Here is a 57,671-nt window from a genome sequence, read left to right on the forward strand (position 1 = left end):
CCGGCGTTCCCCTCCTCCCGGAGCGCCTGGCGAATGACTGTCTCGACTCCCGCCCAGCGGCTGCTGCTCCGCGGCGCCCCGTCCGACCGGGAGATGGACGCGTTCTGCGTCCAGTACGCCCCGCGGGCCCCCGGGCACCCCGCGGTCCGGGACCTGCTCCGGCTCTTGTCGGAGGTCCCCGGTGACGGCCTGGAGCCGCGCCTGGAGTGGGTGGAGCGGTGGATCCACTGGATGCGTGACCGCATCCCCGCCCACGGCCTCACGGACGCGGATGACGGCGCGCTGTCCCCCGCGAACTCCCGGCTGTCGCTGCTGGTGCGCGTGCTGGAGGGCGAGCCCGCCCTGCGCGCGTCCGTCACCCGGCTGGTGTCGGGGGTGTGCGCGGGCAGCCGGGGGCTGAAGCTCTTCGCCCAGGTGGGCCTGAGCGCGGGCAACGGCTTCTTCTCCGAGCTGACGGACCGCTTCGTGCGCGGCGTGCTGCCCACGCCGCCGGAGCCGGGCAAGCTGTCGGAGCTGCTCCTGCGCCTGTTCCCCGTGCCGCAGGACGCGGAGTGGCTGGGCGCGCTGTCCCCGCTGCTCCTGGCGCGGCTGACGGCGCTGGTGGGCGAGCCGCCCCCACCGGACCCCACCCCGTCCTCGCGCGTGCGCGGGGACCTGATGGACGCGCTGCTGCTCTTGGGCGTGCAGGTGTCGGGGCTGGGGCTCGCGGAGGACGTGCGCGACCGCACCCCGGACATGTCCTTTCGCGCGTCACCCTTCCTGCGGCTGCGGCTGGTGTGCGACGCGGTGCTGGCGCGCGACGGGGCCCAGGAGGCGCTGGCGGAGCTGGCCCGCGTGGTGGAGGACTGCCGGGGCGTGGTGCGCACCGTCACGCGGCACCTGGAGGAGTCCGGCGTCAGCGTGGACCTGGTGTACCGGCTGGAGCGCATCCGGGGCGGCCTGGACCGGATGGAGGCCATCGCACGGGTGCTGGCCGCGCCCCGCGGCGAGCCCCGCTGGCGCGAGGCGCTGGCGCTGCTGTCGGACCTGCTGGAGCACTCGCACGCGGACCGCTCCGTGCGCGCGCTGGTCAGGCGCAACGCGCGGCTGATGGCTCGCAAAATCATCGAGCGCACCGGCAACACGGGCGAGCACTACATCACGTCCACGCAGGGCGAGTTCCACCGCATGGTGGACTCGGCCGCGGGCGGCGGCTTCGTCGCCGCGTTCGCCGTCGCGCTGAAGTTCTTCCTCACCGGGTTGCCGCTGGCCCCCTTCTTCGCGGGCCTCTTCGTCGCGCTCAACTACGCGGGCGGCTTCGTGGTGATGCAGATGCTGGGCCTCACGCTGGCCACCAAGCAGCCGTCCATGACGGCCGCCACGCTGGCGGCCGCGGTGGGCGAGGACGCAGGCCCGGACGGGGGCACCGGGCGCATGGAGCGCCTGGCGGCGCTGGTGCCGCGCATCACCCGCTCGCAGCTCGCGGCCATCCTGGGCAACCTGGGCTGCGTCCTGCCCGTCGCGGTGGCGCTGGGACTGGGCTTCCAGTTCCTCCAGGGCCACACGTACCTGACCGCGCAGCAGGCGCAGCACGTGGTGGAGACGCTGCACCCCTGGAAGAGCGCGACGCTCCTCTACGCCGCCCTGACCGGCGGGATGCTCTGGGCCTCCAGCGTGGCCGCGGGCTGGTTCGAGAACTTCGTCGTCTACCGCCGCCTGCCGGAGGCGCTCGCCCACCACCGCGTGCTGCGTGCGCTCGTGGGCACGGGCGGCGCGCGCAAGGTGGCGGACGCGCTGATGCACCACGCGGCGGGCGTGGGGGGCGGCGTCACCCTGGGCGTGCTGCTGGCGGTGATGCCCGGAGTGGGCGACTTCTTCGGCGTCCCGCTGGACGTGCGGCACGTCACCTTCTCCTTCGGCGCGCTGGCCCTCGCCGGGTGTGCGCTGGGCCCCTCCGCCGTGATGGAGCCGGGCTTCCTGGCAGCCGTGGCCGGCGTGCTGGTGGTCGGCGTCGTCAACTTCGGCGTGTCCTTCGCGCTGGCCCTGGGCGTGGCCCTGCGCGCCCGCGACGTCCCGGTGCTTGAAGGCCTGCGCTTCCTGGGCGCGGTGTTCCTGCGCTTCCTGCGCCACCCGCTGCCCTTCCTCGTCCCGCCCCAGGACGAGCCCGTCCCGGGTGGGACGCAGGCGCAGGTCGTCCCCCTGGCGGGGCCTCCGGGGCACTGACGGAACCCGGTTTATTCCCGGGGGTTGGGAAGCCCTGTCTCGCGCGGAGGAAGGGCGGACAGGCATCCCGGGCTTTGCTTCCGGGCGGGAACGTTCAGCGATAGGGTCCCGCGCCCATGAGCGGCAATCCCTCGTCCCATCCCCCGCCCCGCCTCGCCCTTGCCTACGCAGAGCTGATGGTCCGGCGTCCCGGCACCGTCATGACCGTGCTGCTGCTGTTGCTCGGCCTGGCCGTGTGGGGCACGTCGAAGCTGACCATCAACTCCAACCAGCTGGACCTCATCTCCCAGGACCTGCAGGAGGTGAAGGACGTCAAGCGGGTCATCGACATGGTGGGCGGCAGCGGCTTCTTCATGGTCGCGCTGCGCGGCGATGACGAGGCCACGCTCAAGAAGGTCGCGGACGACCTGGCCGTGATGGCGGGCAACGACAAGGAGCACGTGCGCTCCATCACCTACAAGATTCCCGTCGAGTTCGTTCAGCAGAACATGGTGCTGTTCGTGAAGACGGAGGACCTGGCCGAGGGCAAGCGCCGCATCATGGCGTTCCTCAAGGATCAGCTCCGCCGCGCGAACCCCTTCTACATCGAAATCAAGAAGACGGAGCCGGTGAAGCTGGACCTGCAGGACCTGGTCGACAAGTACTCCAGCGTTGGCAACAAGAGCATCGCGGACGACTACTACATCTCCCAGGACCGCAAGCTGCTGCTGCTCCTCATCAAGCCGATGTGGGACACCAACCAGATTGGCCAGACGAAGCTGTACGTGGACAAGCTGCGCACGGACCTGGCCGAGTACTCCAAGAGCAACAAGGCCGGCGTGCAGCTGGTGGAGGACTACTACAAGATGGGCGACAAGAAGACGGTCGCCTACGGCTTCACGGGTTCCTACAAGACGGCGGTGGACGACTCGTACGCCATCGAGGACTCGCTCCAGCCGGTCACCATCATCGCGCTCGTCGCCATCTTCGTCATCACCATCGCGTTCTTCCGCAAGTGGGCGCCCACGCTCATCGTGGTGAGCGGCACGGTGGCGGGCACGCTGTACACGCTGGGCTTCACCTACGCGACGCTGGGTGAGCTCAACATGATCACCTCCATCCTGGGCGGCATCCTGATGGGGTTCGGCATCGACTACGGCATCCACTTCATCTTCCGCACGCGCCTGGAGCTGGGCGCGGGCAAGCCCTACGACGTGGCCATCCGCGACGCGGTCATCAACGCGGGCCGTCCGGCGCTGGTGTCCGCGGTGGTGGTGGCGGGCTCCTTCTACGTGCTGATGGTGAGCGAGTTCAAAGGCTTCTCCCAGTTCGGCTTCCTGGCCGGCACGGGCACGCTGATGCTGGGCTTCACGCTGTTCTCCTGGTGCCCGGCGCTGCTGGCGCTGGCCGGCCGCAAGAACCCGGAGCTGCCGCGCAAGCTCATTGGCGTGATGAAGCCGCCGCCCACGAACAGCGCGACCGGCAAGGAGCTGCGCATCCCGCGTCCCGGCCTGGTGCTGGCGGTGGGCTGCGTCATCGTCGCGGTGGTGTGCGGCGCGGCCATCCCGTGGAAGAGCGGCGAGCCCCCGGCGGACGCGGGCTTCTTCGCGCGGCTGCCCTACGGCGTGCGCTTCAACTACAACACCCGCGCGCTGATGCCGGCGAACCAGCCGTCCGTGGTGCTGCAGGATGAAATCAACGCGCGCTTCAAGATCGCCAGCGACCCGCTCGCCGTCTACACCAAGGACCTGGCGGAGACGGAGGCCCTCTACAAGGAGCTGACGAGCGACCCGAAGAAGCGCCCCGCCATCTCCCAGGTGATGAGCCTCTTCACCTTCGTGCCGCCCGAGGGCAGCTCGCAGGCGAACGCGAAAATCCTGGAGGAGTGGCAGGAGGAGCTGAAGGAGATCGACGTGAAGGCGCTGCCGCCGGAGACGCAGGAGAAGGCGGCCCTGTTCTTCAAGATGCTGGAGGCCCGGCCCTTCGACGTGCACAACGTGCCGGAAATCTACGCCTCGCAGTTCCGGCACCTGCCCAGCACCAGCCCGGAGAACCACGGCTACCTCACGTTCATCTACCCGAGCGTGGACCTGTGGGACGGCAAGCAGATGCTCCAGTTCGCGGACCAGACCTCCTCCATCAAGGGCATGGTGACGCCGGGCAAGTTCATGCCAGGCGGCCCCACGGGCGCGCCGGTGGAGATGGAGTTCCGCGCCGCGGGCGCCACGCAGCTGTACGCGTCGCTGGCGCGCATGGTGCTCAAGGACGCGAAGCTCACGGTCATCCTCACCGCGCTGTGGATTCTGGTGATGCACTTCGCGGACTTCCGCAACGCGAAGCTGGCGCTGGCGTCCGTGATTCCGCTGACGGTGGGCCTGGCGATGATGATGGGCTTCATGGCGCTGTTCGACCTGCGCCTGAACTTCATGAACATCATCATCCTGCCCATCCTCCTGGGCTTCGGCGTGAGCCACGGCCTCTACCTGCTGCACCGCTTCCTGGAGGGGACCTCCCCGCTGGTGGCGCTGCGCAGCGTGGGCGCGGCGGTGGCGTCCTCCACGCTGACGGCGGTGGCGGGCTTCGCGGCGCTGCTGGTGGCCAGCCACAACGGCCTGCGCTCCATGGGCCTCGTGGCCTGCATCGGCCTCATCACCACGCTGCTGGTGTCCTTCACGGTGCTGGCGGCGGTGATGCAGCTGATGCACGACAAGCGGCAGAAGGACGCGGGACGTTCGCCAGAGGGCGGTTCCGCGACGGGGGGCGACACGTCCTCCACACGCGCCGCCTGACAGCGCGGAAGAAGCGCTTAATATCCCGCGCCGGACCTCGCGGCCCCGCCTTCCCCAGGGAAGCGCGGGGCCGTTCTTTTCTTCGGGAGCTTCAAGCCATGGGGACGTTCAAGCGGGTGGGCGCGGTGCTGGGCCTGATGGTGCTCACGGGCTGCGCGAGCACGGTGAAGAGCCAGCGGCTGCGCGACGACTACGCCACGGTGGACCGGCAGCAGGTGAAGCGGCTGGCGGTGGTGACGCAGCCGTTCCCCCAGGGGCAGCAGTACATCGGTGACCTGTGGAGCCTCATCGCCCGGCAGTGGCTGAACCAGAACCGGGACTACCTGGTGAAGGCCAACACGTCCCTGCCGGAGCGCCCCACGGACCCGACCTTCAAGGACCAGTGCGTGGAGGGCATCGAGGGCGTGCTCTGGCTGGACCCGACGGTGAAGCACGTGGGCGACGGCGCGGAGGTGGCGGTGAAGGCGCAGCTCTTGCGCTGCCGGGACGGCCAGGAGGTGTGGGCCGCGGAGGCCGGCGGCAGCTGGGACTCCGAGGACAAGAAGTACGTGGAGCGCAAGGAGCAGTACGTGAAGGAGCTGGGCCCGGACGTGGAGCCCTACGTGGTGCCGTCCTACAAGCTGCTGGTGGCCACGCTGGACACGCTGCCCAATCCCGAACTGAACGAGGCGGACAAGGACGAGAAGATCGACCTGGGCGAGTAGCCTCGCGCCCAGGTGGATCCTCAAGTCATCATCGGGCGCCTGGTGCTGGCCACGCTCCTGGGCGGCGTGCTGGGCGTGGAGCGCGAGGCGCGCAACCAGGCCGCGGGGCTGCGCACGCACACGCTGGTGGCGCTGGGGGCGTGCTGCTTCACGCTCTCCAGCGTGTACACGGAGGAGTTGCTCCGTCCTGGCGCGCCCCCGGATGGGGCGGAGGCGGACATCAGCCGCATCGCCAGCCAGATTGTCGTGGGCATCGGCTTCCTGGGCGCGGGGGTCATCCTGCGCCTCGGGGGCTCGGTGAAGGGGCTCACCACGGCGGCGAACCTCTGGGTCACGGCCGCGGTGGGCCTGGCCTGCGGCCTGGGCCTCTACCTGGCCGCCAGCGCCACCGTGGCCCTGGCCCTGCTGTCGCTGGTGCTGCTGCGCCCCGTCTCCCGCCTGCTGACGCCCGACGAGCACCGCCACGGCGGGCACCCGAGGGAGCGCTCCAACGGCGGAAACGACGAGGACGGGCCCCCCCTCGCGTGAGGAGGAGTCCCGTCCCGGGTGAAGCGCGGCGCGCGTGCGCACGCCCGCTGTCCGGCCCCTACTCCATGGGCACCAGCGCGCCCGTCAGGTCGTGCGTGTAGGCCACCGGCCGGTGCGCCGTGTCCGGGTGGCAGTGGTCGTCGTCCAGCTCCAGCGCGCCCTCGGCCAGCACGGCGCCGGGGAGGCTGGCCAGGTCCCGGCGGAGGTAGACGTCATCCCCGTCCAGGTCCGCGACGTCGGAGAAGCGCACGGGGTACTCCCGTTCGAAGATGCGCCCCTTGCCGATGGTGAAGCCGCGCGGGTCCACCGCGACGATGCCGCCGAGCGCTTCGCCGTCCCGGTCCCGCACCGTCATGCCCCGCTGAATGTCCGTTGCCTTGAACACGCTGCTGCCTCCTGCATCCGTGTCCGGCCAAAGTGTGCACCCTGCCTGGAAACGGCGACCCCCTCCCCGCCGCATTCAGCCGGGGGGAGCAGGGCCTACACGGGCTCCGGTTCCGGGTCGCGCACCGGCGACAGCAGCGAGCCTTCCTGGCCGCTGAAGCGCCGGTCCATCTCCGTGCGCACGAAGCGCTCAATCTCCTCCGCGGTGGTGAGCTCCATCGCCCCCTGGAGCATCTCCATCGCCTCGCTGCGGCTCACCCGGCGCATCAGGCGCTTCACCACCGGAATCTGCCCGGACGTCATGGACAGCTCGTCGAAGCCCAGCGCCAGGAGCACCAGGGTGAAGAGCGGGTCGCCCGCCATCTCGCCGCACATGGAGACGGGGATGTTGGCGCTCTTCGCCGCGTCCACGATGCCCTGGAGCATGCGCAGCACCGACAGGTGCAGGGGCCGGTAGAGGTACGCCACCTCGCGGTTCTGGCGGTCGATGGCCAGCGAGTACTGGATGAGGTCGTTGGTCCCGATGGAGAAGAAGTCCGCCTCCTGCGCCAGCCGGTCCGCGATGGTGGCCGCGCTGGGCGTCTCCACCATGATGCCCACCGGGAAGCGCTTGCCCACCGGCACCCCGGCACGCCCCAGCGCCGTGCGGCACGCCTCCAGCTCGCTGCGCGCCTCGCGCAGTTCGCTGACGCCGCAGATGAGCGGGAACATGAGGCGCAGGTTGCCGTGCACGCTCGCGCGCAGCAGCGCGCGCAGCTGGACGCGGAACAGCTCCCGGTTGGACAGGCAGTAGCGGATGGCCCTCAGGCCCATGGCCGGGTTGGGTTCCTTCTCGTGCTTCGTCTTGCCGGGCACCTTGTCGCCGCCCAGGTCCAGCGTGCGGATGGTGACGGGCCGGCCGCCCATGGCCTCCAGCACCTGCTTGTAGGCGCGGTAGTGCTCCTCCTCCGTGGGCGCCGTCTTGCGGTCCAGGAACATGAACTCCGTGCGGTACAGGCCGATGCCCTCCGCGCCGTGCGCCAGCAGCGAGGGGATCTCCTCCAGGAACTCCATGTTGCCGTTGAGCCGGATGCGGAAGCCGTCCGTGCTCACCGCGGGCTGGTCCTTCGTGGCCAGCGCCAGCTGCTCGCTCTCCAGGTAGCGGCGCTGCTCCTCGCGGAAGAGCGCGAGCTGGTCCTCCGTGGGGTTCACCAGCACCACGCCGCGCGTGCCGTCCATGGCCACCAGGTCGCCCGGCGAAATCTGCTCGCTCGCGCGCCCCGCGCCCACCACCGCGGGCGTCTCCCGCGCGCGGGCGACGATGGCGGTGTGGCTGGTCTGTCCGCCCAGGTCCGTGACGAAGCCGGCGACGCGGCCGCTGCGCGCCATCATCGCCGCGTCCGCGGGCGGCAGGTCGTGCGCGACGACGATGGCCTCCGCCGGGACCTCCACGTCTTCATCCACCACCTGGCCCATCAGGTTGCGGATGATGCGGTCCGCGACGTAGTCCACGTCCGAGCGGCGCTCGCGGAAGTACTCGTCCGGGATGTTGTCGAAGAGGTGCTTTATCTTCCGGGCCGTGCGGCGCACCGCCCACTCCGCGTTGATGCGGTCCTCCACGATGAGGCGGTTCACCTCGTCCACGAGCATGGGGTCGTGGAGCATCAGCCGGTGCGCTTCCAGGATGAGGGCGTGGTCGCTGCCCTCCGTGCGCGTGATCTGGTCCTTCAGCTCCGCGAGCTGGCGGTCGGACAAATCAATGGCGGTCTTCATCCGCATCCGCTCGGGTTCCACCTCCGCGTCCGCCAGGCGCAGCTTGGGCGTGCGGATGCGCTTCCTGTCCAGGATGAAGGCGTGGCCCACCGCGATGCCCGGGGAGGCACCGATGCCCGTCAACCTGAGTGTAGGGGTGGCCTGGCTGCTCACGGTTTTCCTGACCTCTTAGGGGAGTCTACCTCCCCTTTCGACGCTCACTGCGCTTCGCCAAACCGGTCCTCGATGAGCTTTTTCAATTCGGACAGGCAGGCCTCGGCGTCCTCGCCCTTGCAGGTGAGGGTCACCTTCGTGCCCTGGGCCGCCGCGAGCATCAGCACGCCCATGATGGACTTGGCGTTGGCGCGCTGCCCGGAGGCCTTGATGAAGACCTCGCTCTTGAAGCGGTTGGCCACCTTGACCATCTGCGCCGCGGCCCGGGCGTGCAGCCCCAGCGCGTTGATGATCTCGAAGGTTCCCTCGGCTTCACTCGCCATCGTGCGACTCCCGCTTCACTCGACTGTTCGTACTCACAGAAAGGCACCCGCCGCGCAGGCCAATCCCGCCGCGACGTAGAGGACCCCATAGGTGGGGACCCGCCGGTTGACGGCCACGTACGCCAACACGCCCACCGCCAGGCACCCCACCGCCAGGAACGGCGCCCAGGTCCCGCCCGCCGTCGCCCCGAAGCTCACCGCCAGCCACGCGGCCAGCCCGCCCGCGCTCGCCGCGGCCACGCCCCTCAAGCGCGCGCCCTTGGCGGGAAGGTTCACCCGCGCCACCGCCTCCACCAGACGGTCTCCCAGGCTCAGGCCCAGCCAGTACAGCCGGATGCGCAACAGCAGGTGCACCAGGTTGTAGAGCACCAGGAAGAGCACCACCGCCCAGACGCCCAGCAGGGGCACCATCGCCGCGCAGAGGCCGCCCACCGCGGGCTTGAGCGACAGCCAGAAGAACCCGTCCCCCAGCGCCGCGAGCGGCCCCATCAGCGCCGCCTTGAAGCCCACCACCCGGTCCGGCGTCTCCTCCCCCCGGGCGATCTTCTGCTCGTGGTTCACCACGCCGCCCACGATGGCCGCGGCCACGTACGGGTGCGTGTTGAAGAAGACCAGGTGACGGCGCACGGCCGCCTCGCGCTGCGGGCCCGGCGGGTACAGCCGCTCCAGCGCGGGGTACACGGCGTACGCGAGCCCCAGGTTCTGCATGCCCTTGGGGTTCCACGACGCCTGGAGGAAGAGCGAGCGCAGGAAGACGCGCAGCACCGTGCCCCGCGACAGCCGCGCGGGCGGCGTGAAGGCGGGAGCGGCCGCGGGGGGGGACGTCGGCTGCACGCTCATGGCCGCTGCTCCTGCAGCTGCACCAGCACCACCGCCGCGGTGACGGCCGCCGCGGCGAGGCCCGCGTACAGGGGGGCGCGCTTCGCGTGGCTGGACTGCGCGGCGATGGCCGCCGCCACGGACGCCATGGCCGGGTACGCCCAGGCGAGCCCCCGCACCAGCCCGTGCGGCAGCGCCACCATCACCGGCTCCAGGAAGTAGCCGGCCAGCGCGCACATGCCGGTGATGGCGCCGTAGCACACGAAGTGCGGCCACATGCCCCACAGGTTCTGCCGCATGGCGCGCGTGAGGTTGCCGGCCTCCGCGGACGCCAGCGCCACGCGCGCAAGCCGCGCGGAGTAGCCCTCCAGCAGCCGGTCCAGCCTCCGCCCCACCCGCCCCAGGCCGATGAACAGCAGCACGGCCAGCGACCAGATGGCCGGCGTGGAGCCCGCGCCGGTGGCGGCGGTGAGGGTGGCGGCGGCGGCGGCGGTGCCGGTGGCCGCGACGGTGTCGTTCTCCGGCAGGGAGGCGCCCAGGTTGGCGGTGCCCAGGTAGAACAGCTCCAGCAGCATGCCGACGGACAGGCCCCCGCCCACGTCACCCAGCAGGGCGCCCATGAACGTGGCGGCCACCAGGGGCCGGGACAGCATGGCCTGCAGGAACGCCTTGCGCTCCACGGCCACCAGGCCCCCCCAGAGACACGCGAGCGCCACCTGGGTCCAGCCGACGTTCACCGGCTCACCCGGCCTTCGACCAGCGCTCGGTCAGGTCCGGCAGGTCCACGGACTTCTCCGCGGGCACGGCGCGCGCCTCCACCCGCACGCCCTGCGCGGACAGCTGCTGGAGGGCCAGCAGCTCCCCTTCCGCCAGGAAGACGGACGGCGACACCTGCCGCCGGCCGGTGCCGAAGTGCACGTTGCCCAGGTTGAGCTGGTCCATGGCCAGCCCGTTCTGGAAGGCGAACGGCACGGAGGCGACGTCCCTCAAGAGCACCAGGGTGCGCACACCGTCCTTGGACAGGGCGGCGAAGTCCACCTGGGCGAGAGGGAGGATCTGCACCTCGATGGCGCTCTGCACGGCGAGCGCCATGGCGGCACGGATGAGGGGACTGGAGGCCGCCTCATCGTCCGCCACCACCACACGGGACACCTTGAGGTGGGGAAGCCAGGCTTCGACGACCTGACCATGGATGAGGCGGTTGTCGACGCGGACCAGGGTGATCACGGCAGTCTCGAATCGCCGACCCGTACGGGTCCGTCAAGTTCGCGGCTGCTGCTGGGCCTCGCGAAGCAGGGCGGATGCACAGGTGATGTTGCGCTGGCCGTACGACGCCAGCTGGTTGGCCATGTCCGACAGGGCCATCTGCTCCGAACGGAGCGAGTTGGCCTTCAGCAGCATGGGCAGATTGACGCCGGCCAGGACCTCCAGATTCATCCGCTGACACATCATCAGCGATTCCTTACAGGGGGTACCTCCGAAGAGGTCGGCCATGATGATGACGCCGTCCCCTTCGTCCACGGCCTTCACGGCCTGCTTCATCTTGGCGCGGAGGTCCTCCACGGGCGCCCCCGGCTCGATGTTGCAGGTGGCCACGGCGGGCAGCTTGCCCACGATCTGTTCAGCGGTTGAGACAAGCTCATCCGCGAGACGCCCGTGCGATGCGATGACGAGGCCGACCATTGATCACCCCTGAGCCACTTCCCGGGAGATTTGCGTCCTACGCCCATCAACGACCGGACGCAACTCCGGCGAAGTTTTCCGCCTGCACCTGGGACTGCTTCCCCAACCGCTACGCTTCGAAGGTAAGGCGACTGCGCCCACCATGCCTGGAATTTCAGGTCCGGGAAAGGGACACGGTGTCGTCTGCCGGACGGGGAGCCGGGCGCGGTCTCCCCACGCTGTAGAGATGCACTGCGCCCCCGTGTGATGCGTGCCCTCCAGGGCGAGTCCGCGCGCCCCGCTCGGTGGGTAGGAAGGCAGCCGGGCCATCGCGCGGAAGCGGCCGTATCACCCGGAAATCCCGGGAGGGCCCGCGAGGTCCAACGGTACTCGGGGCGCCCCGGATTCTGGGGACCTGCCGCATCGGGTGCGGTGTCTCAGTGGACGACCAGGCATGCCCTCTGCTCGGCCGGCCGGATGCGCGCGGTGGCGCCGGCGCCGAAGGTGAGGAAGTCCTCCTCCATGCCGTCGCTGAAGATGACGCCGCCCTGGGGCATGCGGGACTCGAGCACCAGCTCCTCCTGCGCGGTGACGAAGCCGCCGACGATGTCCGCGCCCGAGTGGCGGCTGACGAAGGGCTCGCGCACGACGAAGGCGAGCCGCGCGTCCTCCCAGCCGAGCGTCCAGGGTTTCCCCGGCGTGCCGCCCGTGCAGCGCGTGAGCCCCTGCGCGAGCGCGAACACGGACGACAGCCACCCGCTGGAGCCCGCGCCGGTGGACACGAGCACGCCGCTGGAGGACTGCGACTCCTCCCGGCCGCCGTAGCGGACCTCGTAGCGGGCGGACACGTGCGTGCGCGCGCCGATGAACAGGTCATTGAAGGCGAGCAGCCGCTGGCCGTCCTGCAGCCGCGCCTCCGCCAGCTGCACCTGACGCACGTTCGCGCGGCCCTCCAACGTGCGCAGCACCGCGGCCCGGGCGTCGCGCGGGAGGAAGGGCAGGAGCACGCCGTCGAAGCGCGCGGGGTCCGGGTTGACGCCCACGAGCGGCTGGCTGCCCACGTACTTGGCCACGTTGGCGACCAGCCCGTCCTGTCCCACCGTCACCACCACCTCCTTGCCGGTGAAGAGGAAGGTGGGCACGAGCGAGCGGTCCACCTGCTGCACCGGCAGCCCCACGTCCAGCCGCGAGCGCAGGCCGTCCACCGCGCGGCGGTAGGTGTCGTCCTCCGCCTCGAAGGCGGTGAAGTCCTGGTGGTTGCGCTCCACGTAGAACTTCGCCTGCTTCTTCGTGTTGAAGCGCACCACCAGGTCCGCCAGCCGCGTCTTGCGCGTGACGAGCACCACCTTCTCGAACATGGCGTTCATCCTTCGCGCTCCTTTCAGCGGTCGCGGGGGTCGAAGGCGTGGACTTCGGCTCGCGGGGGAGGGTTGGGCCGGGCCGGCTTCGAGTCCGGGGGCAGCAGCGAGCGCAGCAGGTCCGGCGACACGTTGAGCTCGCCGATGCGCTGCGCGTTCTCGCCCATCTCGCGGAAGGCCAGGGCGATGTGGAGCGCCGGGTCGCCGCCGTTGGCGGACGTGGCCAGCAGCGTCTTCCAGTCCACGCCCTTCACCGGCTCCAGCGTCTTCTCCAGGGTGTACGCGCGCGCGTCCGCGGACTGGCGCTCGTTCTGGACCCAGCGCTCCATGAGGGCGGCGCGCTGCTCCTCCACGGAGATGTCCGCGGCCATCTTCGCCTCGCGAATCTGGCGCTGGCGCTCCTCCACCACCAGCTCCGTGGCCAGCTCGCTCTCCTTGATGCGCCGCTCCTGCTCCACGGCCGCGTTGCGGCGGGCGTAGATGGCCTCGTCCGCTTCGCGCTGGAGCCCCTCGCGCGCGGCGGCCTCCAGGGCGCGCGCCATCTCCGGCGTGGGCGCGATGGAGAGCACGGAGAAGGCCATCACGTGCACGCCCAGCGCCTTCACGGACTCGGCCTCCGCCAGCGCCGCCAGCACGCGGGCCTCCAGCATGTCGGATTGCACCAGCACCTCGCGCAGGCTCAGGGACTGCACCACCGCGCGGGCGCGCACCTGCGCGGCCTGCACCAGCCGGTCCGCCAGCTTCTCCGGGTCCTCCGAGCGGTGCCGCCCCGACGGCGTGATGGAGTAGTCCAAGAGCCCCGCCAGCCGGCGCGGATCCTCCACCCGGTACGTCAGCTGCCCCTGCACCGTCACCGGCTGGAAGTCGCGGGTGACCTCGTTGAAGGCGAACGGGACGTCCGCGCTCGACAGCGGCACCGCCACCAGCGTCGTCGCCGGCTTCCAGTAGAGGAACGACAGGCCCGCACCTTCGCGGACCACCTCGCCGTCCCGGTACTGCATCACGTACGTGGTCGGCGTTGACTTCATGTACCCGAAGAACATCCGCGCATCCCCCTGACCTGCTGCGTTTGTTTGTGTAATTTCAACACCATCTTAGTGTCGTTCGTACACATTCGCAACGAGGAATGGGGAAAGCGGTGTAGGTGGCGTGGATGCCGGTGGACGGGGTGGGCCCGGGCGTCCTTGAATCGGGGGCATGACGCGCAAGCTCGGGGAGCAGTTGGTCCTGGATGGAGTGCTGACGCCGGAGCTGTTGTCCCGGGCGCTCGCGCGGCAGCAGGAGACGGGGCTGAAGCTGGGTGAGTGCCTGGTGCGGCTGGGCGTGGACGAGACGCCCGTGCTTCGGCTGCTGGCGCAGGAGCTGAAGACGCGCTTCGTGTCCACGGAGAAGCTGGCGCAGGCGAAGGTGGACCCAGGCCTGCTGGAGCGCGTGCCGGTGCGGCTGGCGGAGGGCTTTGACTTCATGCCGCTGCGGCTGGCGCAGGACGCGCTGTACGTGGCCATCTCCGAGCCGCAGCGGCAGCGGGCGCTGGAGGAGATTGCCAAGACGGTGGGCGTGGCGCAGGTGCTGCCGTTCGTGGCGGTGCGAAGGTCCATCCGCGCGGCCATCCGCAAGCACTACTACGCGGACGCGAAAGCCTTCGAGCACCCGCCGGAGGACCTGGTGTGTCCGCACTGTGGTGCGTCCTGCAAGCCGGGGGACTTCCAGTGCGCGCGCTGCGAGCTGCTGCTCGTCAGGAGCGTGGAGGACCTGCCGCCCCGGGACAACGTGTCGCTGGTGCGCGCGCTGCTCACGAAGCCCGAGCAGACGGGAGCGCGCGGCGTGCCCCGGCCGCCCCAGCAGGAGGCGACGCGGGTCGTGTCTTTCCAGGCGCAGGCCCAGGGGGCGGCGAAGACGAAGGGACCGCCGGTGCGGCCAATCATCGCCGCGGGACTGGACCTGGTGAACCAGCCGCTGAGCCCGTTCGAGGCGTACGTGCTGTCGTTCGTGGACGGGCGCACGGCGCTGGCGGACATGGCGCTCATCACCCAGGTGACGGAGCTGGAGCTGCGCGCGGTGTTCGAGTCGCTGTCCGAGCGCGGCGTGACGAAGCTGGTGGGCACGCTGGCGTCGGCGGATGCGTCGTTCTCGGGGGATGGCACGCCCGTGTTCGGGCGGGGTGAGCCGAAGACCGTGCCCCCGTCCGCGAAGGTGGCGGCGGCTCCGGCTTCGGGGGCCCGGCCGCAGGCGCCGATGCCGGCCGTGACGTTGGCCTCGGCGCTGACGGCGAAGCCTCCCGCCGTGCCGCCGGTGTCACCGCCCAGGATGGAGGACACGCGGGAAGAGGTGCTCCAGCGCGTCGTTCGGCTGGAACAGGCCGGGAAGCTGGCGGAGGCGCTGGACCTGCTGGAGCGGAGCATCGGGCTCTTGCCGAAGCCCGCGCCGCTCTACAACCGCATGGGGATGATCCTCCTGAACCACCAGCGCGACTACGCGCGCGCCAGTGCCTTCTTCCAGAAGGCCTCGGACCTGGAGCCGGAGAACAGCGTCTACACGATGAACCTGTACTCCGTGCTGGCCCTCACCGCCGAGGCCACGAACGCGGGACAGAAGAAGCCCCGGCGCTGAAGGTGCCCATATGCCCTCCCCTTCCGAGGCGTACCTGCTCGACTTCCATGCGCGCCTCGCGGGGGTGACTTCGCGGTGGTTCGCGCATGCGCCCGTGCAATCGGAGGAAACGGAGGCGGCTTCGGGCGCAGCGGCTCCTTCGGCCTATGCGCTGCTGGAGGCCGTCGTTCCTCCCGATGCTCGGCCCCTGACGGTGCTCGACCTGGCGTGTGGAGATGGACACCTGCTGGAGCTGCTTGCACGGAGGAAGCAGCCGGGCCTGTCACTGCTGGGGCTCGACATGAGCGCGCATGAGCTGGATGTGGCGCGGGCCCGTTTGAACGGGGCGGCGACGCTGATTCAAGGACGGGCGCAGTCGCTGCCGTTTGGAGATGCCAGCGTCGACGTGGTGCTGAGCCACCTGGCGCTCATGCTGATGGATGACGTGGAGACCGTGCTCGCGGAGCTGCGGCGCGTGCTGAAGCCGGGCGGACGGGTGTCCGTCGTCGTGGGTGGAGACCTGGTGCCGGGTCAGGCGCTGGAGGTGTTCGCCGGGCTCATGAAGAGCGCGGCGGCGGTTCCTCCCACGCGGCTGGGTGACGCTCGGGTCCGCTCCGTGGACGGACTGCGGACGCTCTTCGCCGAAGGCTTCGGGGACGTCACGGTGCGGTCGCTCTCCGTGCAGGGCGATGGGTCGCCCCATGAGGTCTGGGAGTCACTGCTCACGACGTATGACGCGGACCGCCTGTCTCCGGCGGCCCAGGCGTCGCTCAAGGCCTCGTTCCTCCAGGCCGTGGAATCGCTGCGGCGCCCGGATGGGAGCGTTCCCTTGCGCTGGGGCATGCGGCAGCTGACGGCGCTCCGGTCTCCCTGATCAGTTCCCCGGCGTCCACGGGACGATGCGCAGCGTGTTGCCGTCTTCCGTGGGCTTCGTCTCGTGGAGCGTCATCGCGAACGTCCCCGTCGCCGTGTCGCGCGTGTGGTGCACGATGAGCGAAGAGATGGGCAGTCCCGGCATGGCCTCCGTCAGCCACGCGTAGCCCTCCTCGGGCGTCTTCGCTTCCAGGACGCTGACCGCGGCGTGGCCCGTGAGCGCTCCGTTGCAGAGCATCCGCATGTCCTCCAGCGTGCGCACCTCGTCCGCGAAGAGGAGGTCCGGGTCCTGTCGCAGGAACGAACGCACTGCATTCACCAGCGGCAGCTCCGGACTCACCTTCACGATGCCGACGGCACCTCCCGGCCCGCCCTTCGGCTCCTCCACCGCCGCCAGCGCGTGCACGTTGTCGGGCAGCGCATCCATCAGGGCCCGCAGAGTCGTGCTGCGGCCCGTGCCGGACGCGCCCGTGAGCAGCACCAGCTGACCGTTGAACAGCGACGCGTCCAGGCGGTTGAAGAGGCCCGTGAGGAACGCCGCCGCTTCGGCGGAGAGCGGGAGGCTGGAGAGGCTCGGGTACGCCTTGCGCATCTCCCGGCTCCTCGCCACCGCCGTGGTCCAGGTGCCCAGCGCGTCTTCGCGGAACGACACCCGGAACTCGATGTCTGGATCCGCCGCGCCCGCCGGGAAGGACACCGTGCCCCGGTCAGGCATCACCGGGTCCGCGCCCCGCTTCGCGTACGCCGTCAGCGCCTTGCCCAGCGGCCGGTACAATTCGTACGCCATGGGCTGACGCACCGGCACCCGCTCCGCGCCCAGCAGCCCCACCGTGCCTGGCGTGTCCTCCGCGATGAAGAACAAGGTGATGCCCGCGTTGATGATTCGCTCCCTGGCCACCGGCGCATCACCGTCCGCGTCTTCGTCCTCCTGCGCGACGCTGTCCGTGTCATCCGCCGCCCAGACGGAGAACATCGCCGCGCCCGAGCCTCCAGCGACGGCGAAGAGGGCCGCCGCGAACGCCTCGGGCGTCTTCGGCGAGGCCTGCACTCCAGACGAGGCCCTGCCCGCCTCCTCCATCCTCTGGAGCAGGCTGGCGAACACGGCTTCCGGCGTCGCGGGGGCTTCGGACTTCGGGCTCGGAGTCGGCATGGGCGCGGACCATGGCATGGCCCATCGCGGCCCGGCCATGTCCGAAGCGGCCTCAGAAAGCCCTGTCCCCCGTGGCCCCACATGCGCCGGACCCGGATGGCCGCTGGCCTGCCTTGAGAACAGGCGAGGAAGCCCCAAGGTAGGGGCTCCCCTCCAGCGGGCGCTTGGGTAACATCGCTTGATGTTCAGGCGTCTCACCAACGCGCTGCGACGGCTGTGGCACCGCCCATCCGAAAGCAGCCCCCCGGACCGGCAGAGCCCGGCCGGCGGTACCGAACCCGCAGCCGCGCCCCGGCGCTCGCGGGCGTCGGTCGCGGAGGAGCCCTCGCCCCAGGCGAAGCACGGCACCAGCCGTCCCCGCCGCCCGGCCGTCCGCATCGTCGCGCACGGGGCCACCCCGCACGTCAGCAACCGCAAGGTCCGCCGCACCGGCGTCACCTCCACGCGCTTCTACGACCTGCACGACGACTTCCGCGCCCCCGGCCGCTGGGAGCCCGGCGACCCGATGGACCTGGAGGACAAGGTGGTGGGCGACGTGTGGATGTTCACCGCCGGGCGCCCCGTGGACCCGCCCGGCCCCCTCCACATCCCCAACGAAGCGAGGGCCGCCCCGCTGGACTTCAGCCTCGCGGGCGCCGGCCTCACCCCCGTGGTGCACCCGCGCGTCGCCGCCGTGTTCGCGCGCCTGGCCCCGGAGGACGTGCAGCTGCTCCCCGTGGACATCGAGGGCCAGCCGGAGCCGTACTTCCTCGTCGTCGCCACGCGCCTCATCCGCTGCGTGGACGAAGCCGCCTGCCTGGAGGTCCACCGCTACGGCCCCGGCGACGGCGTCCCCGCGCGCGTGGGCCAGTACCGCTCCGTGCGGGGCCTGCGAATCGACCCCAACCAGGTGGGCCGCGCCCGCGTGTTCCGCCCCTGGGGCTGGCCCGTCACCCTCGTCGTCTCCGAGGTCGTGAAGGACGCCCTCGAAAAGGAAGGCGTCACCGGCGCGCGCTTCACGCCCGTCACGGACACCCGGCACTGACAGGCTCCGGAGCCCGGCTACTCCTTCTCGATGTCCCGGTCCCACAGCTGCACGCGGCCGTAGTCCGCGGACAGCCGGCGCACCATCTCCGCCGCCAGCGCCACCGAGCGGTGCTTGCCGCCCGTGCACCCCAGCGCCACCGTGAGGTACGCCTTGCCCTCCTTCTGGTAGCGGGGGAACAGGAAGCGGCAGAGGTCCACGACCTTGTCCAGGAACGCCTGCGTCTCCTCGCGCTCCAGCACGTACCCCGCGACCTTGGGGTTCTTGCCCGTGAGCCCCTTGAGCTCCGGCACGAAGTACGGGTTCGGCAGGAAGCGCACGTCGAAGACGAGGTCCGCCTGCGGCGGCACGCCGTACCGGTAGCCGAAGGACATGATGGACAGGCTGGGGCCCGTCGTGGGCTCCGGGCTGAAGCGCCCCTGCACCATGCGCTTCAGGTCGTGCACGTTGAGCGCCGACGAGTCGATGACCTGATCCGCCAGCTCGCGCAGGTCCTTCAGGGCCTCGCGCTCCGCGTGGATGCCCTCCGCCACCGTGCCATCCGGGGCCAGCGGGTGGCGGCGGCGCGTCTCACTGAAGCGGCGCATGAGGCTGTCGTCGCTGGCGTCCAGGAAGAGCACGTCCACCTGGTGGCCCGCGCGGCGCACTTCGTCGAGCACCCGGGGGGCGTCCTTGAGGAAGACGCCCTCGCGCGCGTCCATCACCAGCGCCATGCGCTCGATGTGGCCGCCCCCCGCCAGCTCCGTGAGCTTGGGCAGCAGGAGCACCGGCAGGTTGTCGATGCAGAAGAACCCGGCGTCCTCCAGCGCGCGGATGGCGGTGGACTTTCCGGAACCTGACATGCCGGTGATGACGATGATCTGCTTCGCGGGGGCGGTCACTCGACCTCTTCTCCCAAGGTGCGGCGCATCGCCCCCTGGGCGATGGCTCGATTGAGTCGCTCGGCGAACTCTCGCGCCGAATGGTGGCCCTGAAGCTTCAACAGCTGGTTGCGCGCGGCCACCTCCACGATGGTGGCCATGTTGCGTCCAGGACGCACCGGCACGACCGACAAGGGGATGTCCACGCCGACAATCTGCAGGTGCTTGTCCTCCACGCCCAGGCGGTCGTACTCCTGGTGCGGATCCCATTCCTGCAGCTCAATCACAAGCTCAATCTTCTTCTGTTCCCGGACGGCGGACACTCCGAAGAGGTCCTTGATGTTGATGATGCCCAGTCCGCGAATCTCCATGTGGTGCTTGATGACGGGATTGCCCGCGCCGTAGACGGCCCCCTTCCTCCGGGTGACGTCCACGATGTCGTCCGCCACCAGCCGGTGGCCCCGCATCACCAGGTCCAGGGCGATTTCACTCTTGCCGATGCCGCTCTTGCCCAGGAGCAGGATGCCCACGCCGAAGACGTCCATCAGCACGCCGTGCAGGCTGCTGGACTCCGTGAGCGCGTCCTCCAGGAAGTTCTGCACCCGCTGGATGAACTCGCTGGAGAGCAGCGGCGTCTTCATCAGCGCCAGGCCCGCCGCCTCGCAGGCGTCCACCAGTGCACGCGGCACGTCCAGCGCCTTGGTGACCACGACGCACGCCAGGTCCTCCTCGCCGAAGAGCTTGGCCAGCGAGGCGTGCTGCGCGTCCTCCGGCAGGGTGGCCAGGTAGGAGATTTCGGTGTTGCCGAAGACCTGGACGCGGTGCGGGTGGAGGTGCTCGGTGAAGCCCGCCAGCGCCAGGCCGGGCTTCTGGATGCGTGAGGAGTCCACCGTGCGCTTCAGCCCCTGGGTGCCCGCCATCAGGGTCAGCCGCAGGTCATGGCCCTGGTCCTCGAGGAGCTGGGAGATGCGAATGGATTTCATCGTCAGGACGTGGATATCACCCACCGGCCTCCGGAGGTGAACCGCACCGTGTCCGCCGTCCCCCCCGCCTCCCCTACAGCCGCCGCCGAGGCCCCCCCCGAGCGCCGGCTGGGCCTGCTGCTGCTGGCGGGCGTGCTCGGGCTGGGCGCGGCCTTCCGCCTGTACTGGGCGCTGCGCGACGACGGCATCTACTGGCCGGACGAGGTCTACCAGAGCCTGGAGCCCGCCCACCGCCTGGTCTACGGCTACGGCCTGATTGCCTGGGAGTTCGTCGAGGGGGCCCGGAACTGGGCCCTGCCGGCGCTGGTGGCGGTGCTGCTGGGGCTGGGGCGGCTCGTGGGGCTGACGGAGCCCGCGGGCTATCTGGCGCTGGTGAAGGGCTTCTTCGCGCTGGTGGGCACGGCGACGGCGTGGGCCACGTGGCGGCTGGCCCGCGCGTCCGGGGCCTCCACCCTGGCGGCCTCCGGCGGGGCGGCCCTGTTCGCGCTGGCGTCGGTGCCCCTGTACTTCGCCCCCCGGGCCATGAGCGAGAACGCCTCCGTGCTGCCGGTGGTGCTGGGCCTGGCCCTGGCGCTGCCGCGGGCCGCGTCCCGGCGGGCCCTGCTGACGGGGGCGTCCCTGCTGGGGCTGGCGGTGCTGCTGCGGCTGCAGAACGGCGTCTTCTGCGTGGGGCTCCTGGCGGTGCTCCTGGCGCGGCGCCAGTGGCGTCAGGCGGGCGTGGCGCTGGCGGTGCTGTCCGGGTGGGCGCTGGCCTTTGGCCTGTTGGACAAGCTCACCTGGGGCCGGTGGTTCCACTCCGCCATCGTCTACCTGGACTTCAACCTGGTGCAGGGCAAGGCGGCCCAGTGGGGCACGGAGGCCTTCGACTACTACCCGCGCATCCTGCGCCGGGCGATGCCGGGGCTGTCCGTGCTGGCGGGCGCGCTGGCCCTGCTGGCGCTGCCCCGGGCGCGGGGGCTGGCCTTCCTCACGGCGGCCTTCGTGCTCCTGCACGCGTACCAGCCGCACAAGGAGCTGCGCTTCCTGGTGCCGGCGCTGCCCCTGCTGGCGGCGCTGGCGGGCGTGGGGCTGGACTCGGTGCTGCGCGTGCTGCGCGGCTTCCCCGCGCGGGCCACCGCCACGGTGGCGGTGGTGGCGGCGGCGCTGCTGTCCGGCGCCAACGCGGGGGCGCTCACCTTCGGCGAGCTGGGCCAGTACGAACGCGTGCGCCCCCAGGACAGCGCGTGGGACGACCAGGGTCCGGTCAACCGGCTGCTGGTGGCCGCCGGAAGGCGCGACGACGTGTGCGGCCTGAAGGTGGAGGCGGTCCATCAGGCGTGGACGGGGGGCTACAGCTACTTCCACCGGAAGGTGCCGCTGTATCCCCACAACGGCCCGGGCCGGGGCTCCAACCGCTTCAGCCACGTCATCACCCGGGAGGGCTACGAGGGCGCGGGCGCGGCGGTGGCCCGGGAAGGCCCGCTGGTGCTGGTGAAGCTGCCCATCACGGGCTGCACGCCGGACCCCGGCTATTCGTGGCGACTGCCCTGAGGGGGACAGTTCGGGCCCAGAAGACCCTTCCTGCCCCACCGGCGGGTTGGTAAGCCAGGGCCATGCCCGAATCCGACTGCCTCTTCTGCAAGATTCGCGATGGCCTCATCCCGGCGAAGGTCGTCTACCAGGACGAGGACTGCCTGGCCTTCGAGGACATCAACCCGCAGGCCCCCACCCACGTGCTGTTCATCCCGCGCAAGCACATCGCCACGGTGAACGACATCACGGCGGAGGACCGGGAGGTGGTGGGCAGCCTCTACATCGGCGCGGCGAAGCTGGCGCGCGAGCGGGGCTTCGCGGACACGGGCTACCGGGTGGTGATGAACACCCAGCGCGACGCGGGCCAGACGGTGTTCCACATCCACCTGCACCTGCTCGCGGGCCGCCCCCTGCAATGGCCGCCGGGCTAGCCGTCCGCCGGTCATGTTCAGCGCCCAGTCATCGCCCCGGTCCCGCCGCGCCTACTCCCGCCTCGCCGTGCTGCTGGCGTCCGTGGCCGGCGCGGTCAACGCCATGGGGTTCGTGGCGCTGGGCTCTCATGCGTCCCACATGTCCGGCAACATGGCCACGCTGGGCGAGTCCCTGGCCCAGGGCAACTGGGACACGGCGCGGCTGCCCGCGCAGCTGATGGGGCTGTTCGTCGCCGGGGCCTTCTGCGCGACGGGGCTGCTGGATGCCTCGCGGCACCGCACGCGGGGCCGTCACGTGGCCGCGCTGCTGGTGGAGGTGCTCGTCCTGGGTGGCGTGGGCGTGGGCATGGCGGCCATGCCGGGCACGCGCGCGCCGGTGCTGCTCTGGGGCTTCGCCTTCGCCATGGGGCTGCAGAACGCGCTCGTCACGCGGGTGTCCGGCGCGGTGGTGCGCACCACGCACGTGACGGGGATGCTCACGGACATCGGCATCCAGCTGGTGCAGATGCTGGCGTGGGTGCGCGACGGCCTCCGAGGGGAGCGCGCGCCGGGGCTGTGGCGCCGCGTGCGGGGCCTGCCCTCTGAAGTGCAGTTCGAGCGCACGCGGCTGCACCTGGGCCTGGTGCTGGCGTTCCTCGCGGGCTCCACGCTGGGCCCGTTCCTGTTCCTGCGCCACGGGGCCGTGACGCTGGTGCTGCCGTGCGCGGTGCTGGGCGTGCTGGCCGCGCTGGACATGCGGCTCGCCGTCAAGCCCGCGCCGTCCTCCACCGCGCCGGACCGCTGACTACGGCGCGGAGGGCCGGGCCACCGCGGGCGCGTCGACGACGTTCGGGTCCGCCGCGGCGCGGCCCTGGGCCCTGGGGCGCAGGGCCTGGAGCACGCTGCTGCGCTCGTCCGTCCAGACGTAGGCGGGCTCGCCGCGCAGCCCCAGCCGGCGCACGTGCGCGCGGCCGCCGGTGAAGGTGGCGCCCCAGAAGAACTCCGGCTCCGGGCTCAGCAGCATCCACGAGCTCGACACCGTGTCGCCCTCGCTGTCCAGCGTGATGAGCGCCGAGGCCAGGCTGGAGGCCCGCGCGTGCGCCAGGCTGATGGGCACCAGGTCCAGGTGCTGGTTGCTGATGTGCAGCGCCAGCACGCCGTGCGGCGCCAGGTGCTGGAGGTAGAGCGCCACCGCCTCGCGCGTCAGCAGGTGCACCGGGATGGCATCCGAGCTGAAGACGTCCAGCGCCAGCACGTCGAACTTCCGCGAGCCGTGCTCCAGTTCCCGCTCCAGCGAGATGCGCGCGTCGCCCTCGACGACCTCCACGCGCGCGGGCGTGTCCGTCAGCGTGCTGAAGAAGCCACCCTGCCCCCGCGCCAGGTCGATGATGACGGGGTTGATTTCGTAGAAGCGCACGTCGTCCCCGGCCGCCAGGAGCGTGGCGCTGTTGCCCACGCCCAGCCCCAGCATGCCCACGCGCAGGCCGGTGGGCAGTCCCTGGGCCTGGCGCCACCGGCGCTGCTCCGCGAGCGCGAGCCCCAGGCCGCTGTCCGGCGTGTAGTACGCGGAAGGGAGGTTGCGGCGCTCCGGACGGATGTACTGCCAGCCGTGGGTGATGGCGCCGTGGCGCAGGGCGAACTGGTGCTGCTTCGGGTCCTCCGGGGACAGCTCCAGCACGCGCACCACGCCGAAGAAGTTGCGCGCGGCGAAGCGCACGCGCTCCTGGTCCGACGCGACGAGCAGCGGCAGGTGCAGCGCCACGCCCACCAGCATCGCCCCGCGCAGCAGGCGCTGCGTGCGCACCACCCCCGTCTCCTCCTCCGGCCGGCGCATCAGCCCCACGAAGGCCACCGCGCAGCACGCGGCCAGGGCCAGCGGGTGCTCCCAGTAGGTGTTGAAGAGGGCGGGCGCCACCAGGTTGACGAACACGCCGCCCGCCACGCCGCCCACGGACACCCAGAGGTAGAAGGCGCTCAGGTAGCGCGGGGCCGGGCGGCGCCGGTACAGCTCGCCGTGGCACACCATGGCGCCCGTGAAGAGGGCGGACGCGTGGAAGAGCACCTGCCACCCCAGGCCCAGCGCGGGGCCCTCCTTGTGCGCGTACGTCACCAGCACCACGGAGGCGATGAGCGCCACCGAGTACGGCGTGCGCGCGTAGAGGGACTCGCGCGAGAAGGCCAGGATGAAGGTCACCAGGTACACGGCCAGCGGCATCACCCACAGGAAGGGGCCCGCCGCCACGTCCTGGGAGAGCTTGTTCGTCGTGGCCAGCAGCAGCACCGACGCGCACGTGCTCAGCGCCAGCCACGTCAGCGTGCGCCCCACCCCCGGACGCGGCGATTCGATAGTAGCTCCGGTGGGAGCTCCGGCGGGTGCTCCGGCGGCGGACTCGAGGGGGCTCGCGGCGGCCCCGGGGGCGTTCGCCGCAGGCGCGCGGCGCAGCAGGTCCCGGGCGCAGGCCAGGACGCAGAGGACGAAGAGGACGAAGCCCGCGGCCCAGCCCCACGCCTGCGCGCTCCGGCCCACCCAGGGCTCCACGAGGAACGGGTAGCCCAGGAGCGCCAGCAGCGAGCCCGCGTTGGAGAGCGCGTAGAGCACGTACGGTGAGCGCTCCGGCCGCGCGCGGGCGAACCACGACTGGAGCAGCGGGCCGGTGGTGCTGAGCACGAAGAAGGGCAGGCCCAGCGTGGCGGCCAGCATCCGCATCAGCCGGAGCACGGGCAGGTGGTCATCCAGCGGGCGCCAGCCGTCCCCCGGCGCCAGCGGCGAGCCCGTCCACGAGGCCCGCGCCACGAGCGCTCCCAGCGCCACCACCAGCAGGCCCAGGTGCAGGAAGGCCTGCGCGCGCGGGCGCAGCCGGGAGGCCACCGCGTGCGCGTAGGCGTAGCCCGCGAGCAACACGGCCTGGAAGAACAGCATGCACGCCGTCCACACCGCGGGCGTGCCGCCGTACCACGGCAGCGCGTAGCGGCCCGCCAGCGGCTGGACGCCGAAGAGCAGGAAGGCGCTGGTGAAGATGGCGAGGGCGTAGCGAACCATGCGACCTCGGAGGCGGGGGAAGACGCACGGCGTAGGAATCCCGCGCTCCCGGTGTTTCCCGCCAGGGCGACAGTCTTGTCAACACGGGCACGTCCCGGAGCCCGGCGGGCGACCAGGCAGGCTGCTGTCGGGGTGGGTGGCCTCGGGGGACGGCAGCCCTAACTTCCGGAACGGTCAGGCGCGGACTTCCTCGCGCCCGAGGGGGAAACCATGAAGGGCTTCAAGCGCGCGGTGGGGCTGGGACTGCTGGTGGGTGGGGCCCTGGGGGGCTGGGGCTGCAGCAACGAGCAGTCCTCGGCGCAACCCCGGGGGTTCCAGGACCCCGTGCAGCTCCAGCACCGTTCGCAGCCAGCACCGGCCGGAGACAAGGCGGGCAGCGACCTGGGCCACCCCTCCAACGAGGGGGGCGGCGGCAGGCCCTACCACAGCGACAGCCAGGCCGCGCTGGGTGGCGGCACGTCGGCCCCCAACAGCATGGAGGGCGACGCCCCGAACAACTCCGGCCAGAAGACCGGTGGCAGCGCGGAGCTGGGCACGGGGCTCGCGGAGAGCTACCAGGGCACGGGGGGCTCGGGCCGTGACGCGGGCACGGGGATGATGGACGCGGGCACGACGCGCGACGCGGGCACGGGGATGATGGACGCGGGCACGACGCGCGACGCGGGCACGCGGCGTTGAGCGCACCCGCGCATCAGGGGCCGTCCGGGGACGCTACTCCTGACGGCGCTGCACTTCCCTGAGCTGGTTGTACAGGCTCCGCACTTCCTTGAGGGTCGGCGTCCTGCTGCCGCCCTCGTTGAAGTCCTCCACGAGGGTGCCGTAGCGCTGGCACTGCAGCCCCATGGCCTCGCAGCCGTGGTTCTTCTCGAGCGTCTGGAAGAGCGTCTTCGTCTTCCCCCACTCCCGCTCCAGCTCGGTGGTCGCACTGGCCTCCTTGGCGGTGCGCCTGGCCGGGCGGGCCGGGGCCGCCTTCTTCGCCGCGGGAGTGGCCGGCGTGGGGGCGGGAGCGGCAGCCTCCTCCGTCGGCTCATCCGGGGCGAGCAGGTCGTCCAGCGCCGACGCCGGAGCAGCGGCCGGGGCCGTCTCGGTGGGGGCCTGCGCGGGCTCGGCGGACGGCGGCGTGGCTCCGGCCGGCACGACGGCGGGGGCCGCGGCCACTTCCTGGGCCGGCTGCGTGTCCTGGGCCGGAGCGGGAGTGGACGGAGCCTCCGGGGACACGGGCCGCGTCGGAATCTGCTGCACCGGCGTGGGCGGAGGCGGCGTCGACGTGCGCGACTGCTCCAGGCCCACGGCCACGCGCAGCTCGGGGACGAAGTAGAGCCCCGCGCCCACGAGGGCCAGCGCCACGACCATCAGCAGCGTGAACATCAGCACGGAGCGCAGCGCGCCGCCCTTGCGGGCCGGCGCCGCCTCACGCCGCGAGGCACGCGGGGGCTCCGAGGGCTCCGGCCGCACGGGCATCGCCTTGCGCCGGGTCGCGTCGTCGCGCGTCGCGCGCGAGGTGGACGACTCGTCCGGGTCCACGGCGGGCGCGGGGGCACGGGCGGGAGCAACGGCGCGCATGCTCGACGCGGTGCTGGAGCGCGGAGGCGGCGTGCCTGGCGACGAACCGCGCACGGCGCGGCGAGACCCCGTGCGGCCCCGGGCCGGACCGGTGGGGCCGGTGTCGGGCTCGCGCTTGCCGGAGGACGCGGAGGGCTCGCGCAGCGCGTCCTCGTCCAGCACCACGCGGGCCTGGGGCTCCTCGCGGCGCGGAGCGCGGGGCATGGGGATGCGCGGGTGCGTGTCCGCGTCGCCCTCGCGCGCGACCAGGGCATCGTCCGGATCCGCGGAGATGTACGGCACGCTGGAGTCCACCTCCAGGACGCGCGGATCCACCGAGACCAGCTCCTCCGACGGCCGCGTGTCCTGCATCGTGGGCCGCGGAGCCGGACCCGAGTCGAGCGGCTCGGAGGCCCGTGGCTCCTCGTCGAAGTCGGTGGAGCGCGAGGCGCCGGGCTGGATGGAGGGCACCTGGATGGTGGGCGCGGCGTACGGCGGCACCGGCCGGTTGCCATTCGACGGCGTGGTCACCCCGGGGCGCGACGACGGCAGCGACGGCATCGCGGCCGTGGGGCGCTGGCCTTCCGGAATGCGCGGCTCGGCGGCACGCGCGGGCTCGGCGGCGCGGGGGGCATCAAAGCCGCGGGACGAATCAGGGCCCCGCGGCAGGTCGAAGCCGCGAGAGGACTCCGGCGCGCGCACCGGCTCGAAGCTCGGCAGGGGCTCCGGGATGCGGGTCGCGTCGAACGCGGGCGGCGGCGCGGGGCGGCTGCCATTCGACGGCGTGGTCACCCCGGGGCGCGACGACGCCAGGGACGGCATCGCGGCGGTGGGGCGCTGGCCTTCCGGAATGCGGGCCTCCGCGGCGCGCGGCTCGATGCGGACGCCCTCGACGATGGGCGCCGGCCACGGGTAGTCGCTCTCGGGAAGCTCCTCTTCATCATCGAGGAACGGGCCGTCCGGCGGAGGCGGCGGCTCCATGAACGGCAGCGACTCACCCGACGCATCGAACCGCCCCGCCCCGGCGTCGAAGGACGGCATCGGCGGAGGCGACACCGGCCGCGACGCATCCACGGGCACGAAGGGCACGGGGCCATCCGCCGGCCGCACGGCGGGAATCGCCGCCATCGGCGCGGGGGGCGGCACGCCCCGAGGCCCCACCGAATCCGAGAAGGGCAGCGAAGCGCCCCGTCCCGCGTCCGCGAACGGCCGCGACGTGGGCACGTCCGCCACGGGAGGCGCGTCACGCGACGTCAGCCCCGGCTCCGCGTACGGCAGCGACGTGGCACGCGGCGCGGTGGGCTCCACCGGCGCCTCAGACACAGGCAGCGCTTCGGTCCGGGGCGCGGTGGGCTCGCCGGGCGGCGGGGCCGGCACCTCCGCCTCCACCGGGCGGTCCGAAGGAAGCCGGATGGCCGGCAGGCCCTCGAGGATGGTGGGCCGCTCCATCGCGTCCTGGCGCACCTCCACCGTGGGCGACGGCTCCGACGACGTGGGGCTGGGCCGCATCTTCGCGCGGGCCGCCTCCTCCAGCGCCTCCACCGGGAACGCGGGGCGGGTGGACTCGTCCACCATCACGCCGGGGCGCGTCTCACCGTCGTCGCGCGCGCCCCCGCCGTCCTCGCGGCTGCGGGGCGTGGGGTGGAAGGACAGCGGCTCCACCGGCCCATCCAGGCGGATGGTCTTCGCCGGCAGCGAGGGCGCCTGCATCGTCGGGCGCGGCGCGGGGCCCAGCGACTCGTACGTGCCGCTGGCGCGCACGTCGCGCGACACCTCGCGCAGGGACGCCAGCAGGCGCCGCTCGGACTGGTAGTCCGAGGAGAACAGGTCGCGCATGAAGCGGCTGACGCTCTCCGGGCCCGCGCTGGTGTCGATCTCCATCAGGCACGCCTGCAGGCGCACCCGGAAGTCCTCCGCCGTCTGGAAGCGCTGGGCCGGCTCCACCGCCAGCGCCTTCGCCACCAGCTGCGACACCGCCGGCGGCGTCAGCGGCTCCACCTCACTGAGCGGCGCCACCTTCGGGTTCGCGACGGCGGACATCAGCTCGCCCGGCGGCAGCGCGTCGAAGGGGTTCTTGCCGGAGATGAGCTCGTAGAGGCACAGGCCCACCGCGTACAGGTCGCTGCGGCGGTCCACCGGCTGGTGCCGGGCCTGCTCGGGCGACATGTAGAGGAACTTGCCCAGGATGATGCTGGGGTTCGTCTTCGCCGCCGACAGCCGGCTCTTGGCCAGGCCGAAGTCGATGACCTTCACCTCCCCCTCGTAGGAGATGAGGATGTTCTGCGGCGAGATGTCCCGGTGGACGAGCTTCAGCTCCTTCTCGTCCTCGTCCCGCTTGCGGTGGGCGTACGCGAGCGCATCCAGCACCCGGCCCATCACGTAGAGCACGAACGTGAGCGGCAGCGGCGTCTGCCGGTCCCTCACGCGCGCGGCCACCTTGCGCAGGTCCTTGCCGTCCACGTACTCGAGGGCCATGTAGGCCTCGCCCTCGTGCACGCCCATGTCCAGCACCTGCGCGATGGAGCCGTGCCCCAGCCGCACCAGCGTGCGCGCCTCACCGACGAAGCGGTCGACGAAGTCCTGGTCCTCCGCGAACTGCGGGAGGATCTTCTTGATGACGCACAGCTTCTCGAAGCCCTGCGCGCCCTCCAGGCGGGCGAGGTAGATCTCCCCCATGCCGCCGGTGGCCAGGTGCGACAGGAGCGTGTACCGGCCGAAGGGCTGCGGCCGGAAGGGCCGCAATCGGGCGGGCTGGGTCGAAGAGTTCATGCGGCGCGGGGGTCCACCACGGGAAGCGCATTGAACCCCGGGCAGGGCTCCCGCTTCAACCCGTCAACCGGCCGCGCCGGCCGCCTCACCGGATACCGGGGTTGGTCAGCATGCCCATGTCCTCTTCAATCACCTCGAAAACCGCCACCTTGTCGCGCGGAGGCCGCACCACCCGCTCCCCCAGGGGCATCACGTCGAAGCGCGCCCCTGTGGCCGCCAGCAGCTTGCCCGTCATCAGCACCTGGCCGGGGGCCGCGGTGGAGGCCAGCCAGCCTGCCACCCCCATGCCCTCTCCCACGGCGCTGTACTCCGTGCGCGACTCGGTGCCGATCATCCCCACCAGCGCCTTGGTGGAGTGCAGCGCGATTCTCAGGTCGCAGCGCTCGTCCTGGGGCCTGCGGGCCATGCCCCGCTCCCAGTCCGCGCGCAGGGCCAGCGCCGCGCGCACCGCGCGGACCGCGTCGTCGCCCTTGGCGTAGGGCACGCCGAACAGCGCGCGCATGGACTCGCCGAGGAAGCCCTCCACGGTGGCCTCGAAGCTGAAGACGATGCCGCTCATGCGCGCGTGGAAGTCGTTGAGCAGCTGCGTGGCGCGCGCCGCGCCCAGCCGGCCAATCACGGCGCCGAAGTCCGCCAGCTCCGCGTGCAGCACGGTGAGGTTCTTCTCCTCCAGGCCCGGCAGCTTGCCGCCCGTGCGCTGGGCCTCGGCGGAGCGGCGCTCGGCCACCTCCGGCGAGTGGAAGCGCTCCAGGTTGCGCCGCATCCGGTCCGTGCTGGAGCCGTCGCGCACGGCGAAGCGCTGCACGCCGCTGGCCACCAGGTGGGCCACCGCGGTGCACGCGTCCAGCATCAGCTCCAGGCTGGTGTCGCCCTCGGCGGGCACGTTGACGTAGAGCACGCCCGCGAAGGGCGGCTCGGTGCCGATGGGGATGCACAGCACCCGGTTCACGCCGTACATGATGACGCTCTCGCGTCCGGCGAAGCGGCGGTCGTCCTTCACGTCGCCCACCGCGAGCGCGCGGCCCTGGCGGATGGCCTCGTCCACGATGGCGTCCGACACGGGCACTTCGCCCTTGGCCAGCCGTCCCCGGTGGCGCACCGCCGCGGGCACCAGCGGCCCGGTGGCGTGCTTGAGCAGCACCACCGCCGTGGTGGCGTCGGTGCGCTCCAGCAGGCGGTCCATCGCGGACTCCAGGAACGCGGTCAGCGTGCGCGCGGTGGCCAGCGCCTCCGCGGCGTGCACCAGCAGCACCAGCGTCTCATACGACACGCGCGGGCTGGCGACGGCGGAGCCCGCGGGCACGGGCGAGGGGCCGGAGAACGCGTCGTCGAACGGCAGCGGCCCCACGTTGTCCAGCAGGCGCAGCACGTCCGCGTCCTTGACGTTCTTGGCCATCAGCACGGCCGGGCCCACGTCCGTGCCGTGCCCGAAGCGCACGACGCCGCCCGCGCCCAGGTCCATCATCTCCGTGGCGGCGTTCTCCACCGTGTGCGGCTGGCGCACCGCCAGGGTGTTCTCCCCCAGCGCCACGGTGTCGCCCGCGTTCAGGTGCTTGCTGCCCTGGAGCGGCGCGCCGTTCACCCGGCTGCCGTTGCGGCTGCCCAGGTCCTCGATGCGCAGCGCATCGCCCTCGACGTAGAGGCGCGCGTGCCGGCGTGACACGAGGTCACCGCCCAGCACGATGTCGTTCTCGTCGGCACGGCCGAGGCTGGTGACGCCCTCGGGCAGGTCGTACGACGTGTCGAAGTAGCCGGGCCCGTTGATGATGATCTGCCACATCGGGGGCACGACATTACACGACCTCCCAATCTTCCGAGAGTCCGAGACGCTTTCCCGTGGAATACGGGCGTCCGGCCGAGGCCCTGGAAGCCCTCCCGCGTCGCGTCATACCCCTGGGCCCCCCCATGCGGGAGGGCAGCCCCGGGGTCGGACTTCACCTGGGGCGGTGGATGAAGAGGGCGTCACCCACGCGCAGCGTGCGGAACGCCGTCAGCGGCCGGGACGCGGGGCCCCGGACCACGCTGCCGTCCAGGCCGAAGCGCGAGCCGTGGCAGGGGCACTCCACCAGCCCCAGCGCGCCGTCCCAGGCCACGGCGCAGTCGCCATGGGTGCAGGTGCGCCACACGGTCCGGTAGCAGCCGTCCGCCGCGTGCACCACCACCACGTCCAGGAGCGCGTCCGGGACGCGGACGGCGGCCTGGCCTCCCGGCTCGCGCAGGGCGGGATGCTGGTCCAGCGGGACCTCCACCCAGCCCTCCTGGGGCGTGCCGGGGACACCGGTGTCGCCGCAGGTCGCGGGGAGAGGGGCGGGGCCCACGTCCGGCGCGGGGAGCACCACGGCCTCGCGCCAGTCGCCGCCGCAGCCCAGCGCGGCCAGGGCACAGGTGCCGCGCAGGAGCGTGCACAGCGCCTGGCGGCGATCCACCCCACCCGCCTCCGCGTCGCCGGGAGGCAGGTGGGGAGCGCGCGGGCTCACGGCACGCCACCGTCCGGCAGCTGCCCGTTCACGACCGACAGCGCATCCAGGTCGAAGCCGCCGGACGTGCCGCCGTAGCCGTTGAGCCCCGTGTCGGTGAGGCGCACGAAGCGGGCGCGGGCGAGGCCCACGTCCGCCAGGTCGAAGCCGTCCCCGCCCGCCGCGGCCGGGTCGGTGGGGGACACGCCGTTGTCCGGCGCCGAGTGCACCGGGTGCGTCCCGGCGCAGCCCGGGAAGCCCCCGTCCTTGTCGGTGGAGGCACAGGGGAAGTCGAACCACGTGAGGCCGTCGTCGCTGACGGACACGTGGGCCGGCTCCGCGAAGATGTCGCCGCCCACCTTCTGGAAGGCGTTCTCGAACACGAGCAGGTCCACGCCCGGGCCGTCCACCGCGAGCAGGTCGGTGAACTCCAGGGTGATGGAGCCCCCCTTCCCCAGCGACAGCACGTCGAGCGAGCCCGCGTGCTGTCCCGCCCCCACCGGAGGCCCGAGCACGACGTCCGGGAAGCGGTCCTGCCCGAAGCCGGCCGAGTCGCCGAAGTGATACGCCGTCACCCGGTCCGCGAACGGATCCACCGGCCGCGAGCCGGCATCGACGCCAGCGTCCGTGCCGGCATCGGCGTCCGTCCCCGCGTCCACGTCCGTCCCCGCATCCGGAGCACCGGCATCCGCGCGGGTGCCGGCGTCCAGGATGTCCTCCCCCGGAAGCGGACCGGGCTCCGGGTCGCCCGTGCACGCGCCCAGGGCCAGCAGCGCGCCGAGCGCGAGCAGCGGGCGCTTCATCACTGGCCCTGCCGGATGCGCACGAGGCGGCGGCCGTTGACGTCCGTCACGCCCACGAGCAGGTCCGAGCCCAGCGACGACAGCAGGTTCACGGCCGTGCACGCGTCCGTGGCGGTGAGCACCGCCTCGCGGGCGCCCACGCTGAGGGGCTGACCACCGCCCAGGCCCGGGGTGAGCGAGAAGCGCGACACGTCGGTGACGTCGAAGTCGATGGCACCGTAGGCACCGCGCGCCACCGCCACGCCGTTGCCGAAGCCCGTGGCGGCGTTGAAGTTCGTGCCCACGTCCAACTTCGGCTCGTCCGTGAGCACCACCGGCGTGCGCGAGGCCAGCGCCTCGCTCAGTTTCGCGTTGGCCACGGCGTGGGCCACGTTCACGTACGTATCCGCCGCCGAGTAGCCGAACACCGCGATGCCATTGCTCGCGATGGCGGAGAAGCCGCTGCCGCCCACCTGCGCCGGGAAGCTCACCACCTTCACCGCGGCGTAGGGCTTGGCGGAGGTCACCAGCGCGTAGACGCCCAGGCCTTCAGACACCGTGTCCAGGCCGCCGCCGTTGATGAAGAACGCGTCCGTGGTGCCCACGGCGGTGTAGTTGTCCGGCGCGTTGACGTAGTCCGTCGCGTCGCGCGCGGCCGGATCCATCACCGCGACGGAGCCCGGGGCGGGAAAGCCGTTCTTCGTGTAGCCCGCGAGCAGGCGCGTGCCGTCATGGGCCAGGAAGTAGGACGGGAAGGTGCCGGCCGCGTTGGCGCGGTCCGCGGGCGCGATCACCGTGTCGAGCGCCGCGTCGCCCAGCTTCACGTCCGGCCAGGTGCCCAGCGCGAAGACGTCGCGGCCCGTGGTCGTCTTGCGCAGCCCGAAGAGCGAGTACGTGGGGCCGGGCGTGGACACCACCGCGAGGACCTCCGTGGACAGGGGCGCGGACTCTCCGACGGTGAAGCCCGTCTGGAGCTGGAGCGTGCCCAGCACCGACTCGCGAGGCAGCGGGCCGCAAGAGGCCGTGCCGCCGTCCGTGCCCGCGTCCGTGCCGGTGCCACCGTCGTTGCCGGTGCCCGCATCCGTCCCCGCGTCGTTGCCGGTGCCCGCGTCGGTGTTCGTGCCGGCATCCGTGCCGGCGTCGTCCCCGCCGATGGAGACCTCGACCTGGGAGCACTTCTCCTCGACGCAGGCCCAGACCCGGCCCTCCGGGGGCGTGCCCTGGTCGCGGCAGTCGAAGGCGTCCACGCACTCCTCGCCGCAGCCCGTGCCGCCCAGCACCACCGCCAGCAGGGCCCCCATCAGCGCCGCGCGCTGGCCCTTCGTGCCCATCCGCTTCATGTCGGTCCGCATCGCGTCCTCGCTCCTGGCCTCTCCGCACGGAGGCGGAAGAAGGCATTGCCCTGGCGGGAGGCGGCACGGACGCGAGGCACCGGACCGCCCGGCGCGTATCGCGCCCTGGAGGCCTGCCTTCGCCGTCAGCTCCCCGCGGAGGTTCCGGTCTGTAACCGGCCCTCCGTGGGGAGGACGCCGGGTCGTCGCCAGGTCTTCGGACTCGCGGGAGCGGGGTTCGTGCGAACGCCGCTCCTGCTTACCGCTGCGGGGCAGTCCCGGACTCACACCGGGTTCCCTGGAAGCCCTCACGCCCCATGGCGGGAAGGCATCGATGACGGGGCGGAACTATGGCGACCCCGGGGCAAAGTCAATGCGGTGCGGGTTCCACACGCGGTCGACAGGGCGACCGCGTGGGAATGAGGACGCTTATCGCCCGTCACGGATGCGGACGAGCCGCGCACCGTTCTTGTCCTGCACCTTGACGAGCAGGTCCGAGCCCATGGGGACCATCATCGAAACCAGGGTGCACTGGTTCGGGAAGGTGAGGACAGGCTCGGGGGCTCCCACCGTGACGGTCGCGCCCGCATCTGTCACCGTGAAGGCGTAGCGGGAGACATCCGTGAAGGCGAAGTCGGGCGGGGCGTCGCCGCCGCGCAGCACCACGACGCCTTCGCCCATCGCGGAGACGGGGCCCAGGAAGCTGACCACCTCGGGAGCATCCGCCACGGCGAACGGCGTCCCCGTGGCGAGTGCCTGTGCCAGCAGGGCCGGTGCCACCGCGTGGCCGTGGTAGCGCGTGTCCGACTTGGAGAGGTAGCTGAGCATCGCGACGCCGTGGGTCGAGACGCTGATGGCACCACCGCCGTGGATGTTCTCGGGGAACGTGCCGACCTTGAGGGCGGTGAACGGAGAGGCGTCCGTCTTGAGCGCGTAGATGCCCTGCCCCTCGGACACGGTGCCCAGGCTATCGCTGACGGTGAGGAACACACCGGGGGCGGCGCCCGCGTAGAGGATGTTGGGCGCGGGGAGATAGGTGGAGGAGGCCGACGTGGCGAGGTCGTGGACCCCCACGCCCCCGGATGCAGGTGCAATCCCTCCGCTGGGCCGCATGTAGCCGGTGAGGAGGCGCTGGCCATCCGTCACGAGGGCGCTGGCGATCCAGCCTGGGGTCGTGCTCCGATCCTCGGGAGAAAGCACGTCGAACAGCGGCGTCGCCCCCAGCTCCACCTGAGGCCAGGTCCCCAGCGAGTACACCACCGGCGCGTCGCTGGACGACACCGAGCCCCCAATCACCGTGTAGAGCGAATACGTGGGGCCGGGCGTGACGACAATCTGGCCAGAGTTGGCCAGGCCCGGCACCGCCGCGGACTCGCCAGCCACGTAGCCCGTCTGGAGCTGGAGTGTGCCCAGCTTCGGGTCATACGTGGCGCTCTCGCACGGGTCGGAGCCCGCGTCCGGCTCCGGCTCTGTCCCGGCGTCCGGCGCCGGCTCGGTCCCGGCGTCCGGCTCCGTCCCAGCGTCCGTCTGCGTTCCCGCGTCCGTCTGCGCTCCTGCGTCCGTCTGCGTGCCCGCGTCGGTGTTGGTGCCCGCGTCGTCGCCACCGGTGTTGTTGTTGATGGCGACCTGGGTGCACTTCTCCTCGACGCAGGCCCAGGCCTGGCCCGCCGGTGCCGCGCCCTGGTCACGACAGTCGAAGGCGTCCAGGCACTCCTCGCCGCAGCCCGTGCTTCCCAGCATCACCGCCAGCAGGGTCCCCAGCAGTGCCGCGCGCTGCCCCTTCTTGCCCATCCACATCTTGTTGCTTCGCATCCGCGTCCTCGCTCCTTGCCCGTTAGCCCTGATGGCGAACGGGTATCGGTGGCGCGGAGGACGGTACGCGGAGTCACCGCCAGCTCTCAGCGATTCAATTCGCGGGAGCGGAAAGGCATCGCTGATGGGCAGGACCCATGCGACCCAGGGTCAAGGTCCACGAGGCGCGGGTTCGGCGCGGCGGTCGCGCATCAGCACGTAGCGCCGCGTGCTGCCGTCCACGACGACGGTGGACACCACGCGCCAGCCCTCCGCCCCCAGGCGCTGGAGCTCCGCGAGGTCCTCGTCCGGGCCCTCGCGCTTGACGAAGGTGTACTCGTACGCCGGTGCCGGCGGAGGCGCGGGCGGAGGCGGAGGCGCTTCCTTCGGTGGCGCCGCACGGGTGCGCGACGTCTGGGCCCAGACCACCGAAGGGACGAGGAATGCGGCGGACGCGCCGAGCAGGACGCCCAGCAGCACGAGGAGGGAAGCGAGACGACGGTTCATGGAGGCGCACCCGGGGGAGGAACAGCGGGCATCTAATGCCGCCACCTCTCCCCCGGAAGCCTCGTGCGGCCCGGACTCGCCGTATGAGCGCGCGAGGCCGCCGGGACCGTCCGCTGGAGAACGGCCCCGGTGCTCGCGGCGCGACTACGGCAGCTGCACGCCGTTCACCACGGCGACGGCATCCAGGTCGAAGCCGCCGCTGGTGCCCGCGTAGCCGTTGGCGCCCGAGTCGCGGATGCGCACGAAGCGGGCCCGGGTGAGGCCCACGTCCGCCAGGTCGAAGCCGTCCCCGCCCGCCACGGCCGGGTCGGTGGGCGAGATGCCATTGGCGGAGCTCGAGTACACGGGCGTGACGCCCGCGCAGCCCGGGAAGTCGTTCGCCACGTCCGAGGACGCGCACGGGAACTCGTGCCAGGTGACGCCGTCATCGCTGACGGCCACCACGCCCGTCTCCGCGAACGGCTTGCCGCTGGGCTTGATGAACGCGTTCTCGAAGACGAGCAGGTCCACGCCCGGCCCGTCCGTCACCACGATGTCGGTGAGCTCCAGGACGATGACGCCCTTGAACCCGAGCGACAGCACGTCCAGCGAGCCCGACCCCGCGCCATCCCCTTGCGGAGCACCCAGCACGATGCCCGGAAGCTGGGCCTGACCGAACCCGGCGCCGGTGCCCGGCGAGAAGGACACGATGCGGTCCGCGAACGCGTCACCCACCAGTGGCTGGGTTTGGAGGGAGTCCTGCCAGTCCTCGCCACCGCACGCGAGGGTGAGCAGCGCGGTGAAGCCCAGCGCGAACGACTTTTCAAGAAGGGTCTTCATGGGTGTCCTCACCGGGCCTGCGGGGCCTGCTGGATGCGCACCAGGCGCGTGCCGTTCTTGTCATCCACGCCGACGAGCAGGTCCGTGCCGATGGAGTTCAGCCCGGTCACGCTCGTGCACTGGTCCACGTAGACGAGGACCGGCTGGCGGGCGCCGATGGTCACGGTCGCTCCGGCATCCGTCACGGTGAAGGCGAAGCGCGAGATGTCCGTGCCGGCGAAGTTGTAGTCCGGAGGAACGTAGTCGCCGCGAAGCACCGACACGCCCTCGCCGTGGCCGGAGGCGGCGACGAAGTTGGAGCCCACGTCGAGCGAGGGTGCGGCCGCCACGTCGAACGGCGTGCCGGAGGTGAGCGCCTGGGCGATGGTCGCGGGGCCCACCGCGCGGCCCTCGTTGAGGAAGGTGTCGTCGGAGAAGTAGCCGAGCATCGCGACGCCGTTGGTGGACACGGCGGTGAAGCCGCTGCCGCCCGTCTCCGGCGGGAGCGTGCCCACCTTCAGCGCGGTGAACGTGTCCGTCTTCAGCGCGTAGATGCCCAGGCCCGCCGACACCGTGCCGAGCCCGCCGCCGTTGATGAGGAACGCGCCCGGCACGACGCCCGCGGAGAAGTTGCTCGGGGCGGAGACGTAGGTGGGAGCGGACGGCGCGGCGCTGTCATAGACGCCCACGGAGCCGGGGAAGCCCCCGCCGGACTTCGTGTAGCCGGTGAGGACGCGCTGACCATCCGTCTCCACGAACGGGCTGAGGAAGAGCGAGGCGGAGGGGCCCCGGTCGGCGGGAGCCGCCACGTCGAACAGCGGCGTCGCCCCCAGCTCCACCTGTGGCCACGTGCCCAGCGAGTACAGCGCATGCGGCCCGGTGTAGCCCTTCGACACCACCGTGTAGAGCGAGTACGTGGGGCCCGGCGTCACACCCAACGGGCCCGCGGCCGCGGGCAGCGGCGCGGACTCGCCGGCCACGAAGCCCGTCTGGAGCTGGAGCGTGCCCAGCTTCGGGTCGTACGTGGCGCTCTCGCATGGATCCGTGCCTGCATCCGGATCCGTGCCAGCGTCGGTGGTTGTACCTGCATCGGTGTCCGTGCCCGCGTCCGTCGTCGTACCGGCATCACCGCCCGTGCCCGCGTCGGTGTCCGTGCCCGCGTCCGTCGTCGTACCGGCATCGGTGTTCGTGCCCGCGTCGGTGGTCGTGCCTGCATCACCACCGGTGCCCGCGTCGGTGGTCGCACCGGCATCGGTGTTCGTGCCCGCGTCGCTCGTCCCCGCGTCCGTGCTCGTGCCGGCGTCGGTCCCGGTGCCCGCATCAGGCACGGGGTTGGACGTCAGCTCGCAACGGTTCTTGACGCAGGTGTAGACCTGTTCCCCGGTGCCCTGGTCGCGGCAGTCGAAGTCATCGAAGCACACATCGCCGCAACCGGTGCCGGTCACCGCCATCACAAGGGTCGTCAGCATCCACGCGACGCCCTTGGGTCCCCGCCCCTTCATCATCCGCTCTGTCTTCATCCGCGACTGCTCCCTTGCATCGCCCCCACGGGCGAGGTGAATCCAAGGGGCATGGACGGAGAGCGGACCGCGAACGAGGGACACGTCAGGACACGACACGCCGCGCGAGCGGAAGACCTCCGTCACCTCCCCTCGGAGGCTCCGGTCTGGCCATGCCCGGGGGCATGGGTCGTGGCAGGTCTTCGGACTCACAGGCGCGGGAGACCCTCATCGGGTCACCCACCTACTGGCCGTCGCTTCCCAGCCCCCTGAAGGGCCAGTGCTTGCGAGGACGGCGTTCGTTCCTGCTCACCGCTGCGGGGCAGTCCCGGACTCACACCGGGTTCCCTTTAAACGCCACATCGTGCGGATGCGGCGTACCAACGACGCGCGCTGGAGTATGGCGGACGGCAGTGCTTGTCAATGCAACGCTTCAAGGCACCGCGACGATGTCGATGGCGTTGGACACCCCACGCCGCGCATCCACCGGGCACGCATCCAACGCCGGGCCCTTCGCCTCCGGGGTGGAGTTGCCGCGCCGCTCGACGAGCTGTCCGTCGCGCACCTCCACCACGAACACGCGGCCCGCGTTCACGTCCGTGACGTACACGGCATTGCCCACCACCGCGAGCCGTCCGCCCACCGCGAGGTCACAGCCGTTCTCCGGCCCTCCGGTGCAGCCCGGCGACAGCGCATATGACGCCACGGGCTTGTCATCCTTCACCAGCACCAGCCCCGTGGCGCGCACCGCCTTCGCGCGGTAGCCGCCCGCCGTGTCGAACACCGCCTCGCCCAGGCAGCTCACCACCAGCTGGTCGCCCACGGCCTGCACGTCGCCCGCGTTGAGACAGTCCTTCGCGCCCAGGTCGATGGCCGTCACCCCGCCATCCGCCGGGTCGATGCGCGCGAGCATCCCGGGCCCGTTGGGCAGGTAGTCATTCGCGGGGTTCAGGTTGGTGAGCGCCACGTAGACGCCCGCGTCCACCGACGCCGCCGCGTACGGCAGCGCCATCGTCGTCCCGCCGTCGAAGGACTTCAGGTCCAGCCCCGTAAGCGGGACGGTGTCCACGAGCCGGGGGCGTTCCGGGTCGCTCACGCTGACGCGAGCCACCGCGTTGCCCTGCTTGAAGTCGGAGCCGGCCGTGCCGAACAGCGGGATGTAGAACGTGTCGCCGCGCTTCGCGATGACCTGCGGGCTGGTGTTCGCGCCCAGGTTCACCTGCCCCACCGTGCGCAAGCCCAGCCCACTGCCCTGCGCGGCTCCTTCCTGCTTGAGCACCTGGAGCGTGTTGTTCACCGAGTCGAGGACATACACATACGGAGGGTCCACCAGGATGTCATTGGGCGAAGCCGCCACCGCGCCCAGCGAGTCCTCCTCCACCATCGTCCCCAACGCCCCCGCCGGAGCCTGCGACAGCACCGAGCGCGCCGCGTCCGCCGCCAGCACCACGCCATCCCACGCCGCCAGCGCCTGCACGCCCGAGCCGAACTGCCGCCGGGGCCCCATCCGGTCCGTCCCCGCCTGGATGCCGACGAGCTGCCCGTTCGTGTAGCAGGCCGTCACCACGTCATACATGCACCGGCCCGCGTGGCACGACTGCACGTCCGGGCACACCCTGCCGCAATCGCCGCAGTTGAGCGGATCATTCGCGAGGACGACGCAGCTGTCGCCGCACCGCTCGGCACCGGCGGAGCAGCCCTCGCGGCAGGTGCGGGACTCGCAGACCTGGCCAGAAGGACACGCCACGCCGCAATCGCCACAGTTCAGCGGATCGCTCGCGAGCGCGACGCACGCGTCACCGCAGACCTCCGTGCCCGGCTGGCAGCCACACACGCCCGCCTGACACGTCTCCCCTGCCCCGCACGCGGTGCCGCACGCGCCGCAGTTCGAAGGGTCGCCCTGGAGGTCCACGCACTCGGCGCCGCAGACGTCCAGGCCGGACGTGCACAGGACCTTCTCCTCGGGACAGCCGGTGAGGAGCGCCGCCGCCAGGGCCGACAGCAGCAGCGCGAGCCGTGCATCAGGGAGGGGACGCGACATGGGAGTCCTCGGAGGCAGAAGGGTCGAGCGCCACGGCGAACGTCACGTACGCGGCGCGGCCGGGCAGCGGCATGCCGGTGTAGTCGGCGGTCCGCACGTCGAGCAGGTTCTTCACGTCGAACGACACGGTGAGGTCGGGCTGGTGCAGGAAGGTGCTGGAGGCCCCCACGCTCACCCAGGTGCGCGAAGGCAGGGACAGGCGCGCTTCGCCCACGCGGTTGATCAACTGCGCGGACTGGACGAGCACCTCCGTGCGGCCGTTGAGCCAGTCCGGCCCCACGCGCAGCCGGCCCACCCACTTGTGGCGAGGCCGGTACGGCAGCTCCTTGCCGAAGTAGCGAGGGTCGCCGTAGCGGTTCTGCGTGCGGGTCCACGCATAGCTGCTGGTGGCGGTGAGCCACGCGCGCGGCCGGGCCTCCACCTCCACCTCCGCGCCCCACACCCGAGCGGCGGCGAAGTTGTAGGGCCTGGCGAGGTTCGGCGGATACAGCTCGTAGGCGATGAGGTTTTCGTACACGGCCGCGAAGCCGCCCGCCGTGACGTTCCAGGTGTCGCTGCGCCACAGGGCCGCGGCGTCCACGGACAGGGCGCGCTCGGGCTTGAGCTCCGGGTTGGGGAGCAGCAGCCCCTGACGGATGTAGAGCTCCAGGAACGACGGCGCGCGGTGGGACTGGCCCGCGTTGGCGCGCACGCCGAAGCCACGGCCCAGGTCCACGCTCGCGCCCAGCTTGGGCGACAGGAGCGAGTAGTGCCCCACGCGCTCCACGCGCAGCGAAGGCACCAGCTTCACGCGCTCGGAGAACAGGGACAGCTCGTCCATGGCCATGACGCTCGCGCGCCACCACGACGCGGCCTGGCCCCCCACCGCCTGCGTGACGGACTCCGACGACCCGGCGAGCGTGACGGCGAGCGCGTTGGGTCCCAGCACCGCACGGCCCTCCACCTCCACGCCGCCCACGGTGTAGTGCTGCGCGCCAGAGTCCACGCCGGTGGTGCCGCCGGTGACGTCCAGCCAGTCGCGGCGGAAGAACCCGCGAGCACTGCCCTCGCCCGTGTCACCGAAGGGCCGTCCCCAGCGAGCCCCCAATGACAGACGCATCTGGTCCTGGCGGCGGGACACGGTGGGGTTCTGCACGGTGCCCGCGAGCGCGCGGTCCTCCAGGGACAGCTCCGCCAGCACGTCCACGCGTCCGCCACCGTCCAGGCCGTGCCGGTACTTCAGGAGCGCGCCACCGCCGCGAGCATCGTTGCGAGTGCGCACCTCCTGCGTGAGCGGGTTGTCGTCCAGCGCGGGCAGCTCATCCACGCGGTAGCTGTAGTCCCCTTCGGAGCGGCCCCCGTGCAGCAGCACCAGCGCCTGTCCCTCGAGCAGCGCGCCCGACGCGGCGACGTGGGCCATCACGGTGTCGAAGCTGCCGTAGGTGACCTCGCCGCTGGAGAGCAGCCGCGACGACGGCGCGCGGGTGACGAGGTTGACCGCGCCGCCCAGGCCGCCCGCGCCGTAGCGGGCCCCGGCCGCGCCGCGAAGGATCTCCATGCGCTCCAGCAGCGCGACGGGGATGAGCGACAGGTCCGCGACGCCGCCCGCGCCGTTGAGCGGAATGCCATCCAGGAACACGAGCACGCCATTGGACGACGCGCCGCGAACCACCAGGCTCTTGCTCTGGCCGTAGCCGCCGGAGTCCTGCACCACGAGGCTCGCGGATCCGCCGAGCAGCTCCGCCGTGTCGCGAGCTTCACCCGCGCGCTCGCGAGCATTGATGACGGTGATGGCGCCGGTGGGGTCGCGACGTTCAGCGGAGTCCACGGGTGCTTCCGGGACGTCCTTGCCGATGACCTCCACGGTGGGGAGGACGAACTCGGGAAGGGGCGGCTCGTCGGGCGCAGGCGTGTCCTGCCCGGCCCGGGCCTGTCCCTGGAAGCTGAGCACCAGACCCGCGACGGTCCGGGCGAGAAGCGAGCGCCACATGCTCCGCCTTCCGCTCCCTCCGTCGAAGAGAGAAGGCCAGACGGCAGCACCGCTGCCGCACCCCCGGGCAGGTCTCCTGGCTGACGGGCTCCAGACGTGGGCGCACGCTGCGCCCTTCTGGAAGGAAGCCTCCACCTTCCCTTCGCATCGCGATGCGAAAGTGGTGACAGCCGAGGCTTCCAGCCCTGGACCTCAGGGCAACCCGTTCACAGTGGCGGGACCGCGCCGGACTCGCACCGGCTTCCCTCTTGAAGGCCCGGCATGGGCACCCAAGGGCCCGGCCCTTCTAGGAGGTCACCCCAGGCGCGTCAAGGCGCGGTCCGTGCGGCCACGGCTCACGGGGCCTGCTGGATGCGGACCAGGCGCCTGCCGTTCTTGTCCTGCACGCCGAGGAGCAGGTCTGGACCGATGGCTTTCATGTCGGTCACGGAGGTGCACCGATCCAGGAAGACAAGGATCGGCTGACGGCTACCGACGGTCACGGTCGCACCGGCGTTCGTCACGGTGATGGGGAAGCGCGAGACGTCGCTGTAGGTATAGGGGAAGCCCGGCGCGGGGATAGAGCCACGAAGCACCGACAGGCCCTCGCCGTGCCCCGCCGTGCGGGTGAAGCGCGAACCCACGTCCATCACGGGCGCGTCCGCCAGGGAGAACGGCATGCCGGAAGTGAGCGCCTGGGCGATGGTCGCCGGAGCCACCACGCGGGCCTTGATGAAGGAGGAGGTCTCGTAATAGCTCACCATCAGCGCGCCGTGAGTGGACACGGAGACAGAGGCGCTGCGTTGGCTCTCTGACGGGAACGTCGCCACCGTCGTCTGGGTGAGCGGCGTGGTGTCCGTCCTCAGCGCGGCGAGGGTCTCTGTTGCGCCGGCCCCTCCTGGCGGGTTCCCCAAAGGCCTCGTGGTGAGGAGGAACGCGCCTGGGACGACACCCGCGGCAGTGAGGTTCGTCAAAGGAATGTAGGTGGAGGCGGCGGGCGTGGCGATGTCATACACGCCCACGGTGCCCGGGTAGTTCACGCCGGTGATGACGCGCTGGCCATCCGTTTCCACGAAGTAGCTGCTGTAGTTCGGGAGGCCGGAAGGGCTCATGTCGAGCAGCGGCGCCGAGCCCAATGACAGCTGAGGCCACGTGCCCAGCGAGTACAGCGCATGGGGGCCGTGATAGATCCCCGACACCAACGTGTAGAGCGAGTACGTGGGGCCGGGCGTCACGCCCACCGGGCCGGCGGCCGCGGGCAGCGGCGCGGACTCACCGGCCACGAAGCCCGGTTGGATCTGAAGTGTGCCCAGCTTCGGGTCGTACGGGGTGCTGTCGCACGGACCCGCGTCGAGGTCCCAGCCCGCGTCGATGCTCGTGCCCGCATCCGTCCCCGCGTCGGACGCGGAGGCGGCCATCAGTCCACACTGTCCATCGACGCAGACGGTGCGCGGGGCCTGGTCGCTGGCATCAGCGACGTCCCCCTCACCGCAGCCCGTGCCGGTCAGCGCCATCGCCAGGGCCGTCAGCACCCAGGCAAACCCCTTGAGTCCCTCTCCGGTCATCATCCGCTCGGTCTTCATCCGTGATTGCTCCCGTGCATTGCGCACATGTGGGAAACGATGCGCGGAGGGGGAATCCGCCACTGCCTGGACCTGCAGGATCTGACTCAACGCCGCACCGTACGGATGCGGCACACCGGCAGTGCGCGAGGTAGGCATGAGGGGAGTGTTTGTCAATGCGGGCCGGGTCAAGGCCTCACGGCACCGTGACGAGAGGGCTTGCACCCGACACCTGGCGCTCGTGCCCGTCGTAGGCGCACGCACGCGCGACGATGTCCCAATCCCATGGACTCCTGTGTCCAAGGGGACATGAACGAAGACGCCTGGAAATGGAGCGCGGTGGGGACGGTCCTCCTGGGGATGGGGATGCTCGTTCCCATGCCGGCGCGCGCCTGCGTCGCGTCCAACTGCCTGCAGGGAGTGCGCTTCCCCCTCCCCGAGGACGGCGGCGTGGTGCCCGCGAACGTCCCCGGGCTGGTGACGATACCGCCGCTGATGGAGAGCGTGGATCCGTCCACCGTCCGGCTGCTGCTGCCGGATGGAACACCGGTGCCCGCGACCGTCACGGCGGGCGCGCACGAGACACAGGTCCTGGTCCCGGACGCGCCGCTGGAGCCGGGCACCACGTACCGCATCGAGGCGAAGGGGGTCTGTGAGCTCCAGCCGCTCTGGACCCAATCCGTGGCCTTCACCGCCGGTCCAGCCCTGCCCCTGCCCACGACCCTCGGCACCCTGACGGCCGACACACCCAGCCAGGGTTCCTTCCATGTGTATGGGGACTGGATCTGCAGCGAAGGGATGGAGCAGGGGGAATCGACCAGGCTGCGCTTCACTCCGTCACCGGAGCTGGTGCCGTTCCTGCCGTGGGTGCATTGGACGCTGGAGGTGGACGGCAAGCCCTGGAGGTACGCGACGCACGGCGTGCTGTCCTCCACGGGTGAGGACAACGACAAGTGGCATCGCGCCGACAACGTCTGGCAATTGCTCTTCCTCTACACGGTCTGCGTCTCCAGGAGCTGCTCGGGGATGCCACCGAGCGACAGCCTCCTGCCGGGCCGGCACCGGGCCACGCTCACGGCGACGCTGGAGCACGCGAACCTCACGCTTCCGCCCGTGAGCGTGGACTTCGAGCTGAGCTGTCCGTCAAAGGGCACGCTCTCGGAAGGCCACCCGCGGGCCCAGTGCGCGGACGGGGGCTCCTGGGCTGGCGATGACGGAGGGGCCGTGGACGAGGATCCGCGACCCGTGCCAGGCGACTCCAAGAAGGGCTGCACCCAGGCCGGAGGAGGACTGACGGTGCTGGGCCTGCTCGCCACGCTCCGGCTCTGGAACAGCCGGGGCTCACGCCGCGCGAAGCCCTGAGCGCAGAAGCAGGACTTGAACCCACGTCCTGACCTCCCGCGACTCTCACCGCGCAGTGGTGGCGCGGGACCGTCGATTCCGCCCCTTGGGCTTGCGCTTGAGGCCCCCTATCGCCACGGCCCGCCCGCTTGAAGCGACGTCCACGTCGGCTCCTGTGCTGATTTCGAGCCTCGCACGCGCGGACGCAATTGCACGGTGGAGACGTTCCTGGAGGACCTCACGCGGAGGCAGTTCAGTCAGGTACTCAGCGACGTGGATTCCACGTGCGTCGAGGTCGAGGTACTCGACCGTCTCGCGCTTCTTGCCCGCGCACAAAATGATGCCGAGCGGGGCCTGCTCGGCAGGCTGACGTTCGTGTCGATCGAGCCACCGCAAGTAGAGCTCCATCTGGCCGGAGTCCGAGGGCTTGAAGTCGCCGATCTTGAGCTCGATGGCGACGAGCCTTCGCATGCGCCGATGGAAGAAGAGCAGGTCGAGGTAGTAGTCGTCGCCGTCGAGCGTGATGCGCTTCTGCCGCTCGACGAAGGCGAAGCCCACGCCGAGTTCGAGGAGAAAGCGCTCAATCTCGCGGAGGATGGCCGACTCAAGATCCTTCTCGCTGTAGGAGTCGGAAAGCTCGAGGAAATCGAGCATGTACGGGTCTTGGAACACGAGTGCGGGCGTGAGTTCCTCTCTGTCGCGTAACGCCGCGAGCTCACCGCGAATGAGGTCCTCTGGCTTCTTGGAGAGCGCCGTGCGCTCGAAGAGCATGCTGTCAATCTTCTGGGCCAGCGTCCGTGTCGACCAGCCCTCGACCCGGCACATCTCCGCGTAGAACGTACGCTTCAGCTCGTCCTCCATGTAGATGAGTTGCTTGAAATGGCTCCAGGACAATTGTCTCCGCAGTGCGGAGACAATCTCTGGCGAGGGGAAAGCCTCGGCAAAGCGGACCATGTGCCGGAGTGATTTCTCGCCGAAGCCACGCCCGTAGCGTGCCTCCAATTGGCGCCCTGCCGCGGAGACAATCTGACCACCGTATTCCGCACGCTGCCCACCCGTCACCTGGGTAAGGACGCGATGCCCCATTTGCCAATACAGCGTCGTAAGCGCGGCGTTCGCGGTAGATGCGACTTGCTGGCGAGCCGCGTCGATCATGGAGCTGAGGTCGTGGACGAGCATTGAAACCTCCTGGTCGCCGGGAGCAGCAACAGGCAGCTTACTCGAGCGTGCCGACGAGTCCTGCTGGGTGACCATCGGTGGCGATTTCCGGGTACGGCTCGAAGACGTACCCGTCATTTTCGGGACACTGTTCGCTGACATCCTCGCGGGCTTCTTGCGCGTGCTCACGGCTCCAACACCATGCAGCACAGGTGCCGCTGCGTTTGTTGCGACCGCTCCCACTGCCTGATGCGAGCCCGGCCAGAGGGGGCGTACCTGGCAGGCCCCGACTCTCACCATCCAAGACACGCGCTGGAGCATCCGCGCCCATCCCCGCGCGTGGACGCCGCGCGCACCGCCGCACGGTGCGTTGACGTGACTTCAGAGGCACACGCCGCTGGCACGCGGACTGCTCAAGCCCCGACGCGACCTCAGGCGGTCGAGCCAGCGAGGTGCCCGGGCCGTGGTGGCGCGGGAGTCTGAAGGGGGAAGCGTGTCGATGCTGATGGCGGGGAAGCGGTTGGCGGTGTTCTCCATCCGCGAGGGCAAGGGCGGGAGCATCTGGGTGCGCGCGGGCAGCGCGTTCGTGAACAAGGACGGCTCGCTCAACGTGCTCCTGGACGTGCTGCCCCTCGACGGGAAGCTGCACGTGCGCGAGGCGGCGGAGAAGCGCGACACGGCGGCGGGGGGACGCTTCGCGGGCGACGGTGGGGCGGAGGCGGGCGTGGGGGGCCACTCGTGAAGTGGGCCTGGGCGTGGGTGTTGGGCTGCGTGCTGATGGGCGCGGGGCGCGCGGACGCCGCCAGCCCGCGCATGCAACACGTGGGGGTGGTCAACCTGAATGAAGCCACGGCGGCGGAGCTGGACCTGCTGCCGGGCGTGGGTGAGAAGGCGGCGCAGCGCATCCTCGAGCACCGCAAGAAGCGGCCCTTCGGTCGCGTCGAGGAGCTGGTCCGGGTCAAGGGCTTCGGCAAGAAGAAGTTCCTCAAGCTGCGGGCCCACCTGGCCCTCAGCGGCCCCACGACGCTCAAGGTGGAGCAGGTCCCCGCCGGGTCGCCGCCGGGAAGGGAGGGAAGCGTCACGAACCCATGAAATCCACTGGTTGAGTCAGGCTCGTGAGGGCCGCCATTCCCGGGCTCCGGCATGCCCGGGGGTGGCGGCCCTCGCTACCGCGAATGACACGGCTGGCCAGCTTTCCAGGACCTTGCGCGTCATCCCCGCCTACAAGGCCTCCGGGCGGGCGTCCCCGTCCGGCCGCGAGCACCCCTTCCGGATTTTGCTGGAACCCCCAGGCCGACGCGCTAGGACACGCCCACCTTTGGAACACAACGGAAAGACAGGGAGGCCGGAGGTGAGGGAGGATGCGCCCATGAAGGACACTCAAGCCCCGGAGTCGATGGCAGGCCCGGACGGCAGCAAGTCCCGGGGGCAGCAGCATCAACAGCAGCTGGGCGAGGTGCTGGAGTTCATGCGCCTGCTGTGGGCCGTGGACCATGGCCTGCAGTCCACGTCCAAGCGGATGGAGTCCACGCTGGGGCTCACCGGCCCGCAGCGGCTGGTCATCCGGCTGGTCGGACGCTTCCCGGGCATCACCGCCGGCACGCTCGCCAACATCCTCCACGTGCACCCCAGCACCCTCACCGGGGTGCTCAAGCGCCTGGAGAAGCGCGGCCTGCTGGAGCGCAAGTCGGATCCGCTCGACGGCCGCAAGGCCCTCTTCGCGCTCACCGATTCCGGCCGCGCGCTGGACATCCCGTCCGAGGGCACCGTCGAGTCCGCCGTGCAGCGCGTGCTCGCCCGCATGCCCCGCGACCGCATCGTCTTCACCCAGGAAGTGCTCACCGCGCTCGCCGAGGAGCTGGGCGGTCTCTCCGCGCCCCTGGAGGACGCTCCGGCGGCCCCCCGCTCCACCCCTCCCGCCGAGGGCTGAGCGCCCCCCTGCCCTCCCACCGTCCCCAGCGGGCGGGGAGGGCACGGGTCCCCCTTCCGCGTTGTCCCCAGAACCCTGCCGTCCGCCCCTCCTTCCTGCGGCGGACACAGGCCGTTCCCTTCCGCCCTCCGCCCCGGTGATGCACGCGCGAAGACGGCGGGAGTGCGCCACAATTGGGAAATAGCCTGCCCCGCCCGGGGTTGGCTCGCGACCGACGAGCGGACAAGCCAGCGTGAACCTCGAGACACCGCAGAGCCCAGGCCCCGAGCTGCCGCCCCCGCCACCTCCTCCGGCCCCGCCCCCCCAGGCCCGGCGCGAAGCGCGCTTCGGAGGCGTGGCGGAGCTGCTCGCCCAGGTGCGCGCCCGCCAGCGCCGCCAGCTGTGGGCCCAGGGCGTCCTGCTGGGTGCCGTCACGGCCCTCGTGCTCCTGTTCGCCACGGGCCTGCTGGGCCGCGTGGCGCCGGGGTTCGCGCGGGCCCTCCTGTGGCTCGCCGTGCCGGTGGGCGCGGCGGTGGCGGGCTTCTTCGGCGTCGTGCTCGCGCGCCGGCAGGTGGGCGACGACCTGCTCACCGCCCGGCTCGTGGGCCAGCGCCGCCCGGAGCTGTCGCTGGACGTGCTCGCCGCGGTGGAGCTGTCGCGCGAGCGCCGGGAGGAGGCCGGCTGGTCCCCCCAGCTCGCGGACGCGTTCCTGCGGCAGATGGACGAGCGGGCCCGCACGGTGGACCCGGGGCTCGTGGTGGACCGCCAGCCGCTGCGCCGCGTGGCCATGGCGTGCGGCGGCGCGGTGCTGCTGCTCGCGGTGCTGCTGTTCTTCGTGGGCGGCCGGTGGGCCGCGGGCTGGAAGCACCTGCGGGAGCAGGCCGCGCGCCCGGAGACCGCCGCGCAGGTGGAGCCCATCACCGGCGACATCGAGCTGACGTACCGCTACCCCGCGTACACCGGCCTCGCGCCGCGCACCGTGCCGGGCACCAACGGCGAGGTCAGCGCGCCCGCCGGCACCGAGGTCGCGCTGAAGACGCGCTCGGACCGCCCCATCGAGCGCGCGGAGGTCGTCGTCAACGGCCAGACGCTGCCCCTCACCGTCACCGGCGGCCGCGAGCTCACCGGCAGCTTCGTCGCGAAGCAGGGCGGCCACTACCACTTCGTCTTCTACGGCGCGCGCGCGAAGCCGCTCGCGGTGGGCCCGGACATCCCCCTCACCGTGGAGGCGGACAAGTCCCCCCAGGTGACGCTGCTCACGCCGTCCACGGAGATTGAGGTCGACCCCGGCCAGACGGTGACGCTCAAGTACGAGGCCACCGACGACTACGGCCTGTCCGGACTGGCGCTGGTGTTCCGCATGCCCGGCGCGAAGCAGGAGACGCGCGTGAACCTGCCGCGCGAGGACAGCCGCCGCAGCCGCGGCACCTTCAACTGGGACCTGGGCCCGCTCAAGCCCGCCCCCGGCGACCGCATCACCTACTACGTGGAGGCGAAGGACAACGACGCGGTGGAGGGCCCCAAGAAGGGCGTCAGCCGCACGCAGACCCTGCGCGTCTACAGCGCCGCCGAGCACCGCCGCGCCGCCCTGGAGAAGGCCGAGGTGCTGTGGGGCCGCCTCGTGGACCACCTGGCGGACCGCCTGGAGGGCCCCGACCGCGCGAAGCAGAAGGACGCGCAGGCGGTGGAGACCGCGAAGTCCACGGACACGAGCGGCCAGCAGCTCGCGGACGACTTCCGCGCGCAGGGCTCCGAGCTGTCTCGCGAGAAGGACGTGCCCAAGGAGATCGTCTCCGCGCTCTTGAACATCGGCGGGGAGCTCAAGCGCAGCGTGGGCACCACCGCCGACTTCCGGCGCCTGTACCTGCGCACCCAGCGCGCGCGCGGCGAGGACTGGGGCACCGGCACCCGGCTCACCGCCGTGGTGGAGGACGAAATCGAGGGCCTGGAGCGCGACATCCTCTACCTGGAGTCGCTGCTGGACCGGCAGAAGCTGGAGGCGCTCCAGGAGCTGACGAAGCAGCTGGCCAACGAGCGCCGCGACCTGTCGCGCCTCATCGAACAGTTCAAGGCCAACCCGGACGAGGCCGCGCGCGAGCAGGTGATGCAGCAGATCCAACAGCTCAAGTCGCGCATCCAGGAGCTGATGCAGCGCATGGCGGAGCTGCGCAAGGGCATCCGCGACGAGCACCTCAACGCCGAGGCGCTGTCGGAGATGATGCAGCAGGAGGACATGCAGGGCGCCATGGATGAAGTCGAGCGCCTGATGCAGGAGGGCAAGGCGGACGAGGCCCTGGCGAAGCTCCAGGAGCTGGGCATGCAGATGGACGAGATGCTCGAGTCCATGGACAAGTCCCAGGAGGACTTCGGCGCGGAGCAGTACCCGGAGCTGGCGGAGAAGTTCGGCAAGTTCATGGACGACCTGCAGGGCACCATGGACGAGCAGCAGAAGGTCGCCGAGCAGACGCGCGCCCTGCGCGACCAGGCCCGCAGCCAGAACCGCGACCGGCTCAAGGAGAAGGGCCAGGCCCTCAAGGACGAGCTCGCGCGCAAGGTGCAGCAGGTGCAGGAGCACTACCAGAAGCTCGACCCGGGCCGCCTCAACAGCCGCGCGGCCCGCCCGCTGGAGGAGGCCCAGTCCGAGCTGCGCAACGTGGAGAACGCGCTCAAGGTGGACGACTTCGACCTCGCCGCCGAAGCCGCCGCCCGCGCCGAGGACGCCGCGCGCCAGCTGTCCAGCATGGGCGAGCAGCAGCGCCAGCTGGATGAGATGTTCGGCAACCCGCCGGAGGTGCGCCAGCAGTCCGCGAAGCTCGCGGAGCAGCTCAAGAAGGACGCGCGCGACGTGTCGGACGTGAGCCAGCAGCTGCAGAACCTCTTCCCGCCGCCGGGCTCGCAGCTGTCGCAGCAGGAAAAGCAGCAGCTCCAGCAGCTGGGCCAGCGCCAGCAACAGCTGGAGCAGCGCGCGCAGGGCCTGCGCCAGCAGATGGAGGACATGGAGCAGACGGCGCCGCTGTTCGGAGAAGAGGCCGGCCAGCAGATGGATGAGATTGGCCAGCGCATGGGCGAAGCGTCCCAGCGCATGCAGGGCAAGGACCCCGGCCGCGGCTACGGCGAACAGCAGGCCGCCATGGAAGGCCTCAAGCGCTTCCAGCAGCAGATGAAGCAGAGCCAGCAGGGCCGCAAGGGCGGCCGCGGGCTGCCCATGCCCATGGGCTCCGGCCGCCAGCAGGAGGGCAACGGCCGCAACCCGCAGGACAAGGTGGAGCTGCCGGACGAGGACGCCTTCCAGGCGCCTCGCGAGTTCCGCAAGGACCTGCTGGACGCCATGAAGCAGGGCGCGCCGGAGAAGTACCGCGAGCAGGTGAAGCGCTACTACGAGGAGCTGGTGAAGTGAGCCGCCGCACGCACCCGTCCATCCCCTGCCTGGGCGTCCTGTGCGCCCTCTTCCTCGCCGTCCCCACGGCCTTCGCGCAGCCGCCCGACGCCGCCCTCAAGGAGGACGTGAAGCAGCGGCTGGGCAGGGTGGAGCAGTCCCTGGACGACTGGGACGTGGGAGGCGCCCGCCGCGAGCTGGCCGAGGTCGAGAAGCGCGTGCCGTCCGAGTTGGAGCCCCTGAAGTACTTCCAGGGGCGCGTGGCCTTCGAGGAGGGCCAGTACGAGGACGCGGTGACGCTGCTGGAAGCGGCCAACATCGAGGACAAGCCGGGCAGCTACCTGCGGCTCGCGAAGGACACGCGCGCCATCGTCAAGGACCACCAGCGCGCGGAGTCCGAGCACTTCATCTTCTTCTACCCGAAGGGCAAGGAAGAGGTGCTGGTGCCCTACGCGCTGGAGACGCTGGAGTCCATCCACCGCGCGCTCTCGGAGGACCTGGGCTGGACGCCGCCGGGCAAGGTGCGCGTGGAGGTGGTGAACAACGCGCGCGAGCTGTCCCGCGTCAGCACCCTGACGGAGAAGCAGATCCGCACCACGGGCACCATCGCCATCTGCAAGTTCAACAAGCTGATGGTGACCAGCCCCAAGGCCGTGGCGCAGGGCTACGACTGGCAGGACACGCTGGCGCACGAGTACGTGCACCTGGTGGTCAGCCAGCTGTCCCACAACACCGTGCCCATCTGGCTGCACGAGGGCCTGGCCAAGTTCCTGGAGTCGCGCTGGCGCGGCAAGGGCGGCCTCGCGATGACGCCGTCCACGCAGGCCCTGCTGGGCAAGCGCGTGAAGGAGGACAAGCTCATCCCCTTCGAGAAGATGCACCCCTCCATCGCCATGCTGCCCACGGCGGAGGACGCGGCCACCGCGTTCGCGGAGGTGTTCTACGCCATCGACTACATCCACGGCACCAAGGGCACCGCGGGCCTGCGCACGCTCTTGCAGGAACTGAAGGCCGGCCAGCCGGACAAGAAGGCGGTGGAGGCGGCGACGGGCATGCCCTTCCCCCTCTTCGAGAAGACGTGGCTGTCCTACGTGAAGAAGCAGCCCTTCCCCCAGGAGCTGGTGCCGCGCGACGACCGCGTGGTGCTCAAGGAGGACGCCAAGGGCGCGCAGAAGGACAGCGAGAAGAAGGGGCGTGAAATCTCCTTCGGCGGCTTCTCCGAGGTGACGGAGGTGCCCGCGCGCAAGTTCGCGCACCTGGGTGAAGTCCTCCGCGAGCGCAACCGCGTGAAGGCCGCCGCGGAGGAGTACGCGCGGGCGCACAAGCTGGTGGGCGACAAGTACGAGTCCGTCTCGAACAAGTTCGCGCTCGCGCTGCTGGAGCTGCGCCGGCTGGATGAGGCGGAGTCCGTGCTGCGCGGCTCCTTGCGCATGCACCCGGGCTCGCCCTCCACCAACGTGCACCTGGGCCGCATCCTGCTGTTCCGCAAGGACTACCCGAAGGCGAAGACGGCGTACCTGGAGGCGCTGGCCTCGGATCCTTTCGACCCCGAAATCCACGTGGCCCTCACGCGCATCCACGGCGCGCTGGGGGAGACGGCGCTCGCGTCGCGCACGCGCGTGGCCGCCGCCAACCTCACGGGCCTCAAGCCCGACGACGTGGACCGCGCCGCCCAGGCCTTCCTGCGCGCGGAGGACGAGCTGTCGGAGACGAAGAACGTCCCCGCCGGCACGCCCGACGCGCCGAAGCCCGCGGCCCCGCAGGCCCCCGCGCCGAAACCTTCCCCGGCGCCTCCACCCGCGAAGTAGCCCCCCTCCCCGGCTGCCAGCCAGCCGGGGCAATGCCTCCGTTTCCTTCCCGCCCTCCCGGGATGCCTAGCTTTTCGGGCACGAGGAGGACGGATGGCGTTCCCAGACAGTCGTGTGGTGCTGAACGTCCGCGCCCGGCCCCGGGTTCAGTGGCGCTGTCCACTGGCGCACCCGGCCGTGGGCGCAACGTGAATTGGCACACGTCCGCCTTCCCACCCGCTGGGTTCGCCGTGGCGCCCTGCCCCAAGGTGCGCCGCGCGGATCCGCGTGTCCCTGGTCCACCGACTTTGTCCCGCCTCACTTCCGAGGCCTTGAAAAGGAGCAGCACCCAATGAAGCGCACCCTGCACGGAGTCACCCTCGCCGCGGTCCTCTTCACCGGCGGTGTCTCGCTGGCCCAGAGCGCCGCGCCCGCCACGCCCGCCGCGAAGCCCGCGCCCGCCGCCAAGGGCATGGCCGAGTTCAAGGGCTTCATGGCCCCCACGGACCCGAAGGCCTTCCTGGAGCGCCTGCACTACATCAACCAGTCGGAGATCAAGCAGGCGGAGCTCGCGCAGAAGAACTCGCAGAACCCGGACGTGCAGAGCTACGCGAAGATGATGATCGACTCGCACACGGCCGCGGACAAGCAGGTCATGGACTTTGCGAAGACGCAGAACCTGAAGCTGGCGGAGATGCCCAAGCCCGCCAACGACATGGAGAAGAAGGCCATGGCCGCCGACAAGGCGAACATGGAGAAGCTCCAGACGCTCAAGGGCGCGCCGTTCGACTCGTGTTACATGGCCGGCCAGGTGGGCGCCCATGACGAGGCCATTGGCAAGGTGATGGCCGCGAAGCAGGGCATGACCTCCGCCCCCGCGGAGATGACCACCATGCTGACCCAGCTCAGCCAGGAGCTGCCCAAGCACCGCGACATGGCCTGGCAGACGCTGGGCAAGCTGGACGACGCCATGGGCGTGGGCGGCGCCGGCATGCAGGGCGGCACCATGGACCACGGCTCCATGAACCACGGCTCCACGGGCTCCATGGGCGGCACCACGGGCGGTACGACGAAGACGAAGTAATGCAGCTTCGCTGAAGCACCTGACGCCTCCCGGGAAGAGCATTCCCGGGAGGCGTCTTCGTCTGCATACTGCCGCACCATGTCACGACTGATTGCCCTGGCTGCCTGTGCCTCCGTGCTGCTGCTCACCGGCTGTTCCAACAACGCGGACGCCATCTGCGACTACCGCAAGGAGTGCTTCGACTCCGACCTGAACACCGGCGCCTGCGCCGACAAGATTGGCGCCTGGGAGGAGGAGAAGGAGAGCGAGCAGGACGAGCGCCGGGAGCGCACCTCGGAGTGCGCCGAGTGCCTCGCCGACCGCACCTGCGCGGAGGTCGTCGCCAGCTGCATCGGTGACTGCTTCGGCATCCCCTGAGGCGGCGCACGCCCCAGGGGAGGCCCTGCTGGACGCGCGCTACTTGCGCGTCCAGCGGTCCAGCCAGCCCAGCACCTCGTCGTGCCACTGGATGCTGTTGTGGGGCTTGAGCACCCAGTGGTTCTCGTCCGGGAAGTAGAGGAAGCGGGACGGGATGCCCCGGCGCTGGAGCGCGGTGAAGGTGGCGATGCCCTGCGTGTCCACCACGCGGTAGTCCTTGCCGCCGTGGATGACGAGCATGGGCGTCTTCCACTTCGCCACGTGGTTCACCGGGTTGAACTTCTCGTACGTCTCCGGCTTCTCCCACGGCAGGGCCTTGTGCTCCCACTCGGGGAACCAGAGCTCCTCGGTGTCGTAGTAGGCCGCGCGCTCGTCGAAGATGCCGTCGTGGTTCACGAGGCACTGGAAGCCGTCCGTCCAGTTGCCGGCGATCCAGTTGATCATGTACCCGCCGTAGCTGCCGCCCAGCGCGCACCGCTTCGTCTTGTGGATGAAGGGGTACTTCTGGAGCGCGGCGTCCACGCCCTTCTTCAGGTCCTCCAGCGGCTTGCCGCCCCAGTCCCCGGCGATGGAGTCCGTGAAGGCCTGGCCGTAGCCGGTGGAGCCGTGGAAGTCGATCATCACCGCCACGTAGCCGCGGCCCGCGTACACCTGCGGGTTCCACCGGTAATGGAAGTGGTTGCCGAAGCTGCCCTGCGGCCCGCCGTGGATGAGGAAGGCCATCGGGTACTGGCGCTTCGGGTCGAAGTCCACGGGCTTCACGACGTAGCCGTGCACCGTCTCGTTGTTCCAGCCCGGGAAGTTGAACTGCTCGAAGGCGCCGAACTTCAGGCCCGCGAGCGCCTCCTGGTTCACCTGGGTGAGCTGCCGGGCGCCGGTGCCGTCCGCCTTCATCGCGTACAGGTCCGCCGGCGAGTCCAGGTCATCCAGCGCGTAGACGACCTGGCCGTCCGCCGCGGGCTGGGCCCCCTCCGCGTTGCCCGCCTGGGTGAGGCGGCGCGGCTTGCCGGTGGCCACGTCCAGCGCGAACACGGCGTTCTGCCCCACGTCGTTGGCCGTCGTGTAGAGCGTGGCGCCGTCGTTGCTCCACGCGAGCGAGCCCGCGGAGCGGTCCCAGTCCTGGGTGAGCACGCGCTCCTGGCCGCCCGGCCACGTGCGCAGGATGACGCGGTAGCGGTCGGACTCGTAGCCGGGGCGGGACATGGCCACGTACGCGAGCGTCTTGCCGTCCGGGCTGAACACGGGGCTCGTGTCCGTGGCGCGGTTCTTCTCCGTGAGCTTGCGCGGCTTCGCCTTGCCGTCGACGGGCGCGTGGAAGAGGTCCAGGTCGGTGGACCAGGACTCGGTGCGGCCCGCGTCGCGCGCGGCGAAGACGACGCCCTTGCCGTCCGGGGTGAAGGTGAACTCCTCCGCGCCGCCAAAGGGCTTGCTGGGCGCGTCCGCGTCCATGCCCTTCATCACGTCCACGGGCGTGCCGCCGGCCACGGGGACGACGAACAGGTGTGAGCGCGTGCCATCCCGCCACGAGTCCCAGTGGCGCGCGAAGAGCTGATCATACGCCTGGCCGGTGGTCTTCTTCTTCCCGGCCTCCGCGGCGCGCTGGGTGTTGCACGTCAGGTCCGCGCAGTCCGGGCGCACGTCCAGCGCCACCGCGAGCTGCTTGCCGTCGCGCGACACCGCGAAGCTGTTCACGTCCAGCGGCAGCTTCGTGACGGGCAGCGGCTCGCCGCCGTCCACGGGCAGGCGCCACACCTGCGAGGAGCCGCCGCGCGACGACAGGAAGAAGAGGCTCTTGCCGTCCGGGGCCCAGACGGGGTCGCTGTCGCTGTCCGGATGGGAGGTGAGCTGGCGCGGGGCCGAGCCGTCCAGGTTGACGAGCCACAAATCGGTACGGCCGCGGTTCTTCTCCATGTCGGTGGAGCGCAGGACGTAGGCGACCTGGCGGCCGTCGGGCGAGACGCGCGGGCCGTTGAGCCGGCGCAGCGTGACCAGGTCCTGTTGATTGAACGGATGGGGCGCGGGCGCCGGGTTGGCGCCGAGCGCCAGGGCCGCGAGGAGCGACAGGGGCACGGGGGGTTCCTCCGGAGGGTTGGAACCCGGACCGTGCCCTTGGGAGGACGCACTGTCCACCGATGGATGCGGGCCGGGTGGAAGGGGTGGAAGGCCCCGACGCGCGGTGCTAGAGATTCAGCCCATGAGCGCACCCATCGTCGTCCACATCTGGTCCGACTTCGTTTGACCCTGGTGTTACGTCGGCCTCGGTGAGGTCGAGAAGCTGAAGAAGGAATACGACGTCCAGGTGGAGTGGCACCCCTACTTCCTGCGCCCGGAGACGCCTCCGGAAGGGCTGCCGTTGCCCGAGTACGTGCGCCAGGGGATGAAGGACCCCAACAACCCGCTGAAGCTCCGCGCCGCGAAGGCCGGGCTGAAGATGGTGCACCGGGACATCATCCCGTCCACCCGCCGTGCGCACGAGGCGGCGGAGTACGCGCGCGCGCAAGGCCGGCTGGAGCCCTTCCAGGCCGCCATCCTGCGGCGC

At 71.2% G+C, this 57,671-nt stretch carries 46 protein-coding genes, 1 pseudogene and 3 riboswitches (1 of these 50 running past the window's edge); of the genes and pseudogenes, 20 read left to right on the forward strand and 27 right to left on the reverse strand.

The annotated features are described in order from the left end of the window. The first annotated feature begins 33 nt into the window (after positions 1-33). The 4 genes from NR792_RS22410 to NR792_RS22425 all read left to right on the forward strand — a co-directional run bounded on the left by NR792_RS22410 (position 34) and on the right by NR792_RS22425 (position 6,202). Positions 34-2,202: a site-specific recombinase gene (locus tag NR792_RS22410; protein WP_375754718.1), complete on the forward strand. Its 2,169-nt coding sequence runs from the start codon at positions 34-36 to the stop codon at positions 2,200-2,202. Positions 2,203-2,318: 116 nt separating this feature from the next. Further along, entirely contained in the window at positions 2,319-4,970 is a 2,652-nt protein-coding gene (locus NR792_RS22415; RefSeq protein ID WP_375754719.1) for an RND family transporter, read from the forward strand. 98 nt (positions 4,971-5,068) lie between these two features. Beyond that, positions 5,069-5,674: an MXAN_6521/LA_1396 family lipoprotein gene (locus NR792_RS22420; protein WP_375754720.1), complete on the forward strand. Its 606-nt coding sequence runs from the start codon at positions 5,069-5,071 to the stop codon at positions 5,672-5,674. A 12-nt stretch (positions 5,675-5,686) separates the two neighbouring features. Beyond that, positions 5,687-6,202, forward strand: coding sequence for an MgtC/SapB family protein (locus NR792_RS22425; protein ID WP_375754721.1), 516 nt, complete (start codon positions 5,687-5,689; stop codon positions 6,200-6,202). 58 nt (positions 6,203-6,260) lie between these two features. Here NR792_RS22425 and NR792_RS22430 read toward each other — a convergent pair whose 3' ends face one another. The 9 genes from NR792_RS22430 to NR792_RS22470 all read right to left on the reverse strand — a co-directional run bounded on the left by NR792_RS22430 (position 6,261) and on the right by NR792_RS22470 (position 13,696). Then, a complete protein-coding gene (locus tag NR792_RS22430; RefSeq protein ID WP_375754722.1) occupies positions 6,261-6,587 on the reverse strand; it encodes a hypothetical protein in 327 nt (108 codons plus the stop codon). A 95-nt stretch (positions 6,588-6,682) separates the two neighbouring features. Beyond that, positions 6,683-8,491: a phosphoenolpyruvate--protein phosphotransferase gene (gene ptsP / locus NR792_RS22435; RefSeq protein WP_375754723.1), complete on the reverse strand. Its 1,809-nt coding sequence runs from the start codon at positions 8,489-8,491 to the stop codon at positions 6,683-6,685. Between the two features lie 44 nt (positions 8,492-8,535). Further along, a complete protein-coding gene (locus tag NR792_RS22440) occupies positions 8,536-8,814 on the reverse strand; it encodes an HPr family phosphocarrier protein (RefSeq protein WP_120592229.1) in 279 nt (92 codons plus the stop codon). A 33-nt stretch (positions 8,815-8,847) separates the two neighbouring features. Next, entirely contained in the window at positions 8,848-9,654 is an 807-nt protein-coding gene (locus NR792_RS22445) for a PTS system mannose/fructose/sorbose family transporter subunit IID (RefSeq protein WP_375754725.1), read from the reverse strand. Continuing rightward, positions 9,651-10,370: a PTS sugar transporter subunit IIC gene (locus NR792_RS22450; protein ID WP_375754726.1), complete on the reverse strand. Its 720-nt coding sequence runs from the start codon at positions 10,368-10,370 to the stop codon at positions 9,651-9,653. The genes NR792_RS22445 and NR792_RS22450 overlap by 4 nt, the downstream gene beginning before the upstream one ends. Positions 10,371-10,374: 4 nt before the next feature. Further along, a complete protein-coding gene (locus tag NR792_RS22455) occupies positions 10,375-10,860 on the reverse strand; it encodes a PTS sugar transporter subunit IIB (protein WP_375754727.1) in 486 nt (161 codons plus the stop codon). A gap of 33 nt (positions 10,861-10,893) precedes the next feature. Further along, positions 10,894-11,316 carry a PTS sugar transporter subunit IIA gene (locus NR792_RS22460; RefSeq protein WP_014399911.1) on the reverse strand — a complete coding sequence of 141 codons (423 nt, stop codon included), beginning with the start codon at positions 11,314-11,316 and terminating at the stop codon, positions 10,894-10,896. 416 nt (positions 11,317-11,732) lie between these two features. Then, complete coding sequence (locus NR792_RS22465) at positions 11,733-12,662, reverse strand: NAD+ kinase (protein WP_375754728.1); 930 nt, start codon at positions 12,660-12,662, stop codon at positions 11,733-11,735. Positions 12,663-12,676: 14 nt separating this feature from the next. Further along, positions 12,677-13,696 carry an SPFH domain-containing protein gene (locus NR792_RS22470; RefSeq protein ID WP_375754729.1) on the reverse strand — a complete coding sequence of 340 codons (1,020 nt, stop codon included), beginning with the start codon at positions 13,694-13,696 and terminating at the stop codon, positions 12,677-12,679. 154 nt (positions 13,697-13,850) lie between these two features. Here NR792_RS22470 and NR792_RS22475 point away from each other — a divergent pair, with 154 nt between their 5' ends. Further along, positions 13,851-15,263, forward strand: a complete 1,413-nt coding sequence (locus NR792_RS22475) for a hypothetical protein (RefSeq protein ID WP_375754730.1) — start codon at positions 13,851-13,853, stop codon at positions 15,261-15,263. Between the two features lie 10 nt (positions 15,264-15,273). Then, positions 15,274-16,116 (forward strand): class I SAM-dependent methyltransferase, encoded by an 843-nt coding sequence (locus tag NR792_RS22480; RefSeq protein ID WP_375754731.1) that lies wholly within the window; start codon positions 15,274-15,276, stop codon positions 16,114-16,116. Here the strand turns inward: NR792_RS22480 and NR792_RS22485 are convergent, their stop codons facing one another. Next, the gene (locus NR792_RS22485) at positions 16,117-17,265 is read right to left on the reverse strand and encodes an ATPase, T2SS/T4P/T4SS family (protein WP_375754732.1); all 1,149 of its coding nucleotides are present in this window, start codon (positions 17,263-17,265) and stop codon (positions 16,117-16,119) included. A gap of 181 nt (positions 17,266-17,446) precedes the next feature. On the opposite strand from NR792_RS22485, the gene NR792_RS22490 reads away from it, so the two are divergent. Beyond that, complete coding sequence (locus NR792_RS22490; RefSeq protein WP_375754733.1) at positions 17,447-18,289, forward strand: imm11 family protein; 843 nt, start codon at positions 17,447-17,449, stop codon at positions 18,287-18,289. A gap of 17 nt (positions 18,290-18,306) precedes the next feature. Here NR792_RS22490 and rapZ read toward each other — a convergent pair whose 3' ends face one another. Together rapZ and hprK are read right to left on the reverse strand one after the other, a co-directional pair. After that, positions 18,307-19,170 (reverse strand): RNase adapter RapZ, encoded by an 864-nt coding sequence (rapZ, locus tag NR792_RS22495; protein ID WP_375754734.1) that lies wholly within the window; start codon positions 19,168-19,170, stop codon positions 18,307-18,309. Then, the gene (gene hprK, locus NR792_RS22500) at positions 19,167-20,132 is read right to left on the reverse strand and encodes an HPr(Ser) kinase/phosphatase (RefSeq protein ID WP_375754735.1); all 966 of its coding nucleotides are present in this window, start codon (positions 20,130-20,132) and stop codon (positions 19,167-19,169) included. The genes rapZ and hprK overlap by 4 nt, the downstream gene beginning before the upstream one ends. 9 nt (positions 20,133-20,141) lie before the next feature. On the opposite strand from hprK, the gene NR792_RS22505 reads away from it, so the two are divergent. The 3 genes from NR792_RS22505 (at position 20,142) to NR792_RS22515 (ending at position 22,859) form a co-directional block, all read left to right on the forward strand. Further along, positions 20,142-21,662 (forward strand): hypothetical protein, encoded by a 1,521-nt coding sequence (locus NR792_RS22505; RefSeq protein WP_375754736.1) that lies wholly within the window; start codon positions 20,142-20,144, stop codon positions 21,660-21,662. Between the two features lie 62 nt (positions 21,663-21,724). Next, positions 21,725-22,075 carry a histidine triad nucleotide-binding protein gene (locus tag NR792_RS22510; protein ID WP_375754737.1) on the forward strand — a complete coding sequence of 117 codons (351 nt, stop codon included), beginning with the start codon at positions 21,725-21,727 and terminating at the stop codon, positions 22,073-22,075. Between the two features lie 13 nt (positions 22,076-22,088). Then, positions 22,089-22,859 (forward strand): YoaK family protein, encoded by a 771-nt coding sequence (locus NR792_RS22515; protein WP_375754738.1) that lies wholly within the window; start codon positions 22,089-22,091, stop codon positions 22,857-22,859. On the opposite strand, the gene NR792_RS22520 is transcribed toward NR792_RS22515, so the two are convergent. Continuing rightward, positions 22,860-25,094 (reverse strand): spermidine synthase, encoded by a 2,235-nt coding sequence (locus NR792_RS22520; RefSeq protein ID WP_375754739.1) that lies wholly within the window; start codon positions 25,092-25,094, stop codon positions 22,860-22,862. It lies immediately after the preceding gene. A gap of 210 nt (positions 25,095-25,304) precedes the next feature. Between NR792_RS22520 and NR792_RS22525 the strand changes: the two genes are divergently transcribed. Continuing rightward, positions 25,305-25,772: a hypothetical protein gene (locus tag NR792_RS22525; protein ID WP_375754740.1), complete on the forward strand. Its 468-nt coding sequence runs from the start codon at positions 25,305-25,307 to the stop codon at positions 25,770-25,772. Between the two features lie 33 nt (positions 25,773-25,805). On the opposite strand, the gene NR792_RS22530 is transcribed toward NR792_RS22525, so the two are convergent. From NR792_RS22530 to NR792_RS22585, 12 genes are all read right to left on the reverse strand, one after another. Next, positions 25,806-29,405: a protein kinase gene (locus NR792_RS22530; RefSeq protein WP_375754741.1), complete on the reverse strand. Its 3,600-nt coding sequence runs from the start codon at positions 29,403-29,405 to the stop codon at positions 25,806-25,808. 85 nt (positions 29,406-29,490) lie between these two features. Continuing rightward, positions 29,491-31,185, reverse strand: coding sequence for an FHA domain-containing protein (locus NR792_RS22535; protein ID WP_375761669.1), 1,695 nt, complete (start codon positions 31,183-31,185; stop codon positions 29,491-29,493). Between the two features lie 154 nt (positions 31,186-31,339). Continuing rightward, on the reverse strand, positions 31,340-31,882 hold the full coding sequence (locus tag NR792_RS22540) for a ubiquinol-cytochrome c reductase iron-sulfur subunit (RefSeq protein WP_375754742.1): 543 nt from the start codon (positions 31,880-31,882) through the stop codon (positions 31,340-31,342). Continuing rightward, complete coding sequence (locus tag NR792_RS22545) at positions 31,879-32,664, reverse strand: cell surface protein (protein WP_375754743.1); 786 nt, start codon at positions 32,662-32,664, stop codon at positions 31,879-31,881. Before NR792_RS22545 ends, NR792_RS22540 begins: the two co-directional genes overlap by 4 nt. Continuing rightward, positions 32,664-33,995 (reverse strand): hypothetical protein, encoded by a 1,332-nt coding sequence (locus NR792_RS22550; RefSeq protein ID WP_375754744.1) that lies wholly within the window; start codon positions 33,993-33,995, stop codon positions 32,664-32,666. The genes NR792_RS22545 and NR792_RS22550 overlap by 1 nt, the downstream gene beginning before the upstream one ends. Before the next feature lie 169 nt (positions 33,996-34,164). Further along, positions 34,165-34,325, reverse strand: a riboswitch (cobalamin riboswitch). 78 nt (positions 34,326-34,403) lie between these two features. After that, positions 34,404-35,786, reverse strand: coding sequence for a hypothetical protein (locus NR792_RS22555; protein ID WP_375754745.1), 1,383 nt, complete (start codon positions 35,784-35,786; stop codon positions 34,404-34,406). 150 nt (positions 35,787-35,936) lie between these two features. Continuing rightward, the gene (locus NR792_RS22560) at positions 35,937-36,272 is read right to left on the reverse strand and encodes a hypothetical protein (protein WP_375754746.1); all 336 of its coding nucleotides are present in this window, start codon (positions 36,270-36,272) and stop codon (positions 35,937-35,939) included. 144 nt (positions 36,273-36,416) lie between these two features. Next, complete coding sequence (locus NR792_RS22565; protein ID WP_375754747.1) at positions 36,417-37,091, reverse strand: cell surface protein; 675 nt, start codon at positions 37,089-37,091, stop codon at positions 36,417-36,419. Between the two features lie 8 nt (positions 37,092-37,099). Further along, on the reverse strand, positions 37,100-38,539 hold the full coding sequence (locus NR792_RS22570; RefSeq protein WP_375754748.1) for a hypothetical protein: 1,440 nt from the start codon (positions 38,537-38,539) through the stop codon (positions 37,100-37,102). A gap of 206 nt (positions 38,540-38,745) precedes the next feature. Further along, a riboswitch (cobalamin riboswitch) is annotated at positions 38,746-38,969 on the reverse strand. Between the two features lie 33 nt (positions 38,970-39,002). Next, complete coding sequence (locus NR792_RS22575; protein ID WP_375754749.1) at positions 39,003-40,610, reverse strand: MXAN_6577-like cysteine-rich protein; 1,608 nt, start codon at positions 40,608-40,610, stop codon at positions 39,003-39,005. Next, entirely contained in the window at positions 40,591-42,579 is a 1,989-nt protein-coding gene (locus NR792_RS22580; RefSeq protein ID WP_375754750.1) for a TonB-dependent receptor plug domain-containing protein, read from the reverse strand. The genes NR792_RS22575 and NR792_RS22580 overlap by 20 nt, the downstream gene beginning before the upstream one ends. A 63-nt stretch (positions 42,580-42,642) precedes the next feature. After that, positions 42,643-42,852, reverse strand: a riboswitch (cobalamin riboswitch). A 62-nt stretch (positions 42,853-42,914) separates the two neighbouring features. Beyond that, positions 42,915-44,141 (reverse strand): hypothetical protein, encoded by a 1,227-nt coding sequence (locus NR792_RS22585; RefSeq protein WP_375754751.1) that lies wholly within the window; start codon positions 44,139-44,141, stop codon positions 42,915-42,917. 288 nt (positions 44,142-44,429) lie between these two features. On the opposite strand from NR792_RS22585, the gene NR792_RS22590 reads away from it, so the two are divergent. After that, positions 44,430-45,482 (forward strand): hypothetical protein, encoded by a 1,053-nt coding sequence (locus NR792_RS22590; RefSeq protein WP_375754752.1) that lies wholly within the window; start codon positions 44,430-44,432, stop codon positions 45,480-45,482. 45 nt (positions 45,483-45,527) lie between these two features. Here the strand turns inward: NR792_RS22590 and NR792_RS22595 are convergent, their stop codons facing one another. Then, positions 45,528-46,640: a YhcG family protein gene (locus NR792_RS22595; protein WP_375754753.1), complete on the reverse strand. Its 1,113-nt coding sequence runs from the start codon at positions 46,638-46,640 to the stop codon at positions 45,528-45,530. 478 nt (positions 46,641-47,118) lie between these two features. Between NR792_RS22595 and NR792_RS22600 the strand changes: the two genes are divergently transcribed. From NR792_RS22600 to NR792_RS22630, 7 genes are all read left to right on the forward strand, one after another. Next, entirely contained in the window at positions 47,119-47,361 is a 243-nt protein-coding gene (locus tag NR792_RS22600; RefSeq protein WP_375761670.1) for a hypothetical protein, read from the forward strand. A 35-nt stretch (positions 47,362-47,396) separates the two neighbouring features. Further along, positions 47,397-47,711, forward strand: coding sequence for a ComEA family DNA-binding protein (locus NR792_RS22605; protein WP_375761671.1), 315 nt, complete (start codon positions 47,397-47,399; stop codon positions 47,709-47,711). 304 nt (positions 47,712-48,015) lie between these two features. After that, entirely contained in the window at positions 48,016-48,549 is a 534-nt protein-coding gene (locus tag NR792_RS22610) for a MarR family winged helix-turn-helix transcriptional regulator (RefSeq protein ID WP_375761672.1), read from the forward strand. 232 nt (positions 48,550-48,781) lie between these two features. Beyond that, the gene (locus NR792_RS22615; RefSeq protein ID WP_375754754.1) at positions 48,782-51,925 is read left to right on the forward strand and encodes a DUF4175 family protein; all 3,144 of its coding nucleotides are present in this window, start codon (positions 48,782-48,784) and stop codon (positions 51,923-51,925) included. Then, positions 51,922-53,712: a peptidase MA family metallohydrolase gene (locus tag NR792_RS22620; protein WP_375754755.1), complete on the forward strand. Its 1,791-nt coding sequence runs from the start codon at positions 51,922-51,924 to the stop codon at positions 53,710-53,712. Before NR792_RS22615 ends, NR792_RS22620 begins: the two co-directional genes overlap by 4 nt. Positions 53,713-54,043: 331 nt before the next feature. After that, a complete protein-coding gene (locus NR792_RS22625; protein ID WP_375754756.1) occupies positions 54,044-54,775 on the forward strand; it encodes a DUF4142 domain-containing protein in 732 nt (243 codons plus the stop codon). A 78-nt stretch (positions 54,776-54,853) separates the two neighbouring features. Further along, entirely contained in the window at positions 54,854-55,132 is a 279-nt protein-coding gene (locus NR792_RS22630) for a hypothetical protein (protein ID WP_375754757.1), read from the forward strand. Between the two features lie 39 nt (positions 55,133-55,171). Here NR792_RS22630 and NR792_RS22635 read toward each other — a convergent pair whose 3' ends face one another. Next, a complete protein-coding gene (locus tag NR792_RS22635; protein ID WP_375754758.1) occupies positions 55,172-57,202 on the reverse strand; it encodes a prolyl oligopeptidase family serine peptidase in 2,031 nt (676 codons plus the stop codon). 181 nt (positions 57,203-57,383) lie between these two features. Here NR792_RS22635 and NR792_RS22640 point away from each other — a divergent pair. Beyond that, positions 57,384-57,671 (forward strand): annotated as a pseudogene (locus NR792_RS22640) (DsbA family protein) (its annotated part continues 276 nt past the right edge of the window); the annotation flags it as partial.

The organism is Corallococcus exercitus (assembly GCF_042231735.1).
GTDB classification, from domain to species: Bacteria; Myxococcota; Myxococcia; order Myxococcales; family Myxococcaceae; genus Corallococcus; species Corallococcus exercitus_B.

Excerpts from the sequence above, each read along its gene's own strand:
- NR792_RS22410 (WP_375754718.1), top strand. The coding sequence starts at position 34 with ATGACTGTCTCGACTCCCGCCCAGCGGCTGCTGCTCCGCGGCGCCCCG.
- NR792_RS22415 (WP_375754719.1), top strand. The coding sequence starts at position 2,319 with ATGAGCGGCAATCCCTCGTCCCATCCCCCGCCCCGCCTCGCCCTTGCC.
- NR792_RS22420 (WP_375754720.1), top strand. The coding sequence starts at position 5,069 with ATGGGGACGTTCAAGCGGGTGGGCGCGGTGCTGGGCCTGATGGTGCTC.
- NR792_RS22440 (WP_120592229.1), bottom strand. The coding sequence starts at position 8,814 with ATGGCGAGTGAAGCCGAGGGAACCTTCGAGATCATCAACGCGCTGGGG.
- NR792_RS22445 (WP_375754725.1), bottom strand. The coding sequence starts at position 9,654 with ATGAGCGTGCAGCCGACGTCCCCCCCCGCGGCCGCTCCCGCCTTCACG.
- NR792_RS22460 (WP_014399911.1), bottom strand. The coding sequence starts at position 11,316 with ATGGTCGGCCTCGTCATCGCATCGCACGGGCGTCTCGCGGATGAGCTT.
- NR792_RS22465 (WP_375754728.1), bottom strand. The coding sequence starts at position 12,662 with ATGAACGCCATGTTCGAGAAGGTGGTGCTCGTCACGCGCAAGACGCGG.
- NR792_RS22470 (WP_375754729.1), bottom strand. The coding sequence starts at position 13,696 with ATGTTCTTCGGGTACATGAAGTCAACGCCGACCACGTACGTGATGCAG.
- NR792_RS22475 (WP_375754730.1), top strand. The coding sequence starts at position 13,851 with ATGACGCGCAAGCTCGGGGAGCAGTTGGTCCTGGATGGAGTGCTGACG.
- NR792_RS22480 (WP_375754731.1), top strand. The coding sequence starts at position 15,274 with ATGCCCTCCCCTTCCGAGGCGTACCTGCTCGACTTCCATGCGCGCCTC.
- NR792_RS22485 (WP_375754732.1), bottom strand. The coding sequence starts at position 17,265 with ATGCCGACTCCGAGCCCGAAGTCCGAAGCCCCCGCGACGCCGGAAGCC.
- NR792_RS22490 (WP_375754733.1), top strand. The coding sequence starts at position 17,447 with ATGTTCAGGCGTCTCACCAACGCGCTGCGACGGCTGTGGCACCGCCCA.
- hprK (WP_375754735.1), bottom strand. The coding sequence starts at position 20,132 with ATGAAATCCATTCGCATCTCCCAGCTCCTCGAGGACCAGGGCCATGAC.
- NR792_RS22510 (WP_375754737.1), top strand. The coding sequence starts at position 21,725 with ATGCCCGAATCCGACTGCCTCTTCTGCAAGATTCGCGATGGCCTCATC.
- NR792_RS22515 (WP_375754738.1), top strand. The coding sequence starts at position 22,089 with ATGTTCAGCGCCCAGTCATCGCCCCGGTCCCGCCGCGCCTACTCCCGC.
- NR792_RS22520 (WP_375754739.1), bottom strand. The coding sequence starts at position 25,094 with ATGGTTCGCTACGCCCTCGCCATCTTCACCAGCGCCTTCCTGCTCTTC.
- NR792_RS22525 (WP_375754740.1), top strand. The coding sequence starts at position 25,305 with ATGAAGGGCTTCAAGCGCGCGGTGGGGCTGGGACTGCTGGTGGGTGGG.
- NR792_RS22530 (WP_375754741.1), bottom strand. The coding sequence starts at position 29,405 with ATGAACTCTTCGACCCAGCCCGCCCGATTGCGGCCCTTCCGGCCGCAG.
- NR792_RS22535 (WP_375761669.1), bottom strand. The coding sequence starts at position 31,185 with ATGTGGCAGATCATCATCAACGGGCCCGGCTACTTCGACACGTCGTAC.
- NR792_RS22545 (WP_375754743.1), bottom strand. The coding sequence starts at position 32,664 with ATGAAGCGCCCGCTGCTCGCGCTCGGCGCGCTGCTGGCCCTGGGCGCG.
- NR792_RS22550 (WP_375754744.1), bottom strand. The coding sequence starts at position 33,995 with ATGCGGACCGACATGAAGCGGATGGGCACGAAGGGCCAGCGCGCGGCG.
- NR792_RS22555 (WP_375754745.1), bottom strand. The coding sequence starts at position 35,786 with ATGCGAAGCAACAAGATGTGGATGGGCAAGAAGGGGCAGCGCGCGGCA.
- NR792_RS22560 (WP_375754746.1), bottom strand. The coding sequence starts at position 36,272 with ATGAACCGTCGTCTCGCTTCCCTCCTCGTGCTGCTGGGCGTCCTGCTC.
- NR792_RS22565 (WP_375754747.1), bottom strand. The coding sequence starts at position 37,091 with ATGAAGACCCTTCTTGAAAAGTCGTTCGCGCTGGGCTTCACCGCGCTG.
- NR792_RS22570 (WP_375754748.1), bottom strand. The coding sequence starts at position 38,539 with ATGCTGACGACCCTTGTGATGGCGGTGACCGGCACCGGTTGCGGCGAT.
- NR792_RS22575 (WP_375754749.1), bottom strand. The coding sequence starts at position 40,610 with ATGTCGCGTCCCCTCCCTGATGCACGGCTCGCGCTGCTGCTGTCGGCC.
- NR792_RS22580 (WP_375754750.1), bottom strand. The coding sequence starts at position 42,579 with ATGTGGCGCTCGCTTCTCGCCCGGACCGTCGCGGGTCTGGTGCTCAGC.
- NR792_RS22585 (WP_375754751.1), bottom strand. The coding sequence starts at position 44,141 with ATGAAGACCGAGCGGATGATGACCGGAGAGGGACTCAAGGGGTTTGCC.
- NR792_RS22590 (WP_375754752.1), top strand. The coding sequence starts at position 44,430 with ATGAACGAAGACGCCTGGAAATGGAGCGCGGTGGGGACGGTCCTCCTG.
- NR792_RS22595 (WP_375754753.1), bottom strand. The coding sequence starts at position 46,640 with ATGCTCGTCCACGACCTCAGCTCCATGATCGACGCGGCTCGCCAGCAA.
- NR792_RS22600 (WP_375761670.1), top strand. The coding sequence starts at position 47,119 with ATGCTGATGGCGGGGAAGCGGTTGGCGGTGTTCTCCATCCGCGAGGGC.
- NR792_RS22605 (WP_375761671.1), top strand. The coding sequence starts at position 47,397 with ATGGGCGCGGGGCGCGCGGACGCCGCCAGCCCGCGCATGCAACACGTG.
- NR792_RS22610 (WP_375761672.1), top strand. The coding sequence starts at position 48,016 with ATGGCAGGCCCGGACGGCAGCAAGTCCCGGGGGCAGCAGCATCAACAG.
- NR792_RS22625 (WP_375754756.1), top strand. The coding sequence starts at position 54,044 with ATGAAGCGCACCCTGCACGGAGTCACCCTCGCCGCGGTCCTCTTCACC.
- NR792_RS22630 (WP_375754757.1), top strand. The coding sequence starts at position 54,854 with ATGTCACGACTGATTGCCCTGGCTGCCTGTGCCTCCGTGCTGCTGCTC.